Origin of the sequence: Prosthecobacter sp., from assembly GCF_046154365.1 — a bacterium.
Classification (GTDB): domain Bacteria; phylum Verrucomicrobiota; class Verrucomicrobiia; order Verrucomicrobiales; family Verrucomicrobiaceae; genus Prosthecobacter.
This window is the reverse complement of the sequence record NZ_JBJXFV010000106.1, coordinates 1-57,671: the sequence shown is the minus strand read 5'-3', so window position 1 is coordinate 57,671 and position 57,671 is coordinate 1. Positions and strand designations below refer to the sequence as shown.

The following is a 57,671-nucleotide window of genomic DNA, read 5'->3' as shown; positions in this document are numbered from 1 at the left end:
TGAGTGGCACGGGCATTCCAGGAGGCGTGACGATTACCTCGATCAACGCCAATGGCAGCACCATCACCCTGTCCAATAATGCGACGGTCACCGCTACCAATGCACTGACATTTAATTCTATGACAGAGGTTACCACCGCCGCCTCAGGCAACATCACATCCAACAGCACGACGCTTACCCTCCCAGGCACCAACACAACTGCAGGTCGCATGATCGGCCAGACCATCTCCGGAGCGGGCATTGCCGCCAACACCACGATTGTGGGAATCCTCAATGGAATCCAACTGGTGCTCAGCCAGCCCGCCACTGCCACTGCGTCAGGTCAAACATTCACCTTTGTAAGCAGCGGCAACTCCATCTTCTCGGGAACCACCACAGGGCAGTTGAGTTCCAATAATTCGGTGGTGCTTGCCCAGGACGGTCTCATCAGCAGGTTCACTGGCTACATTAACAGCAACGCGGCCAATGATTGGGTGTTGCCGACAAGTCTCAACAACGGCGGCAACATGACCATCACAGGTGCCAGCACCCAGACGAACCGCAGCACGAACACCCTGCGTTTCAATGCTCCTGACAACACCCCGGGGAACAACTCCATGGCGGTGACTTTGGTGGGGGACAATTCGATCCTTTCCGGCGGGATACTGGTCACCCCAAACATGGGCACGGACTCCGCCCTCATCAACGGGTTGGGAACTCTCTCCGGCGGCTTTGGAACCACTGCGGACCTCTATATCCGCCAAAATAACACTGCCGCCACCATGGAAATCTCGGCAGTCATCGCCAACCGCACGCCGCCCTCCACCCGAACAGTGACCGCCTCGGGTGGTAGCACCACGATTTCGAGTATCAGCATTGCCGGACTCAACGTTGGTCTGGGCGTCTCTAGCAGCACCGGCAACATTCCGATTGGTGCGACCATCAGTTCCATCACCATCACGAACGCTGGTACTCAAACCGGCAACATTGTTCTAAGTAACGCAGTGACCGGCACGGGGGCTACCACAGTCGATCTGTCCTTCTCTCACAATAATGGTCTCGATAAGAATGGTGATGGCAGCTTGGTCTTGTCGGGCTTGAACACCTACACAGGTGCCACCACGATCAATGCAGGGGTTTTGACCGTGCGTCAGATCGGGGTGACCGGTGTCACCTCGGGCACGGCGCTCAGCGCGTTCAACCAGACGCTTGGAAATGTGCTGTCCCCTCCGACTTTTAGTAATCTGAGCGGAATCACATTTGGCCAGACTGTTTCCGGTGCCGGTCTGCCTGCGGTTGTCACGGTGAGTTCCAACACGACCGCCGGACTCACTTCGATCACTGTGGCGAGCACTGCCGGTCTTCAGGTGGGAACACCCGTGGTTGGAACGGGCATACCGCTTGGTGCCACCATCACCGCCATCAACGGCGCCACTCAAGTGAGCATCAGCAACAGCGCGACGCAAACGACCAGCGGCAATCTGATCAGTTTCGGCGGCTCCTATGTGACTGCAGTCAACGGTGCGCAGAGCACAGTGACGCTCCTGAACGGCTCCAACATCACCACGACGGGAACGAGTTACACGTTTGGGAACAATGTTGCTCTGGCGGAAAACTTCATCAATCTGGTAACTCTCACGGTGAATAGCGCCACCATCACGCTCAACGGCAACAACAGCACGGCCGGGCTTACCATCGGGCAAACGGTGACCGGCGGCGGTTTCCCTACTGGCACCAAAATTCTCGCCATCCTCAGCAACAACCAGATCGTGGTCGATCAGGATGCGACTGCCACAACCAATGCATTGCTCAGCTTTGGTGCCGCTCCCGCTGCGCTTATCTCTTCGTTCACTGGCGGCATGGCATCCGGTGCCATCGTGTCCGTCACCAGCACGCTGGGTCTGTTTCTGGGCCAGACCGTCAGCGGTGGCGGCATTCCGGCCGGCAGCGTTATCACCCAGATCATTGACTCAACGACGCTCCAGATCTCCAATGCCGTCGCCGGCACGGGTGCCCAGGGGCTGACGTTTGGTTTTGTTAACAATTTGCCCGCCAGTGTGGGCGGCACTCAAAATGTGACTCTGGTGCAGGGGCAGGCGACCATCAATCTCGCATCAACGGCCAGCCTCAGTGTCGGCCAGGCCGTCAGCGGCCTGGGAATCCCTGAAGGAACGACAGTGGCGGCCATTCTCAGCCCAACCCAGGCGGTGCTCAGCCAGTCCGCGCTAAGTGGTGGCTCCTCCATGCTGTCCTTTGCAGGCGCAGCAGGAGCGCTTGGAGCCTCTCGCAACAGCCCCGGAAACTTGGTTTTCAACGGCGGCGTCCTTCAATACAATGGCCTCAACTCCATGACTGATCGTGGGTTCACCATGAATTCAGACGCGGTCTGGGATGTTGGCAATGCCCGTACCACCTTGGTCATGGGCGGCAACTACGTCACTCCAGCCGCTCCAGACAGCTACGGTGTGATCAAGCGTGGTGCCGGTGTGTTGGAATTCCTCTCCACCTCCACTGGTGGTTACGGCCTAGACCGCCTGGAAGTTTATGATGGCACCCTGCGTGTGCGCGTGGTTCAAGACGACCAGTTTGTCCGTAGTGACATCGGCGGTCTGACTATGGGAGGTGGCACGTTCGAAGTCATTGGGTCTTCGCACCGGGCCACGACACAAAACATGCTTGGCGCTTTCCAATCCAAGGAGGGAGCTTCGGTCATTCGGGTTTACAGCTTTGGCAACTTCAACACCGATTTGGTGCTGCAAGATCTGACCAATCCTGTGGCGGTTGCTTATGAGCGTGGCAGCACTGTTCTTTTCAGTGAGAATCCGTCTGGTACTGGCAGCGCCAACATTCGCTTGGGCGGCGAATTCCTGCGTGATGTGCAGACCATCATTCCCCGTGCCGTTTACCAGACATCTTTGGACACGCTCAATCCCGGGGTCAATTACTTCGCCTATGTGGACTTTAACGGAGGCCTGTTCTCGGTGGTGGCTTCTGACAATATTTCGATTGGGGGCACGGCCGCACACACCATCCAGCCAGACCCCTCAGCATGGACCGGCAGCATGCACGTAATGGATGGAACCCTGTTCTTCGACTCCTTCAGCGGAGCTACTGGCTCAAACGCTGCGGCAAACACGATCCGCTTTTTCAACAGCGGCAACGAATTGCTGGCCAATTCGGTCCAGGGAAGCAATGTCATTAGCAATGTTTCAACCAGGCGTCTTGAGGTGGGGCAGGTCATTCGGGGCAGTGGTCTTGCTGATGGCACCACAATCACTGCGATCGATTCGGTCGCGGGCACTCTGACGCTTAGCAACGCGTTCCAGAACGTGAATACCACCAACGCCCGCTTCTACGTGCAGGCCGTGGCATCCAGCAGCATCACCATCACAGATCTGCTGACTCTCAATGGCGGCGCAATACTGCAGACCACCCATGCGGGCAATCATGCCAACAGCATCAGCGGCGGTGCGCTCACGAGCGCGCTGACCAATTCGGATGGGACCAGCGCGGACCTGATCATCCACAACTGGAACCCGCTTGCACCGCTTGCTATCTCGTCCGTCATCACGAACAACAGCAATGCATCAAGGATCGTGAATCTGGTCCATTCGGGAGACGGCACCACAGTGCTGAGTCAGGCCAACACTTACACGGGGGCCACCTTCCTCCTGGGCGGCGTCCTGCGTCTGGACAATGCTGCCGCGCTGCCGAATGCCAGCCGTCTCCGCCTTCGTGGCGGTGTGCTCGGTTTGAACTCAGGTGACTTTGTCCGGGCACTCGGCACCTCCGCAGGACAGGTGGACTGGGCGGCTAGCGGTGGGTTTGCGGCCTACGGGGCCACCCGAGTCGTCAACATCGGTGGTGCGGGCATCCAACTTACATGGGGGGCAGGTGGTTTTGTGACCGACAATGATTCCCTGATCTTTGGGGCCAGGGACACCGGTCGCCGAATCGACTTCGCAAATGCTGTCAATCTGGGGGGCAAGTACCGGATGATTGAGGTCGTGGAGGGAACTGCGGAGCAGTTGGGGGCTGCTTCAGGTTCTGGAGTTGGAGCCGTGGCAGGTGCACGCCTCAATGGCGTCATCGATGGCACTAACGGAGGCATTTTGATCAAGGCGGGGCTTGGCATTCTAGAATTGAACGCCAGCAACACCTACACTGGCGGTACTTCTCTGGCGGAAGGCACCTTGCGTGGCTTGGTGAACGGTGCCTTCGGTCCGGGCGCATCGCTGGTTAGCGTGGGCACCACCACAGATACCAGCGGCTCAGCGCTCGCGCTGGTCCTCGACTACAAAGGTTCCACGCTCAGCAACAACCTCGTCATTGGTGGGGTTAACTATGACGGCATCTCTGTCCTCAGAGTATCAGAAGCCGGGGCCATCGCCATCAATGGTGTCACCACGTTGAATCGTGGGCCTGGTCTCAACACCATCCTCAGCACGGCAGCGGGTCAGGCTGTCAGTGTTGCTGGGCAGATGACTGGTGGTGGAGGTTTGACAATGATTGGTGGCGGCACGGTCACGCTTTCGAATGTCAATAATAACTTCGGCTCCAGCACGGGCGCCAGTGGCCTCGGATTGGATGGTGCTATCATCGTACGAAATGGTACGCTGGTGGCTGCCGCCATTGGGGGGCTGGGTTCTGCGAGCAACGTGATCGAGTTGGGTGACGCCTCTTTCCCTCTCGCCAACGTGGACTTTGTCACCGCCGGAGCCTCCGTGCTGGGAGTGGAAAGGGCCGTGGGCTTCAATGTTGGCAACCTATCCGCTCTGGGCGGGACTTTTGTTACCGATGGGAATGGCACACTCTTCGGAAGTGGTCAGTACAACAACACTGGACCGGGCGCGTTCTACAATATTCAGGCGACCATTGGATCCTACGCCTTCACTGCCGCCGACGTCAACAAACGCATCCTTATCAAAGATGAGGCAGCCTATGCTGAGAGGAATGGCGTTTATCGCATTGTTCAGATCAATCCTGATGGCACCATGAACCTGGTTCGTGACGCCGACTTCAGCACTTCCGCCAACATGCGCTATGGAACCCAGGTTTCTGTGGGCCCGGTGCTTGGCTCTGTGCAGACCACCCAAGGCACCTCGACCCTGGCCGTGGCTGTTGCGAGTGCTTCGCAGCTTTCTGCTGGAATGTCAGTCAACGGCTCTGGCATCCAGGCCGGCACCACAGTTAGTTCTGTCTTCACCTTGTCCTCCTCCGTCTTTGTCACCAGCGCCTCTGTTTCAAGCTCCTCAGTGACCGTGTTTTCTGTGCCTGCCACTTTGATCGTCGGATCGACGCTTCTGGGGCAGACCGTGACGGCAATCAGCGGTGACACCGTCACTCTGAGCGGCAATGCGAGCCAGAACGTCTCCAACAATAGCGAAAACTTCAGTTATGGCTCGGTGATTCTTTCGCAAGCACCCGTGAGCACGGGAACCGTTCAGCTGAGCTTCGGCAGTTCAACATACTACGTTGCATCACCCACCGCTGGCACTGTGAACAGCGTCGCCGACCCCGTTCATTGGCTGCGCGATACAGTGAACCCCGGCGTCACCTTGAGCATCGCGGCAGGAACCACGGCCATTTCCCAGAACATTGATGTCAACGCCAACGGCATCGGCACCACCAAGATCACCTCTGCCACTGCGGCCACCCTGACTGGCAGCGTGACACTTCAAAACTTGGTCTCAGGTGTGCGTGAGAACAAAACTTTGACGCTCGATTCCACCGCCACCGCCGGCAGGGGCTTGGAATTCGCCGGACTCATCAGTCAGGCAACCCCGGTCGATGCAGCGCCTGCCAATGATCTCCTCTCCTTGTTGAAGACGGGCAGCGGCACGGTCACACTCAGCAACTCAGCCGGTAACACCTATGCCGGCGGGACTACGGTGTCCGCCGGAACGCTCCAAGTCATCAATACCACCGGCAGTGCCACAGGCTCCGGCTCTGTGCAGGTTGCCTCTGGCGCTTCCGTGACAGGTGCGGGAATCATCGCTCCCGGGGCTTCCAACAACGTGACTTTCGCCACCGGTTCCACACTGGCGGTCGGCAGCACGAGCGGCACATCGGGAGAATCTTTCCGCGTTAACTTGAATGGCGGTTCCTTCACCTTTGGAGGAGATCTTTTGCTGACCATTTTTGCTCGTGATGCCGACATCACAAGCACAGAGGCGGACCGCCTGGTGCTGGGTGGCGCAGGAACAGTCAACCTTGCGGGAAGCACACTCAAGCTCGGCACATCCGGTATTTCTTCCAGTTCCTTTGTTGCCGGAGACCAGTGGAAGCTCATTGACTGGTCAGGGCTGACGAACAATTCCACCTACTTCAACGGCCTGAATTCTTCCACACAATATGTGAACAACATTGACCTTCCGACGCTTGGGAGTGGCCTCTTCTGGGATATCAGTAAACTCTACGACACCGGGGTGATCGCCGTCGCCGTGCCTGAGCCCGGCCGTCTGGCTTTGTTGCTGCTGGGAATGATCGCCTTGTTCGGCAGACGCCGCCGGCAGCGGCTTGAGAAGTGTTCCTGAAGACGAAATCTACACCAAGGGTGACATTGCATGGGGCGATTTTCGGCCTCCTCAAGTCATTACATGATAAATACACTTGTGATTTTGATGTCGAATCTTTATCATCGTGTCCATTAATCCAAAATTCGCATGCAAGACCACCTGACTTCCAGACATCGCAGGCGCCAGAAAGCCATCGCGCTCATCATCGTTATTTCTGTCGTGGCGTTGATGTCCCTGCTGATTGTTGCCATGTTTACGCTCTCCCAGACAGAGTACAAGGCCACCAACAATTACATCGCTGGCCGCAACGCGAAGCAGCTGGCGGACATGGCGGCCTACATGGTGCAGGCGCAGATCCAAAACGGCCAGAACATGCAAGGACAGCCCAATAATGGAACCTTCCATGCCACCCAGCCGGGAATGGTGCGTGTTTACAATGCAGACGGATCATTCAAAGAGGCTTACAAGCTCTACTCCAGTTCCCAGATGAAAGTCGCTGCCGCAGGCTCAAGCGGTGAAGGCGTTCTTCTGGCTGCTGACCAACTTGTGCCTTCCAACTGGAACAGCGACAGCATGAAAGCCCGCTATGTGGATCTGAATGAGCCGGTGATTCGTCCCGCCATCAACTCGGGCTCGGGAGGCAGTGGCGGAAATTCCAGCCAGACGTCCCTTTATTTCCCCATCATCGACCCCCGTGCTGCGCAGAACTCACTGTCGGGGTCAAACACTCAGTATACTCCGGATAATCCGCCGCCACGTAGTTCACAAACCAGCCAAGTTGAGGGCTTTTGGTATGCTAAAACAAATTCTGGTAGCGGACAGCCTTATGCGGATGTGGTGACGCCTCAGGACGTCAGCAGTTCGCAAAGTGACCAGCTCAGGCTGCCCATGCCTGTGGAGTGGCTCTATATTCTGCAAGATGGCACCGTGGGAGTCCTCAACGCCACCAACAAGTTTGTCAGCAGTTCTTCCGTGACTGCGTCAGCCAGTAATCCCATCGTTGGACGGGTGGCGTTCTGGACGGATGATGAGGCCTGCAAAATCAACGTCAACACTGCGGGCGAACCCACTTATTCCGGGACTCCATTTTACTATCATGAGCGTGACCGCCGCTGGGCATATTTCCCTGCCGCCACCGGGGAGTTTCAGCGGTATCCTGGCCATCCGGCCACCGTGGCCCTCAGTTCCGTGCTCGCCCCCAATCTTCGTCTTGACCCGTTGCTGCCCGACTCCGGCATGACCCTCACCAGCATCGTCGAAACCAAGGAGGACATTTATTCGTTGCTTCCAAAACTTTCGGGAGGCGGTTCTTACGCAGGAACGCGTCCGTTCGTCAATGACGATCTTTCGCCGACCATGGGCGAGACTCTTCCAGAAGCCCAAATCATCAATTTCAGCGCCGCTCAGGGCAAGCGTCTGTTCGCATCTGTGGATGAGATGATATTCAAGGACACTCTGTCGAACTCTGACTATGACACCACCAAGGGACGTCAGCCCGCCTACAAGACGATTAAAGGACTCAGTGGCCGCGTCCTTTTCGACCGCCAGACCTTGGAGCGCTCGCGCTTTTTCCTCACCGCCAGCAGCCGTGCGCCGGACTTCTCCATCTTTGGGATGCCACGCGTCAGCATCTGGCCTGTGGATGAGGATGATTCCACGGGAAATCAGCGCCGCACAAATTTCGACACCGCCATCGCCCTTTCCTCCTCGCTCAAGAGCAGTTCGGAGGCGCTCTCGCAGTCCCGCAGCTATATTTTCCGGCGTAGAAAGGCCCATGACCCTGACTACGATGTGCAAATCCAGCGCAATCAGGCCCTGCTTAACTACCTCACCGCGCAAATGTCCAATCGCATCTGGCCTTCCACTTCGACCCTGGGCAGTTCGACGAACTTCCGTCAGAAGTATGGCTCCGACAACGTCAACCAGCTCGCGATGCAGTTCTTCGATTACATCCGCTGCACGAACCTGTATGACGGAATTCTTGCCCGCCAAAATACGGACGGCCTCAGGGCATCTGCGCAGTCAGGTACGAACCTCTATACGACTAGGGATGGCATGGACAGCACCTATAAAACCTTCACCAACCAGCGCATTAGCGGCCCTCCCTCGAAGATCAGCGATGTGGACAAAAATCGCAGCGACGATGGGGGGGTGGTTCCGGGCCATGGCCAGGTCACTCCGGCCATGTGGCAGCAAAAGTACAAAGGTTTTGGCCGCGCCATCACCTTGTCAGAGGTCGGATTCAGTTTCATCTGCACTGCGGATGGTGATCCAGATCCCCGGTATCGCTTGAATTATGGTCCCGACCCCAACCCCAGCGGAGGTGGTGGCACAGCTCCATATGTTGAGCCGCTTACACTGGCACCGAACGGACAGCCTCAAAACGTCAGCAATCAGATCGCTTATCCAAACATGAGCATGATCCCTTACGGACCTGGCGGCACAGCGGTCTGGTATTCCAATTTTCCGCCTTTGTCGAAGCGCGACAGTTCTCCCACCGGATTGCTCTACGGCACGACTGCCTCAGGCGATCCCCAGCGCCACCCTTCCCGTCACCCGGGCTATGACCCGAAGTTTTGGAACACAACCCTCGAGGTGGACACACCCCTGCTGCCCGGTCAGAGTCGCGTGCAGGCCATCATCATGCTGGAAGCTTTTTGCCCGAGCCTGGGCTGGACGAAAATTCGCCCGGAATACACCTTCGAACTGGATGGAGATTGGGTGAATCAAATTTTCCTGACGGATGCCAGTGGCAAGCGTCAGCGCCTGTTTGATACTGCGGGCCGCCTTGTCATCAAAGACAACGCTAATCTCTACGAAGGAGCCAACACCAACGGCACACGCCCATCAGGAGGTCACGCCGGTCCGTCCAATATCATGGGTGGAAGGCTCACACGAGCCATCGCCGGTGCGGGAAGTGTCAGCATGGACTCAGATTTTCTCAACGGGCAGCGCTACAACAGTGGTAACACAAACGGACACAATTCCCTGACGGACTACACCTTCACCAGCAACTTCCTGACGGTGGACAACCGGGGGGAGATGAAATTGGAGTTTCCGAACGGGGATTTTGTGGTCAAAATCTATGACACCCACGACTGGCAGAAGACGAAGCCCATTCAGACGATAAGAATCAACATGTCCCGAGGGGCCAATGCCAAAATTCCGGTTCCAATGCTTGCCGGCAGTCAAAAGCACCAGCAACTGCGCACCACCAACGGGCTGGCCGCACACCCCAATACCAGCTATTTCCAACAAGAAGATCAATTCGGCCGAATTAAATACTGGCGCGCGGTCCCCGGGCCGCACTGGTGGTGTTACAACGCCAATGGCGCCCTGATGCGGTGGATGGGGCAGGTCAACTCAGGCTACGGCCAATCCGGAGAGAACCTCTATTCAGTCACCCCCCGCTTGGTGACCCAGAACGATATCATCCCCGGAGCCACCCCTAGCCTGCGTCAGGTTTGTCGTGGTCGGCTTGACAACGGCGCTGACAGAGAGCCTGCCGCTCCCGGCGGGGCCCAAGGGGTTGGATTGGTGGTGGATGGCTTCGCTGATGTCATCCGTTCGTTTGTGCCGACCGTGGGAGATTATCGGATCATAGCTGCACGCCTGGAAACTCCGTCCACCATGTGGCGCCCGCACCCAAGCTGGGAATTCGGGCCGCAGGCGATCCGTCAGGCCCATAGCTTTACCAATTTCTTTGGCTGGGGGGAAGGCAGGGCAAGGTTGGCCACCAGCCAAACGGACACCAGTGATCTTCCGAGGGCGCGGCCAGAATTGATGTTGGTGGGAGGGGCCGACCGGTACATCTATAGCCCCCAGACACGGAATTTGATGCAGCCAGATAATGGTGATTACAACAAACGCCTGCCTGATTTTCCCGGCCACCCTGACTGGGCGCTCGCCGCCAATGCTTTTGGGGACTTTGACACCGGAGTCGGGGATGCGCGGGAAGGTCCATACATCAACAAGCCGGACGAAGGGAATTTTTACGCTGGAAAAGAGGAGCTAAAGGCTAATCAGTTTTACTACTTCCGCGGTGGTTACTTCTACGAGTCTTGGAAGCAGTCTGATGATTGGCGCAGCGGCATCTACATGACCCCGAACCGCATGATCTCATCTCCGGTTATGTTTGGCTCCCTGCCCACTGCGGTTTTTGGTGGCAGTGCCGGCTCCAATCCCAACCCGATGACCGGCTCTCTGTCGGCCGCTGCAACTGAGTACCGTCCTTGGCAAACGCTGCTTTTCCGCCCGCACGTTCGCATCTCGACTCCTCCTGCCAGCCAGACCAATCATCCCGGCGAGCATAATCCTCGAGACCACTATCTTCTGGAGATGTTCACCATGCCCGTCGTGGAGCCGTATGCGATCAGTGAGCCCCTTTCCACCGCCGGCCGGATCAATCTGAACTATCAGATCATGCCTTTCACCAACATCACACGAGCCACCGGCCTGCATGCCTTGATGAAAGCGGAAATGATCACAGCCGTTCCGAATATTGATATTCATCTTGCCAAGCAATATGTGTTCCGAAATCCTTCGTCCAACGTTATCGATTTGACCACGCCAGGGGCCTTCTGGAATGAGCAGGCCGATCAGAAGTTCTGGCATCGCAGCATCAATGTTTACGAAACCCTGCGTCAGTTCGATGAGAGGTTCAGGTGCGACAGCCAGCTGCCTGTGCGCACCCGTGGTCTTTTCCGCTCGCCAAGCCAGATTTGTGAGGTTCACCTGATCCCGGAGTTTCGCAGCGGTTCGGTGAACGTCGGAGGTAACACCCCAAATCCGCGCCTGAGCGTTAGTTCGCGCCCCCAGGCCATGGAGAACTTCTGGCTTAACTGCCGCGTCACTGCGGACAACGTCCGCGAACGTCCCTATTCGAATTTGTACAGCCGCATCACAACCCGCAGCAATACTTTCCGTGTGCATGTCCGGTCCCAGATGGTCAAAAAGACACGTTCCAGCGCCCCTGATGTTTTTGATCCCGTCAAAGATGCTGTATTGAGCGAGTACCGCGGCTCCATGCTGGTTGAGAGGTACGTGGATTTGAACGATTCCAACAACCGCGTGCCTGATCATCCCGTTGATGGCGTCAATGCCCCAAGCCTGGACAACTATTACCGTTTCAGGGTACTCGAGACCAAAAGGTTCAGTCCTTGAGCAAACATGAAATGAGGACCACTCCCATGAGAAAACATCGTTCCAGCACTACTTCCCCTCCTTCAGGCTTTTCTCTCGTCGAGGTGACCTTGGCAATGGCTATTTGCGCCTTGGCCGTCATCACCCTCCTGGGTTTGATTCCACAAGGAATGGAGCTTTCCCGAAAAACCTCCCAGATGACGGACTCAAGTTATATCATCGAGCAGATCATGCGCGATCTCGAGGGCAGCACCTGGACATCGCTAAATCGTAACAAGTCTTCTTCTACATCGTCTGGCACCCAAAACTTCGTCGGCACGGAAACACGTTATTACGACTTGCAGGCGGCACCCGTCGCCAAGGACTCGTCACAGATCGTGTATGTCGCCGCTTTTTCCTTTTTTGATGCAAATCTGCCTTCGGACAGCACGGCGCAGAACAATTTGATCCGTGTGATGGGACGCGTGGCTTCCACGTCCAACCCTGCGTTCAATTTTTCCAAGGCATCCCCCGCTAGTTACGTCACATTCTATGACTTGATTTCCCGGACTCGCGGCAACCTGAGCGACAAAAGATGAACTGTGCCATGACTTCCCCCACATTATCCCGGACCACTGCCAGACGGGCGGCTTTCACACTGGTGGAAATGCTCGTCTCCGTCACCTTCCTTGTGATTTTGATGATGCTTGTCACCCAGCTCGTTGGAATCGTGCAGCGTGGTTGGGTCAGGACGAGTTCAAAGGTGAGCCAATTTCGGGAGGCCCGGTTCGCATTTGATCTCATTTCACGAAATCTCAGTCAGGCCACGCTCAACACTTATTGGGAGATGCGTTATGACAGCCTCGGTAAAGATCAGACACAGCAGGATATCAAGTCGGCACGCTCATATTTCCGTCAATCAGAATTGCAGTTTGTCAGCGGACCAACGTCCCAGTTAATAACCTCAGGTGGCGGCAGTGGGCTTTATCCCGGGCATGCTGTCTTTTTCCAGGCACCGCTGGGAGTGACTGAGCTGACCCAACAGGCTCCCTCTTCGGGAAGCGGGGGGGGCGGGGCACAAAACACCGCCAATACCGAGAATCTCGTTAACCTACTTTGTGCTCGGGGATACTTTGTCGAGTGGGGAGATGATACGCCTTACCGGCCTGAATTCCTAAATTCCAGCAACGTGGTTCCGGTGAGGTCACGGTTTCGTCTGATTCAGTACAGCCCCTCGGCGGAGATGAACCGTATCTACGCGCCAGAATTCCGCTTGATTGATCCCAATGATCGCACCAAGACGGTTGCTGGTAATTCGCGCAAGTGGTATCAGGACGTGCTCGATCAGTCTAAGAGAGTGCAGGCCAATGAAGCCTCCTCGCAGAGCAATATAAAGAGTGGCGCGACACGTCCCGTCGCGGAGAACATTCTTGCCTTGGTGATCTCTCCTCGTTCGGAAACCGACAACGGAACTGCGTCCTATTCACCAACAGCTTGCGCGCCTCGTTATCTTTATGACTCGGTTCTTGAGACGAATCCTGGCGCGGTCCCAAATCCTGTCTTTGGCTCCCAAGGAACGCGTCATTTGCTTCCGCCGCTGTTGCAGGTGACGATGATCGCAATGGACGAACGGTCGGGGGAGTTCCTCTCGCGGGAGGAAAACAAGGGCATCAGGGAGGAGATTTCCCTACAGATTGGCAAAATGTTTCAGAACGCCGACGAATTCTCCAAAGAAATTGGCGCAACGGACGGGGAGCTTGGCGCCCTTGACAAGCTGCTTATTTCCCGGCGGATAAACTATCGTGCTTTTAGCGCTACCATTGCCATGAAGCAGTCCCGGTGGAGCAGTTGAAATTTTGCCTTAATCACAACCATGTTATTTCTTCATCCCAAGCCCTTGCCTCGAAGGAACTGTTCCACGGCATTCAGCCTTATCGAAATGCTGATTGTTCTCTCGATTGTTTCGATGCTATTAGTGTTCGCTGCTCCGGCTCTTAATGGTGTTCTCAATGCCTATCGTTTGTCGTCTGCGGGCGATTCCATGATGGGCCTGATATCTGAGGCGCAGCAGTTGGCATCGTCCAGCAACAAACCCATTGAAATGCGATTCTTTAAATACGGTGATGAGTTTGGCGGTAACGCGAGTTATCGCGCCTGCATGCTTTTCAGAGTCGACCAAGCTGTTCAGGGCACTGGAGCGTCGGCAACAACCTCGGAGAGGTTGGTTCCTCAAGGCAACTTGATAAAGCTTCCCGCCGGAACACTGCTGGTGGCAGATCAGGACTTCTCACCCTTACTTGACGGTGACGGCCAAAAAGACACTGCTGAAGGAAAACCCTTGGGGTATTCGGGTGTGGAGGGTGCTACTTTCATGGCGCTTCGTTTCATGACCGATGGTTCCTGTCGCCAAGTGGTAACGCAATCGTCAGGTGTTCCGTTCGCACAGCTTGCTTATAAGACGCTCAATCAAAGTTATTTTACGATCGTGATCGATCAGGGGGGGGGGGTCAGTATTAAAAATCTCCCAAAAAACTTCTACACTATTCAGATTGATCCTTTCACCAGCAAAGCTCGCAGTTACAAGCCTGGTGTGTGATTTCGGAAGTGCGTAAATTTCCACATGACAGCAGCCTGATCACCGCTTGAATGGCGCATGGGTGATCTGCCTTCTCTCGCTTTAAGTTTCGACGATGTTCTCGTGCTCCCTGGGCACAGCCAGGTGCTGCCAGGAGACGTCAATGTCTCCACCAGACTGGCCGCCATTGGCCTCAATGTGCCGGTGCTTTCCTCGGCCATGGACACCGTCACGGAGGCCGATCTCGCCATCGCGCTCGCCCGTGAAGGCGGCCTTGGGGTCATTCACCGCAACTGCCCCATCGACCAGCAGGCGGAGCATGTCGCACGCGTGAAGCGCTCCGAAAACACCGTCATCCAGCAGCCGCACTGCGTCACGCCAGACACCCGCCTCGGCGATCTCCAGCGCCTCATGCACGAAAAAGGCGTCAGCGGCTTCCCGGTCGTCGATTCACAGGGCAAACTGGCCGGCATGGTCACCAGCCGCGACATGTGGTACATCGAAGATCCCAACACGCCCGTGCGCGACATCATGACTCCGCGTGAAAAACTCTCCACTGGCACGCCGCAAACCAGCTTTGAGGACGCGCTCAAAATCCTCTACACGCACCGCATCGAAAAACTCCCGCTCGTCGATGCCAACGGCATCCTCGCCGGTTTGATCACCAAGCAGGACATCGTCAAGCGCCAGATGTTCACCCACGCTGCCAAGGACGCCAACGGCCAGCTTCGCGTCGGCGCTGCCGTCGGCGTGGGCGATGATTGCGTCGATCGCGGCCTCGCCATGCAGGCTGCCGGCGCCGACGCCGTCTTCATCGACGCCGCCACTGGCCATACCACCCGCGTCATGCAGGTCATCGCACGACTTCGGGAAAGCCTCGGCCCTCACATCCCCATCGTCGCCGGCAACGTCGTCACCGCCGATGGCGCGCGCGATCTCGTCAAAGCCGGTGCCTCCGCCATCAAAGTCGGCGTCGGCCCCGGCTCCATCTGCACCACCCGCATCATCTCCGGCGTCGGCATGCCGCAGTTCACCGCCGTGCAGGAAGTCGCCGCCATCTGCCGCGAGGCCGGCGTCACCGTGATCGCCGATGGCGGCATCCGTTACTCCGGTGACATCGTCAAAGCGCTCGCCGCCGGTGCCGATTGTGTCATGCTCGGCTCCCTCCTTGCCGGCACCGCTGAAAGCCCCGGCAACACCATTAAATCACAGGGCCGCACCTTCAAAGAATACCGTGGCATGGGCAGCCTCAAAGCCATGCGCAAAGGCGCGGGCGACCGCTACGGCCAAAACTCCTCCGGCAAGCTCGTCCCCGAAGGCGTCGAAGCCCGCGTCCCCTTCAAAGGCCCGCTCGCCGATGTCATCTTCCAGCTCGTCGGCGGCCTCCGCTCCGGCATGGGCTACGTCGGTGCCAACACCCTCGACGAACTCCGCGCCAAAGCCCGCTTCGTCCGCATCACCGCCGGCGGCCTCAAAGAAAGCCACCCGCACGATGTCGTCATCACCGAGGAGCCGGTCAACTACGAGCCGCATTGATTGGCCTCGTCATTCGTCATTCCGCATTCGTCATTATCTCTCATGACCCCTCAAGAAGTCGCCGTACTCGATTACGGCTCCCAGTACAGCCAACTCATCGTTCGCCGCGTTCGCGAACTCGGCTTCGCCTCGCATCTCTATCCGCCTGCGGAGCTCGCGAACCTCAAGGACCCCGGTGCCATCATCCTCTCCGGTGGCCCCCGCAGCACCTCGGACCAAGACGCGCCCGATGTCGATTACGCCAAACTGATGTCCTTCGGCGTCCCCGTGCTCGGTGTGTGCTACGGCATGCAGCTCCTCAACATCAAGCACGGCGGCACCGTGAAGCCCGGCGTCACCCGCGAGTATGGACCCGCCAAGCTTGTCGTCACCGATCACGCCGATCTCTTCAGCGGCATCTCCCACGAATCCCAGGTCTGGATGAGCCACAGCGACACCTGTGCGAACCTCGCCAGCACCACGCTAGTCATCGCCACCAACGAAGACGCCGTGCCCGTCGCCCTCAAATGGCCCGACCGCTGCTGGGGCATTCAGTTTCACCCCGAGGTCACGCATTCCCACGAAGGCACCGCCATCCTGAAGAACTTCCTCACCAAAAGCGGTGCTCAACTCGCTAAGTTCGACATCCAGGAGTTCAAGGCGCAGATGATCCAGCGCATCAAAGCCGAAGTCGGCACACGTGAGGTCATCTGCGGTGTCTCCGGCGGCGTGGACAGCACCGTGCTCGCCGTGCTGCTCGCCAAAGCCGGCGTCAAAGTCCGCTGCATCTACATCGACACCGGCCTCATGCGCCTCAACGAAACCGCCGAGGTCAAAGCCCTCTTCGGCGAAGTCGGCGTCCCCATCGAGCAGATCGACGCCAGCGCCATCTTCCTCGGCGCATTGAAAGGCGTCACCGATCCTGAGCAAAAACGCCGCATCATCGGCACGCTCTTCGTCGAAGAATTTTGGAAGCTCGCCGACAACGTCGAACTCCTCGCCCAAGGCACGCTTTACCCCGATGTGATCGAAAGCGCCACCAGCGGCAGCATCGCCAGCAAGATCAAGACGCACCACAACCGCGTCGATCGCATCATGGAGCTCAAAGCGCAGGGCAAAGTGCTCGAACCGCTCGCCGAACTCTTCAAAGACGAAGTCCGCGCCCTTGGTGCCAGCCTCGGCATCCCGCATCGCGCCCTGTGGCGTCATCCATTCCCCGGCCCAGGCCTCGCCGTCCGCATTCCCGGCGAGATCACCCCCGAGCGTGTCCACATCACCCAGCAGGCCGATGCCATCTTCATCGCCGAACTCCGCCGCAGCGGCTGGTATGAGCAGACCTGGCAGGCCTACGCCGCGTTGCTCCCCGTGAAAACCGTCGGCGTCAAAGGCGACGAACGCAGCTACGAGCAGGCCATCTCATTGCGTGCCGTCATCAGCGAAGACGCCATGACCGCCGACTGGGTCGAGCTGCCCTACAGCGTCCTCCGCAACGCCTCCAACCAGATCCTCAACCGCGTCAAAGGCGTGAACCGCGTCCTCTACGACATCAGCACCAAGCCGCCTGCCAGCATCGAGTGGGAATAAAGTCGTCCCCCGCCCGCAACGCTTCGCGTAGCGATGCGGGCGGGTCGTCCTCCTACTCGAACTCGTCCTCGATTCTACCGCTCCGCAAACACCTCAGAGGTCCGAGCCACAGTATTCAGCTCCGCAGCAGTCCCCCCCCATTTTCAGTTTTCCATTCTCCATTTTCAGTTCCTCCATCCCGAACTACCCATCGTCAGCCTTTTGATCGAGGACGAGGTCGAGTAGGAGGACGAGGACGAGTCCAATGCCTTCCTCCCCCTCAGCGCCCGGCTTCCTCCTCTCCTTCGAAGGCTCCGAAGGCTGCGGCAAATCCACGCAGATTCGCCTCCTGCGCGAACGCCTCGAAAAATCCGGCCGCAAAGTCGAAGTCCTCCGCGAACCCGGCGGCACCGAGATCGGCGAAAGCATCCGTCATCTCCTGCAGCACGCCAAAGAAGGCCACTGCATGACCCCCGAGGCCGAACTCCTCCTCTTCGCCGCCAGCCGAGCTCAAATCGTCCGCGAAAAAATCCGCCCGCTGCTCGAAGCCGGTGCCTTTGTCATCCTCGACCGCTTCCTCGACTCCACCACCGTCTATCAGGGCATCGCCCGCGGCCTGCCGCTCGACAGCGTCCGCGCCATCAACGCCTTCGCCATCGGTGGCACGCTTCCACAGCTCACCTTCGTCCTCGACATGGACAGCGCCACCGCCTGGCAGCGCATTCATCAAACCGGCCGTGAACTCGACCGCATCGAAAGCCAGCCCCAGTCCTTCTTCGAAAAAGTCCGCCAGGGTTATCTCGAAGTCGCCCGCGCTGAACCCTCGCGCGTGAAAATCATCGACGCCTCCGCCACACCCGAGGCTGTCCATCAGTGCATTTGGTCGCTATTGTCGGACTCGTCCGACTAGTCCGACGAATCAGACCCACCCACCGCGATGCCCTTCAAATCCGACCACGCCCTCAGCCTTCTCGGCAAAGCGCAGCGCAACGGCCGCCTCGGCCACGCCTATCTCATCACTGGCCCCAAAGCCGCGCAGCACGAGCAATTCGCCGCCAATGTGCTCGATCTCATGGTCGGCACGAAATGCGGCACGCTCGAAGCCTGGGAAGGGCAGGGGGCCATCGTGCTTCGCCCGCAGAGCAAATCCCGCCGCATCACCATCGGCGATGATGGCGATGATCCCGGCACAATCCGCTTCCTGGAGAAGATGATCCACCGCACCGCCGCTCCGAACGGCTGGAAGCTTGCCGTCATCGTCGATGCCGAACGCATGAATGCCCAGGCGCAGAACGCATTCCTCAAAACCCTCGAAGAACCGCCGCCGCGCACGCTGCTCCTCCTCCTCAGCACCCAGCCGCAGCAGCTTCTCCCCACCATCCAGTCCCGCGTCATCGAGATCGGTCTCATGGCACCGGATGGCGCGCGCATCTTCACCGAGCACGAGGGCAAGCTGCTCTACGTGCTCAAACAGATGGCCTCCCGGCAGAGCGGCAGCATCTCCACCGCGCTCGCCTTGAAAAAAGACTTTGAGGACATCCTCGAAGACCTTCACGACTCCATCAAAAAGGAGCAGGAAGCCGACTTCGAACGCGAGCAGGACCACTACGGCAAGACCACCGACGGCGCCTGGCTCAAGCAGCGCGAAGAACAAGTCGAAGCCCAGATCGAAGCCGAATACCTCCAGCAGCGCACTTCTTTGATGGAACTCCTTCTCTCATGGATGGGCGACGTCGCCCGCCAGCAGGCCGGAGCCGAGCATCTCGATCTGCCCAAGTTTCAGGAGGCCACCGCCGCCCTCGCCACCAAATGGGAGCAAGGCGATGTCGCCAAACGCATCCGCGTCCTCCGCCAGCTCGAAAGCCACCTGCACACCAACGTCAACGAAGGTCTCGCCCTCGAAGTCTGCTTCATCGAAGCCTTTGGCGCCTGAGATCGGCAAAAATTCCTGGGGAGGATCAGACACATCCCTCGTTGTTAGATCATGAAACATCTTTGCTTCCTGATCACCCTGCTGGCTTTCGACTCGGCTTTCGCCGAGCCATTCATCGACAAGCAAGACCTCTTTGTCGTCGGCGAAGATCCCGCTTATCAGCTCTACCACATCCCCGGCATCGTCGTGACCGCCAAGGGCACCGTGCTCGCGTGGTGTGAGGCACGGAAGCGGGCCGCAGGCGTCAGCGACTGGGATGACATCCGCATCCTGCTGCGCCGCAGCACCGATGAGGGCAAGACGTGGAGCGCGCCAAAGAGCATCGCCGCAGTGGACGGACCAAAGGCGAAAAACCCCTTCGCGCTCGTGATGAAGAACGTCGATCCCAACGACGTGACCTACAACAACCCCGTCCTCATCGCTGACAAAGACGGCACGGTTCACATGCTCTTCTGTCTCGAATACATGCGCGTGTTTTACCAGCGCAGTGAAGACGATGGCCTCACGTTCAGCTCACCGACCGAGATCACCGCTTGCTTTGACGTCTTCAAAAAGGACTACGACTGGAAAGTGCTCGCCACCGGTCCGAACCACAGCATCCAGCTCAAGACGGGGCGTCTCGTCGTTCCCGTGTGGCTTTCCACTGGCACTGGCGGCAACGCGCATCGACCCAGCGTCACCGCAACGATCTACAGCGACGACAAAGGCAAATCCTGGCACGCCGGTGACATCGCCGTGCCCTGCACCGACGAATGGATCAACCCGAATGAAACCGTCGCCATCGAACTCAACGACGGTCGCGTCATGCTGAACGTGCGCAGTGAATCCAAAGTGCATCGCCGCCTCATCACCACCAGTAAAGACGGCGCCACCGGTTGGAGCACACCCAAGTTCGACGACGCCCTGCTCGAACCCATCTGCATGGGCGGCATCGTGCGCTACAACCACGATGGCAAGAGTCTCATCCTCTTCTCCAACCCGCACAATCTCGACAAAGCCAATGGAAAGCCCGAACCCGGCAAAAACCGCGACCGTAAAAATGTCAGCGTCAAACTCAGCCGCGATGAAGGCCAGACCTGGCCCGTCAGCAAAAGCATCGAGCCCGGCCCCAGCATGTATTCCGACCTCGCCGTCACGCACAGTGGCACCATTCTCTGCTTCTACGGACGCAGCGGCGATGGTTCAGCTTTGGCCCACTTCGCTGGCGGCCGTCTCACCGTCGCCCGCTTCAATCTCGAATGGCTCACTGCACCATGAAAACGATTCTCCTTCCGCTCCTCCTTTCTGCTCTTCAACTCGCTGCCGCCGAGCCTCTGCTCGAAAAATCCGAGGTCTTCCCGCCAGGCCTGAACGGAATCGCCCGGTATCGCATTCCCGGCATCGTCGTCACGCAAAAAGGCACAGTGCTCGCTTATGCCGAAGCACGAAAGAACAGCAGCGCCGACTGGGGCGAGATCGAGATTCATCTGCGCCGCTCGACGGACGGTGGGAAGACTTGGGAGGCAGGCAAACACATCGCGCATCTCGGAACACGCTTGGAGGGCAACCCACATAAGATAGAAGGCGGGGAGCACGAGCAAACGGTGAACAATCCGGTCGCCATCGTGGATCGCGAGACGGGTGCCATCGAGTTTCTTTACTGCATCAACTACGCCCGCTGCTACTCCATGCGCAGCGTTGATGATGGGGTGACTTGGAGCCAGCCGGTGGACATCACGGCATCGTTCGAGCCGTTCCGCGCGAAGTATGATTGGAAAGTCATCGCGACCGGACCAGGTCACGGCATTCAGATCAAAAGCGAACGTCTCGTCGTGCCCATCTGGCTCGCCTATGGAAAAGAAGGCGATCACGGGCCTTCTGCCGCAGCCACCATCTTCAGTGACGATCATGGCAAGACCTGGCAGGCCGGCGATCTTTGCCTCCCGAACGAAGGCGACTTTGGCAATCCCAATGAAACGATGATCACCGAGCTGTCCGACGGTCGCGTGATGCTCGTTTCACGCAGTGTTTCAAAAGCCAATCGCAAACTCATTACCACCAGCCCCGATGGTGCCCGCAACTGGACCAAGCCCGTCTTCCATGAACAACTTTGGGAGCCCATCTGCATGGCCAGCATCGCTTCTCACCCTTCGAAGCCCGGCACACTCCTCTTCTCCAATCCGCACACCCTCAAGTTCGACAAACAAGGCAAAGAAATTCCGGCAGGCCGCGGCAAACGCGAGAATCTATGCATCAAGCTCAGCCGCGACGATGGCAAGACCTGGCCCGTGAACAAGGTGCTCGATCCCGGCAAAGCCGCCTACTCAGACCTCGCCGTGCTGCCGGATGGCACCGTGCTCTGTTTGTATGAAGCCGACACCTCCATCGACTGCGCGCGCTTCAATCTTGAATGGGTCAACGAATCATGAAACTCGCCCTCTTTTCCCTGCTCTCATTCATCGCAACAGCAAACGCCCCTGGTGCATCATCGCCAACAAGATCGACCTCCCCGAGGCGGCGGAAAACCTCGTCCACTTCAAAGAGCGCTTCAAACGCATCAAAGTCCACCCCGTCTCCGCCGAAACCGGCGAAGGCCTCGACAAGCTGCGCAAGTGGCTCGATGAGAAGATCGGGCAGAAGTACGAGAAGTGAAACCAAGGAGCGGCGGTTTTCAACCGCCGGGGCAGTCGTTCATTAATCGGCCTGTGGCTCTGCCTCACCCGCTGCCAGCAAGGTCAGGTCGATGAGCTCCGGGCCAGCGCGATCAGCGGGCTGCTATTGATGACCGGCGAAGGCTTCACGGGCGTGGGCAAATTCCAGCTTCAACTCGTCGGCATCGACATTGATGAACGACACGCCCAGCCGTTCGAGCGCCAGGAGAAAGCGCACGCGGTCCAGGCCCGCCATCTGCGCGGCTTGTGCGGAGGAAAGACGGCCCATTTCATACCATTTCGCCGCGAGCGCGAGCCGCGCCTCGCTCTCGAACTGCTGTCGCGACAGGTTCAGTTCATCCGGCAGCCGCTCGGGATAGTCGATGGTCAGGGACTGGCTCATGCGGCGTAGGCTATCACGCGGGTTACGCCAAGGCAATCATTTCACTGACTGGCTGCTCTCACTCTTCGTCTCCACGTCTCCCTTCCCTCCTGTTCCAATTCGGAAATCTCACAGGAGACAACGAAGTCCCAACCAGGGTCGAGCATCAAGCATCCAGAATCCAGTCTTCTCCCCGTCCCCTCGTCTCCTCCACTCTCCGACGCAGCCACCCCTTCGTCTTCAGCAGCACCTGCAAAGAAAACAGGCGCGCCTGCCGTTGCGGTTGATCTCAGGCCACGCGGTCATGCTTTCAAGGCTCAACCCGGCTGCGCAGCTTCTCCACTCATTCCTCACGCCGCCTTGTCCGCATCTTCAGGAATGGATTCATAAATCGCCTTGGAAAGCTCGGCAAAGGCAGTGCTGCCGAATTCTCCGTCCTCCATGTAGCGGGTCACGATCTTGTCGTTCTCGGACATGCGTTGGATCATGAGGTCTTCGATGAGCTGCTTGAGGCCCATCTTGAACTTATCAAAGGGATTGGCTCGGCGCAGGTTCACCACTTGAGGATTCGCGGCAGCCTTGGCGCGGATCTGCTCAAAGAAGAAGCGATCTTCTTCGGTGAACTGAGTGCCGAATCGTTCGTTCAGTACTTTGATGATCTCAGAAAGCGGAGCTTGTTCCTCTTTGGCTCGGCCCGTGCCGACATCCGTGGGGCTTTTCACGCCTTCGGGATCACCTTCCCTCACCACGATGGCCCCGCTGTAGATTTGCTTCAGCCGGTAATATTGCAGCTCCACTTCATCACCGATCTTCACACGTTCGGTGTCACGATCCAGCGGCAGATGGGGCAGCAGGAAGCGTCCATAGCTGTAGAGCATCTCCAGCGCTGGATCTGCATAGGGCATGATCTGGCTCATGAAGGAATAAATGTTCACGTAGCCGCTGAGCTTGTCGCGAAACATGCTGCGCTTGGTGTCGTCTTCGATGGCCTTGAAGCGATCCACGGCAGGCTGGAGATGAAGCTGCATCCCGGCGTGATCTTGCGCACTCTGCTTCATCACCGGCTTGTAGAAGACACGGGCAAAGGCTTCCACCTCGCTCCAGTAATACACTTGCGCCGCATCCAGCTCATGCTTCAACTCTTCGAGTTGCTGTGGGTCCGATCCTTCCTGGAGGCTCGTGGCATCGTAGTAGGGCTTGAAGGCCTTGTAGATCTCCTCGGCATCATTGACGAAATCCAGCACGAAGGGCGTCTCCTTGCCGGGGATCTTCCGGTTCAGGCGTGAGAGCGTCTGCACGGCCTGCACGCCATCCAGACGCTTGTCCACATACATCGCGCAGAGCAGCGGTTGATCGAAGCCGGTCTGATACTTGTTCGCCACCAGCAGCACTTGGTAGTCCGGGGAGGCAAAGCGCTCGGGCAGTTGTTTTTCGCTGATGCCCTTGCCGCTCACGCAGTCCACGTTCATGCCGGGCTCCGTGTATTCCAGGCCGGTGTCCGGGTCCTTCACCGTGCCACTGAAGGCCACCAGCGGGCGCACATCTTCGATCTTGTTATCAGTGAGGTAGCGTTGAAAGGCCTGCATGTAGCGCACGGCATGGAGGCGGGAGGAAGTCACCACCATCGCTTTGGCACGTCCGCCGAGCTGGCCCATGACCTTCTGGCGGAAGTGTTCCACCATCACCTCGGTCTTCTGCTCGATGTTGTGCGGGTGCAGGCTCATGAACTTCGCCAGCGCCTTCGCAGCCTTCTTCTTGGGCAGATTGGGATCATCCTCCACCGCCTTCACCAGCTTGTAATAGGTGGCGTAGGTCGTGTAGTTCTTCACCACATCCAGGATGAAGCCTTCCTCAATGGCCTGCCGCATCGAGTAGAGGCAGAAAGCCTCGGGTGTCCCTTTGGCACCCTTGCGGCCAAACAGTTCCAGCGTCTTCCCTTTCGGTGTCGCAGTGAAGGCAAAGAAGCTCAGGTTCTTCTGCCGTCCACGCGACTGCATCACTTGGTTGAGCCTGTCTTCCCAGTCCGGCTCCTCTTCCGGGTTCTCGGCAGCGGTTGAGTTCGCCCCCAGGATTTGTTTCAGCTCACGCGCCGTCTCGCCGCTCTGGCTGGAGTGCGCCTCGTCCACGATCACCGCATAGCGTCGCTTGGCGATGGCCTCTTCCCACTCCTTGGCCTTGGCCTTCTCTTCATCGCTTGCCTTGTCCTGCGACTCCGCTCCGGCGGCATGGAGCAGGCCACGCATCACAAAGGGAAACTTCTGGAGCGTCGTGATGACGATCTTCGTGCCGTCGATCAATGCAGCAGCGAGCTGCTTGGAATCTTGGTCGATGGCTTTCACCACACCTTGCGCGTGCTCGATCTGGTAGATGGCATCCTGGAGCTGGCGATCCAGCACTTGGCGGTCCGTGATCACCACCACGCAGTCATAGACCTTCACATCATCCTTGTCATGCAGGCTCGCCAGTCGGTGGGAAAGCCAGGAGATCGTGTTTGTCTTGCCGCTGCCTGCGGACTGCTGGATGAGGTAGTTAAAGCCGGGGCCTTCTTTGCGGGAGGCACCCACCAGCGCCCGCACCGAATCGAGCTGATGATAGCGGGGGAAGACCATCTTCTCCGTCTGGATCAGTTTGTGCCCTCCTCGGCCATCCTCGACCTTTTCTTCCTTCTTCTCGATGAAGAGGAAGTGCCCAAGGATGTCCAGGAAGCTGTCAAACCTCAACACGTCCTCCCAGAAGTAGCCCGTGCGGTAGCCAGAGGAATGCTGCGGATTGCCTTCGCCACAGATGATCTCGCCCGGATGACTGCCGCGATTGAAGGGCAGAAACACCGTCTTCGCACCGTCCAGTCGGGTCGTCATGTGGACTTCCTCAGAGTCAGCTGCGAAGTGGACCAGCGCCCGCTTCTTGAAATCAAACAGCGGCGCTCGGGGATCACGGTCCTCCTTGTATTGCTTCACCGCGTTCTTCCAGTTCTGCCCCGTGCCGGGATTCTTCAACTCAAGGGTGGAGACTGGTAGCCCGTTCACTGCCAGCACCATGTCCAGCGTGCGGTTGTCACCCGGATGGCAGGGCACCTGCCTGATCACCGTCAGCCGGTTTTTGTTAAACTGCTCCAGCACCTCATAGTTCGCCCCGTGCGCCGGTTTGAAGTAAGCCAGCCGGAAAGTCTTGCCGTAAAACTTAAAGCCATGCCGAAGCACATGTAGCGAACCCTTGGCATCCAGTTCCTTCACCAGCGTCGTGAGCATCTGCGCTTCCAGCCCAGCTCCATGCAGTGTCTGCATCTCGCCCCAAAGCTTCGGCTGCGTTTCGGCGATGAAGCCGCACACCTGCGCCGGGTAGAGCGCTTTCTCCTTGTCCCACTCTGCGTTGGTGCCGGACTTCCAGCCGCTTTTGGTCAGCAAGATTTCCTCAACGTAGGTTTCAAAGGCGCGTTCGTTAGTTTGAGTGGACATACGCAGTTCTTTCTAGCACTTCCCGTCGATTTCAAAGACTCGGTATTTGAGCCATTTCGCGATTCCGTCGAGGTCTGGGAACAGCTGTTTGTCAAAGACGCCGTATTGGTCGAGACGGCGGCGAATGTCGTCATGAGCTTCGTGCTTGATGATGATTTCGAGATAATCCTTTTCGTCCAACTCATTCATGGGCTGGTGGCACGCCATCAGCACGCCATCTTGAGCACGAATGCGGGGAGAGACGTGCGGAGGATCATAAATGACGTTCTCACTGATTCCGAATGGCGAAGGAACTTTTGCCTCTTCGATTGTCTTCGGCTTCCTCGGTTTCGAATCACCATCTTCCATGCCTGATAGATCCACACCACTCAGATCAAGACTGAAACCGGGTGGAAGCTGCGCCGGACCACCATCATCATCGTCGAGGCCAAACTCTTCGTAGCTCAATGCCTGCTTCGTTGGCTTGACCGGCTTGGCAGGTTCTGTTGCCAGATCGCTCACGGGTTTGATGATCTCAGCTTTGGTGCGCGTGAGATCGCTCAACCTGATCGGGTCACTTGTCAGCACATACACCGCGCTGTCTAAGGCCTTGCCATCCTCAGCCTTCTTCGTTCGTCGGGTGGCGAAATACAATGCCACGAGAGGATTGGTGGACCAATCCATGAACCGGGTTGGAAGACCATGATGCTGAGCGATGGCCAGGGCTTCCCAATCGTTTCGAGGCAAGTGCCTCACATAGCTCAGAATATGATTGGCAAAGACACCCAGAACGTTGCGCTCAATCTCTTCGCGTTCAAATGGAGACTTGGTGAGTAGGTTTTTACTCCGGCCAATGGAAGGCTTGAGGGCGTATTTTGCTGAAACAAGCTGGCTTTGCCCTCGGAAATAAATTCGAGTCTTCGGCAGTTCTTCACGGACGGTTTTGAGATATTCCTCAAAGCTTTCAATGATGAAGGGTGTGCTCATGGGGCGGTCTCCTTTGTCACATCAATCTTCCCTGCCACGGCGGCGGTGATGAGGGTGTCCAGTATCGAACCGTGGCATTCGTTCATTTGAGTCATGTGACTTCCCCCGTCTTCTGCTTGAATAACAAAACGGCCGCTTCTTCCCGTTCCAAGTATGAATCAGCGGCCATCCCGATTCTGACTTTGGCGTCTTCTGGCGACCACTTCTTGGCCTTGAATGGGCCTTCTTTACGTTTCAGTGCCGTGCCCGTGCCGATATTCATGGAGAACAAATCAAAGAAGCGGCGAGGACCTACTCCAACAAATGGTTCGAACTGAACTTTAGCAGGGCGTTCTTTTGGTGATGGGCGGAGCGGATTGGGGTAAGATAGTTCAATTGAATCATCGTGCAGAGTCATCGCGCGGCTCTTGAGGTAGGGCTCGATAAACACGACACGGTCGACCCCTGCTGCCACAATATGCTTGGCGCAGTTGTGGCAGGGGAACGTGGTCGAAAACAAGCTGCTGCCCACGGTAGGGATGCCTTTGCGTGCGCATGAAAGTAAGGCCTCCATCTCAGCATGAACCACACGTCCGAATTCAGTGAGATCACTGATTGGGCTGCGTTCCAATGAATGACTGAGGGTGCGGGCAAGGAGGCGCTCTAGCTGTTCTGCTGATCTCTCATCAAACTTCGTCCTCCACTGGTCACTGCGAATGAGTTCGGCGAATGAGTTTTTGGCATCATCTAAAAGATCATCTTTCAACTTAATCAGGGCACGGCGGTTGGAATCTTCCCCTCTTGTCCAATCGCGTCCTCGGGCAGCATCCTCAAAAGTCAACGTCTCAGGGTTGAAGGTTGGCCAATAAAGGCCGCCGTTGGGTTTTGGGCAGTCGTTTGCGCCTGCTCCGAGGATTTCTCGGTCACGAGTAATTACCGCCCCCACCTGCCGGGAAAGGTCTGCGGACCGCAATGAGGACGAGAACGCCATGAACATCGCATACTCACCAAAGGTTGGCGTTTTGTTGGGGTGGCTGAAAATGATGTCAATGAAGCGGGCAATGTTGTTCGTCAGAAACTGACGGTAGCGCTCCGTCTCTTTTTTTGTCCGCCCGTCCTGCCATCCGGCAAAAAAGTCGGCAAGATGAAAGGTTTCGACCAAGTTTTGCCCATATTTGTGAGGTTCTTGTTTGTCCCGATCCATCAGCTCCTTGGCTTGGGCCGCTGTGAGGTTACGCTCATAAATTAGATGTCGTCGGCGGGTGTCTGGTGGTGCATGCACCCCGATGAGATAGAATCCCCTTGGATAGAGTTCACGCAGACGATGCACTTCATCAGGCCGTTTGAGTGAGTGAACAAAATAGGCCGTGTGGGCCTGCGGCTTGTCCTTGTCAGGGCGGGAAGCCCGGATGGCGTATGCGGCTCCATCCGCAATGATGGTGTTGCCATACTTCTTTCGGGCATCATTGCCCGCATCCATCATCTTCCCGACACGATCAAAGTAGTTGCCGCCATAGTCTTTGCGGGCCCGGGCATCTAGGCGCGGCAGCACATGGTCAGTTACGCGGATGCGAACAATTCGGTAGCCCATGTCCTTGAGACGTGCTTCAGCAGCCTCTTCCGCAATCCGCAAATCCACACCCACTGCAGCAACAAATGCGATCACCAACTCAGTCGAATTTTTTGACGAGGGGGAGACCGTTTGCTCGGGCAAAAGCAGAGGGCTTTGAAGCTGGTTCGGATCGGAATCGTGTTCACTCATAATTTCTCACATCAATTTTCCCCGTCACGGCGGCGGTGATGAGGGCGGTGCGGTATTCCTGGAGCCGCTCCACCGCCTCCTCCACCTTCCCCACCAGCGAGTCCAGCTTCGCCGTCTCCACATCCAGATACGCGGCGATGGCGGCTTGTTCGGGCAGCGGTGGATGCGGGAAAGGCAGCTTGCCAATCCCTTCTTGGGTCATGGTCGGAATCGTGCTGCCAGTGTTGTGCAGCGGAATCACGTCTTGGACGATCTTGCTGAACACATAGTAGAACAGGAAGCGCTTGGAGCACTTCACCTCTTTGAAGATCATTAACTGAGGGTTAACCGTCATCGGCACAGGAACGGACAGCACGAACGCCGTTTTCCCGAGCGTTGAGCCGGTCTTCACCATGATTACGTCCTCAGGCTGGACCTGAATCTCCGGTGACTCGTGATATTTCTCCCAGCTCAGCCAAGTGCATTTATCGAGGCTGACGACCCCGTCGGACATATTGCTCGGGCTCATCGAAATCGCCCCTTCACCCTCGTAAACGAGGTCATCAGTTGAGTAGCCCCTGAATCCAATTCGCCCGAACAGGACTGAGACTTCCTTCAGGCGCTTCACTTCCCAGTGTTGCGGAATGTCATCAAGCCAAGGATGGCCCGATGATTTGAGGTGCGGGTTTTCGGGGAGGCCAGCGGCGCGGGCGGCGGCGGGCGGCAGGCCGCGGGTGACGGTGCGGGAGATGAGCGCGGTGCGTTTCTCCTTCAGACGCTCGATCAACTCCCGCTTCTTCGCCACTAACCGGTCCAACCGCCCCGTCTCCCGGTCCAGATACGACGCGATGGAACGTTGCTCGGCGGGCGTGGGCAATGGAATGGCAATGCCGCTGACTTCTGAGGCGTTGCATGCGGGATAGCTGACACCAGTTGAGCGAGCGACAACCGATTCAATAAACGAGGACTCGCGCAGTGCGTAAGCGAGGAAACCTGGTTCAACCTTGCGTGGACGAACAACCGCAAAGCCGGTTGAGACGATGAGGTTCTCCGGCGGGTTCTTGATTGGTGCGATGGCGCGAAGGTATGTCCTCACCGTTGAGACGATGGTGTCACCGTGCCGAACTTTACGCCGCGCACGCGAGGGGGCGTTCTCAAAGACAACCTCTTCAGTCGCCGTGATTCCATCGACGGCGTTCACGCCTCCGATGTCCACATACTTGAACTCAAAGTCGGGCAAGGTTGTGTCGGGAAGCGCTTCATCGTTGATACTCGCAGAGTATTTCAGCCGCTTTGCTTCCCAGTGCTCCGGCACGTCGCCGAGCCAATCGACGCCGCTGGGTTTGTATTTGGGGTAGGGCTTAGCCTGCATGGATACCCCCTTCATAAGCAGCTTGAATGAATGGCTTCGCACGCTGGAGTTCATCCAGGCTGCCCAGCCCAATCTCAACATCTCCTGTGCCCCAGTGGCCCACGGCGCGAACATCGCGGGTCAGACCTTCCACGTGCTGAATCTTCTCTGGATCGAGGTGCAGGAAGAGCCGCAGACGTGCCTTTTGAAAGACGATAGTGGCAAAGTTTCTCAGGCGTTTGAAAGCCACATAAAGCTTCAGGTCCTTGCGCTGCACATCGTCTCCAAGGGAAAGAACATAGACCTCCAAAGCCTCGAAGATTGGAGCAAGCGCTGGCGGCATCTCCGCTAGCCATTCGTTGACGGGCTTGTCTCCCAGTCCCAGAACTTTGCCGGGTTTTGCGGGAGCCTTTTCAAGCTTATCGTCGGACGGAAGCGGATCAGCGGCGACAGAGTTCACCAATTCCAGGAGAATGAGATCTGGGGCAAAGCGACGGTAACGGACGAGGTCAATGTTGCGGTTGATCTGCTGCACTGCATGGACGTCGTAGCGTGTGAAGTCAGCCGCAATGCAGATAAGCCTAGGAGAGGACCAATCAATGGCGTCCGCAGCGGGTTTATCATATTTCTCCAAAACCATGAGCTTGAACTCGGCCTTATGATCCATGAGCCAATCCAAGTAGAACAGTCCTTGATTGATCACGTTCTCCCCAGTGGTACGTTTGTATTCGATGATGACGGGGCAGCTATTTTCATCCAGTCCGAGGGTATCGATCCTGCCGGAGTGGGTCTTGCCAGTGGAGTATTCCGTGGCCAGAAATCGAATACCAAGCAACGGTGTCAGATTGAGCTCGATCAAAGATTGAAGGGCCTTTTCCAAATGAGAGGCTTTACCATCAATCTCCTGGGCGATGTTTCCAGTGAAGCGAAAAAGTTTGATGTCACTCACGCTGTGACCTCCTTCAGTAGGTCCAGGATTTCACCTTCCAGGCGCTTGATGTCGGTCTCGATGACTTCGAGCGCGCGCGGCGGCTCGTAGCGGTAGAAGTGGCGGTTGAGCGGGATTTCATAGCCGACCTTGGTCTTGGTGGTGTCGATCCATGCATCGGGCACATGGGGCAGGACCTCGCGTTTGAAGTAGGCGTCGATGCTTTCCTTCAGCGGCACGGTCTCGGTGTCGCGCAGGTCGGCGTCGGGCTCGGGCTGGCCGTCGCGGTCGCGGCAGATTTCGGCGGTGTCGTCGCGTTCGCCGAGGGCGGCGAGCACGGCCTTGAGCTCCGGGGCGCCCAGGCGCACATCGCGCTGGCGGTCGAGCGTGCGCAGCTCGGTGAGGAAGGCCTTGCGGTCTTTGAAGAGCTTTTCCTTGGTCGCCTTGCCGAAGGCGCGGAGGAGTTCGCGAATCTGCTCCTGCCGTTCTTTGCCGACTTCGATCTCCTGCTGGCGGACGGCGGGGTCTTTCTTGGCACTGGTGGCGAGGTTCTTGAAGCCGCTCTCGTCTTCCAGCAGTGCGATACGTTCAGCATTGGCTTGGAAGTTCAACCGCAGTGGGCGCTCGACCGTGATCTTGTAATAACCGAAGTCTTGGTTATCAAAAATCTTGCTGACCACACGCTGCCGCTGGGTGGGCTGGTGGGTAACGGGGTCTTCCTCGGTGAAGGTGCGTGTCTGGCCGTCTTTGAAGTCGCCGAAGAGCTTCGTGAGTTCGCCGATGTGGTCGGGGTCTTTCTCCTTGTCGCTGGGGTCACCGATGCGGCGGCGTTTGTTGCCGAGGCTCTTTTCCATCTGCACCCAGAACGGGCGGGCATCAATGAGCTGCACCTTGGCCTTGCGGGGCTTTTCCTTCCGGTTCGTCAGCACCCAGAGGTAGGTGGAGATGCCGGTATTGTAAAAGAGCTGCTCGGGCAGGGCGACGATGGCCTCCAGCCAGTCGTTCTCGATGATCCAGCGGCGGATCTCGCTCTCGCCACCACCGGCGTCGCCGGTGAAGAGGGGCGAGCCATTGAAGACGATAGCGATGCGGCTCCCTCCATCCTTGGGAGCACGCATCTTGGCAATCATGTGCTGAAGGAAGAGCAGCGCGCCGTCATTCACACGCGGCGTGCCCGCGCCGAAGCGCCCGGCAAAGCCAAGCGTGTCCTTTTCCTGGTCGATGTATTTTTGCTGCTGCTTCCACTCCACGCCGAAGGGCGGATTCGCCAGCATGTAGTCGAAGGTCCACTTCTCGCCCTCGCTGTTCCGGTCGAAGCCGTCCTTGGTGAAGGTATCGCCGAGGATGATGTTATCCGCGTCCTCGCCCTTGATGAGCATGTCGGACTTGCAGACGGCCCAGGCTTCATCATTCCAGTCCTGACCGAAGAGCTTCGGCTGGGCATCGGCATTCAGCGCTTTGATGTGGTGCTCTGCCACGCTCAACATACCGCCGGTGCCGCAGGTGGGGTCATAAATCGTCTTCACCACATGGCTGCGGGCCAGGTCCTTCTCAGGGGCCAGCAGGAGATTCACCATGAGCTTGATGACCTCACGCGGGGTGAAGTGCTCCCCGGCCTCCTCATTGGACTGCTCAGCGCCGATCCGAATCAGCTCCTCAAACACATAACCCATCTGCACATTGTCCACCCGCTCTGGGGAGAGGTCGATCTTGGAGAACTTCTTGATGACCTCGAAGAGCAGGTCCTTTTCCGCCATCTTGATGATCTCCTGATCGAATTTGAACTTCTCCATGATGCTCCGGACATTGGGGGAGAAGCCGTTGATGTAGTTGTTAAGGTTGGGGGCGAGCTGATTGGGATCATCCAGCAAGCCATTGAAGCCCTTGCCCGTCTCGGCGGTGTCGAAGGTGAACTTCGAGAGGTTGTAAAACGGGTGCTTGGTGATGGCGCAGAGCTTGTGCCGAATGATGTTCTCCGGCTTGGCCTTGATCTCCGCATGTTCCTTGAGCACAGCGGCCTTCGTGGAGGCCAGGATGCAATCGAAGCGCCGCAGGACGGTGAGAGGCAGGATGACTTTCCGGTATTCGTTCCGTTTGTAAGGCCCACGCAGGAGGTTGCAGATGCTCCAAATGAAGGAGGCGATTTGAGAGTGGGTTTCGGCAGCCATTTAGTATTTCCCCTATCCAAGCGGAGAAGGCTGCTGATGGCAAGGAATTGCGCGGAGGGCAGCGGCTCTCCCAGTCTGATCACAACCCGCCGGGCCGCTGCTCGCGGAAGCGCTTGAGGCGGCGCTGCTGGTCGTGGGCTTTCTCGCCGCGCCGGGTGTCGCGCACGAGATCGAGCGGCAGGGCCCGCCAGCAACGCTTGGCGTAGCCATGCGGGCAGGTGGCGTATCTCACTGGCGTAGAGCGTTATAGAACCCAGCCGACCAGGGAGAAAGGCGCGAAAACACGCTGCAAAACGGATTTGACCGCGATCATTCCCCGGTTGTCCGGGGACAGAATGGTTTTGATCCGGGGCATTTGCCCCATGATCCGGGGCAAACGGCGTTTGATCCTGATCATTCCTGAAATGGCCGGGGCATTTCGCGTTTGATCGCGATCAAACCGGAAATGATCGGGGACATTTCCGGTTCGTCCCGGATCATTGGGCATCTGACTACGGGCATTTTCGAAATGATCCGGGGCAGAGGGGTTTTGATCCGGTGATTGGGGCGGCAGGTCAGCAGCTGGAAACTGGTGGTGCTGGCAAAACACGCACTGCATCCAGGCATTTGCACTGTGCATCGAATCAAAAACCAAGGGTGCAATCTATGTCATGCTTTGTAATTGGCATTTCAGGCGTCTGTTGCGACGATTCCCCCGCTCGTCCAACCACGAGCAAACAGCACTCACACGGTTCAGCGCATGGCTACGGGTATCATTCGACTGGATGAGGGGTGGCGGCTCGATGAGGGCCACCATCTGGATTCTGCGCCGAATGTTCCGGGCCAGATCGCCACCACGGTGCTGCCAACAAAACGCAAACCAGGAACCAAAACCATGGACTACATCCCTCGACTGCGCCCAGCGCGCTATCTCTGGTGGAAAACCATCCGGGATACGATTGAAACCGAAGGCCCCAAAGTGGGCCTCACGGTGGCGGAAATCACCGCCATCAAAGCCACGGCGACCGACCAATGCGCGAAAATGGAGGCGGCCGATGCCGCCGACAACGCCGCCAAAGGAGCGAAAACCTCTGAAAAGGAGGCCACCCGCGTCAACCAACTCGCCATCCGCGCCGCCGTGCGCAACATCAAGACCCGCGCCGCCTATCCAGGCTCCGGCGTGGAGGGCACGCTGGGCCTCAAAGGTGCTGAATCCACCTTTGACCCCAGCACCTTCAAGACCGTGCTCACGCTCACCGTGCTGGGCAATCAAGTGAAGGTGGACTTCACCAAGGGCGAGTGTGACTGCGTGGCCGTGTACGCACGCCTGCGCGGCACGCTGGGCTGGACGAAACTGGGCCTCGACAGCGAGTCGCCCTACTACGACACGCGCCCGCTGGCCAGTCCTGGCACACCGGAAGTGCGCGAGTACATGGCGCGCGGCGTCATCAACGACGAGGAGATCGGCATCGAGAGCGACATCGTCAGCGTCGCCTTCGGCGGCTGAGTGCCGAAGCCAGACGGGGAGACGTTGAGACTGGGAGACGTGGAGAGCGGCTGCGCCGCGAAACTCTGAGCCTCCCGGTCTCCTCTTCTCAAACTCTCCAAGTCTCCATCACTCCTCCACTCCGAGTCTCCTGGTCTCCTTGTCTTCTCAACAGCCATGCCCTTCGATCCCAACATTCCCGCCGACCATGCGGACCTTACCGGCGCGATGTTTCGCGGCCAGTTCAACGGTCTCAAAGACCTCATCGACACCATTCCCGTAGGACCGCCCGGCCAGAACGGCAGTGATGGCACCAGCGTCACCGGCGCGATCATTGATGGCACGAACACGCTCAATCCCGGTGATGCAGCGCAGGCTAGCGTGAGCTGGGACGGTGCCAATGTAAGATTCACGTTTGGGATACCCAGAGGTCAGGATGGCGTGAGCAGTCCGCCGATCACGAGTTTCATCGTGGATGGCGTGAGCACGCTGAATCCCGGTGAACCGGCCACGGCGAACGCGAGCTTTGATGGCTCCAGCGTTCGACTGCTATTTGCCATTCCACGCGGGAGTGACGGCACGAATGGCAGCAACGGCAACGATGGCGGCCAAGGCCCGCCGTTCACGAACTTCATCGTTGATGGCGTGAACATGCTGAACCCGACTGATCCCGCCTCCGTGCAGACGAACTTCGATGGCAGCGCCGTGCGGATTATTTTCAATATCCCGCGTGGCTTTACTGGCAACGACGGTGGCAGGGGGCCGCAAGGTTCGCCGGGCGAGGTGACGAATGGTCAGCTCAGCAGCGCGGTCAATGGGACGAGTAACAACAGCAATGCCGTGAACACCTTGGCCATGATCGTGAGCGATCCACCGACCGTGGGTGAGGTGCAGGCGATTGCCAGCAAACTGGATGAACTGATCCTGGCGCTGAGGCGGTCTTGAACCGCTGCCAAGAGGTGGAGCGGGTGATCAGAATCGAACTGACGTATGATGCTTGGGAAGCACCTGCTCTACCATTGAGCTACACCCGCGAAGGCGTGGCGAAGGGTGAACGGTGGGCCGGAAATGTCAAACGGGCTGCGGAAATGAATCCGCAGCCCGTGAGGTGGGTGGTGTGAATCAGTTCACGCTGGGAAGCGCAGGGCGTTGTTTGGTCATCATGGCCATGAGGGCGTCGAGGATGCCGTTTTGGCCGTTGGGGCCGCCGTTGACGAGGACGTCGGGGACAACGCGGAGGTTTTTGTCGGCGATGATTTGGAAGGCTTGGAGCATGCCATAGACATCGGAGCCTAGGGAGGTGACGCCGGCTTGGTAGGCGTCGGCTTTGGCCTGGCCGGTGGCGCGGATGGCTTCGGCGTCGCCGCTGGCGCGGAGGCGGGTGGAGGCGGCTTCACCTTCGCTTTTCTTGACGGCGGCGGTGGCGTGGAGTTCGGCGATGTTGACGCCCTGCTCAGCGCTGACGACTTGGTTTTGGATGTCGGCGAGGGAGGTCTGGCGGACGAGTTGCTGGCGCTGTTTTTCGGCGGCTTCCTGCATCTCGTAGGTCTTGCGGCACTCTTCAGCGAGCTTGCGGTCAGTTTGAGTTTTCATGAGTGACTCGGGCGGGGTGATGTCGCCGATGAGGGTGTCGATGCCTTCGACATCGTATTCACGCAGGGCGGCTTCGATGTGGCTGGCGGCCTCGCTTTGGCGCTGACTGCGGGCGCTGAGGAAGTCGAGCACGGTGTAGTCCTGCGCGGAATTGCGGAAGTAATTGCCGACGATGGGCTGCAGGACGTGGTCGATGAGGTTTTGCAGCGATCCGGCGCGTGAGATGACTTTGGGAGCCTCATTGGAGCCGATGTGGATGATCTGGGAGACATCGAGATTGAAGGCGAAGCCGTCGCGGGAGCGCACGGTGATGCTGCTGAGCTTGGCGTCGAAGGCGTGGGATTCGGTGCGCGTGGCCCAGTTGAGCACGATGTTGGTGGTGGGGACGAGTTCGACGCGCATGATGCGGGTGTTGACGGGATGTTTGCCGGGGAGCAAGGGCATGCCCCAGACGCCTTTGTGGCCGACATCGACGAGGTCGCCGTGCTTGAAGTCGGGGCCGCTGATGTCGAGGTGAGCTTTGCCGACGAAGGAGATGACGACGCCGACGTGGCCGATGGGGATTTCAAACATGGGCACGGCCTCAATTTGGGCGAACCAGGGATTGATGTTCCACTGCCCGCTGAGGAGGACTTGCTCCTGCAAGCCACGACTGCCGCCGGCATTGAGGAAGGCCTGCGGATTCTGGAAGTTGTCATGCCCATGGACGATCGGGCCTGCGATCTCGGTTTGATCAATGGGTTTGCCATCCTGAGTGGTGACGATGCCGACGAGGTCAGGATCGACGTGCTGGATGCGCAGCAGGCGTGGGTCGAGGCCGTTCTGGTGCGCGTTCTCGGAGGTAATGACGGTGAACAGCGCGGGATTGATGCGATAGGAGCCTGCGGTGATGACACCGAGCTGACGGCCTTTTTCACCGCCATGCGTGAGGAAGGCGCGCGCATCCTGGAAGTGATCACAATCGACCGTTTGGGCCAAGATGCGACCGGGAGGGATGGCGGCACCGGTTTTCGCGACGATGAGCGCGAGTTCGCCCTGCGGGACGCGGATCATGGGCACTTTCTCGATGTGATACTGCACGATCCAGAAGCCGAAGTGCAATCCGGGTGCGAGTGTGTCGGCTTGATATCCGGCTTCGCCGTTGAGGGCGATGATTTCGCCGGGCTGGAGGTTTTTGAAGGCAAAGCGCTTGATGACGATGCCGACTTTGCTCTCCGGGATGTAAACGCAGGAGATGAAGTAGAGGGCGATGATGCCGAGGACTGGAAGCGTGATGAACCAGTATTGGATGGAGTAAAGGAAGATGGTTTTCATGATGTCGTGGGGATGGTTCTCGGAAGCACCTGCATGAGGACGGTTTCCCGTCCGCACGAGGGTGCGGTGATGTGAGGGAAACCATGGTCCCGGAGCACTCGCGCCGGGCAGAGGATCGCCCTTCCAATGTCGCCTGCGAGGTTAGCTGTCGGACTGGTCCTTGGAAGTGGACTGGTCAGCGGTTACCCGCCTTCCTTCGCCCCGCCCTGCATCTTGCGATGCAGGGAGTTTTGGGTCCCCCGTGCCACCACTCTGGAAGGAGTGGCGACTTCGGCTGCGGCGTGATTCACGCACGGCCTCCGCCTTTTGTCAAAACCGTGGCCCAAGATAAACCGCAAGCACGGGCTTGACAGGAATGGCGGATTTGAGGCTCCTCAAAAAAATCATCGCCAGCGGGGTGGCGGTTGCGCTAGGTTTTCCGTCATCGTTGTCCTGCCTATGAGCATCTCTTCATCTTCTGGCGCCAAACCTTCTGGCATGTGGCAACCGCCTTCGCTGGATGAAATGCAGGCGATGCTGCCGCAGTATCAGTTTGTCTCGTTGCTCGGGCGTGGCGGGATGGGGGCGGTTTATAAAGCGGTGCAGATGTCGCTGGATCGGGCAGTGGCCGTGAAGGTGTTGCCGGGGGACTTGATCGACGATGTGGACGCCCAGTTTGCCGAACGCTTCAAGAATGAGGCGCGCACGATGGCGAAGATGAACCATCCGGCGATTGTGAACGTGTTCGACTTCGGCGAGACGCAGACCGGACTGCTCTACATCGTCATGGAGTTCATTGATGGCACGGATGTGGCCAAAATGATCGCCACACAGGGCAAACTGCCGGTGGATTATGCCTTGGCGATCACCGCACATGTCTGCGATGCGCTGGCCTACGCGCACAAGAGCGGCATCATCCACCGCGACATCAAACCGGCGAACATTCTGATCAACATGGATGGCGCGGTGAAGGTGGCGGACTTCGGCTTGGCGAAGTCGAATGACACGGCGCAGGGCGGCCTGACGAAGACGAACATGGCGATGGGTACGCCGGATTTTGTGGCCCCGGAGGCGTTGATGCCCGGTGTGCCGCTGGATGGGCGCGCGGACTTGTATGCCATCGGCGTGATGCTGTACCAGATGCTCACGGGCGAAATTCCGCGTGGCATGTGGACGATGCCGGGTGCGAAGCTCGGCACCGATCCGCGCTTTGACGCGATCATCGGCAAGGCGATGCAGACCGACCGTGAGGCGCGGTATCAGACTGCGGCGGAGATTCGGCGTGACCTGGATGTGATCATGACCGTGCCGCTGGTGAAAGCGGGTGACACGCACAGCAGCGCGGCCATTCCGAAGCAGTCGCTGCCTGCCCGCAATGCTTCGCGTAGCGATGCAGGCGGGCACATCCGCAAAGAGGCCGCTGAACTGCGCTCTGGCGATCGTAGCCACAAAAAATCCAGCACCGGCTTCTACCTTGGCATGGCGGCGACGGTGATCGTGCTTGGTGCGATGGTGTTTTTGTTTTCAGGCGGGAAAAAATCGGCTCCAGAGCCGGAGTCCGCAGGAAAAACGGCGGTGGTGTCGGAAAAACCTACGCCCAAGCCGAAGACACCGAAGACAGCTTCGCCCGCTCCGGCCCCGCGCGTGCCACTCACCGCGCCAGTGCCCACTTTGACCGCGAAGGCGGTGGATGTGCTGCCCGTTCTCGTACTGGGGCAGGATGTCGTGTACGGCGATTGGAAAATGCAGCCTGACGGCCTGGCGTATGGCGGGCGCAAAGGCAAAGTCAATTCACGGGTCGAGCTGCCGTTCAACTGTAGCGGGAGCTACCTCATCGAAGCCGAGATCTCCACGGTACCGACGCCTGGTGATGTGGTGTTTCATCTGCCATATGCCAAAGAAAATGGTGCCGGGCAGGACGACATCTCCTTCATGGTGGATCACGCCAAGGCGACGCGCGCAGGCTTTGCCTACTTCGGTGGCGAAAGCCTCGGCGGCAAAAAGAATCCCGCCTGGGCCGATATGGCTTCGCCCTTGGGTCAGAAAAACCGGCTGACGGTGAAGGTTGAATTGAAGAAGCCGGGCCGGATTGCTCTCAGCGCCTGGCTGGATGGCCGACCGCTCGTCGGGTGGGAGGGCGAGCGCAGCCTGAGCACGGGGTCTGCGATTGTGTGGCGGCCCAACAACCCGTCGCACTTCGCTATCGGCACCACTTTGGACGGCACCGTCTTCCACCGCATCCGTGTGGAGGCGCTCGATGGCGAAATCAAATGGCAACGTGATCCAGCCACTGTCACCAAAGTTGCGCCTGCTCCGATGCTGGTCACGCCACCCCCGCCCGCCGCACCCGATACCGTGGACACCGCGCCGTGGGCCAATGCCATCGCGCTGCTGCCGCTGGTGGATGTGGAGAAGGACACGGTGAAGGGGAAATGGCAGCAAGAGGGTGGCGAACTGGTCTCCAACGGCAAGAGTCAGCCAGCGCTCGCTGAACTGCCTGTGATCCCCCCCGAGGAGTATGACCTGAGGGTTCGCTTCACCAAAAAAACTGGTAACGAACAAATCTCGCTGGTGCTCGCACGGGTGGATCGTTCCTTCGTCTGGCATGGCGGGGATTACGCGAATACCATTTTTGGTTTCGGGAACCACCAGGGAGAGCCGGGCATCAAGACTGCGAACAAGACTTTGAAGATCGTCCCCGCATGCTTTGACACGGACCGCGCTTATGCCGTGCAGATTGCTGTGAGGAAGTCGGGGGTGACGGCTTACCTCGATGGCGTGAAGATTTCCGAACTGCCCGCCGATTTGGCAGAGATGCAGGTGCCCGTGGGCCTCCAACTGAAAACAGCAGGTACCCTTGGCATCGGAACCGTCAAGACATCCTATACCGTCCATGCCGTGGAGCTGCGTGAGGTCACAGGCAAGATGAAGTATCTGCGGGAACAGCCTGTCGCCGATCTTGTGGCCCAGCGACTGGCGCAGATTGAGCAGCAGTTCCTCGCCGCTTACGATAAGCAGGCTGGAGCCGCGCATAAGACGGCGGTGGCCGATTTGAACACGAAATTCAGCGCCGCGTTGGATCGCAGCATCGCCACCGTGTCGCAGGCCGGGAAGCTGGATGAGGCATTGGCGCTGCGGAATGAAAAAACGCTCATCCAGACCAGCGGCACCGTGCCAGCGGAAGATGCGGCGGAGACTCCGGCAACTTTGAAGACGCTGCGCAAGACCTACCGCACCACGATGGCCACGCTGCTCGCCACGCGCGACAAAAACGCCGCGCCGCTGCATGCCGCGTATGATCGCGCGCTGGCCGCGTATCAGGAGGAACTCACCAAGGCGCAGAAGCTCGATGACGCCCTGCGCGTGAAGGCCGTGCGGGATCATGTGAGCACGCAACGCGAAAAAACCGCAGCACCGCAACCATCCATACCCTCAACCGGCGTCACTGCCACGTCCGCAGCGAGCGCCAAGACTTCGGCGCCCATCGCACCCACCGCGCCGCCATTGCCAGCCGACAAAGTTTTGCCACCACCGCCCAAAGCCACGCCGGAGGAGGTAAGGGCGCTGTGCGAGTGGGTGCTTGGCAAGGGTGGCAGCGTGGAGGTGCTGGATGGCGGACAGAGGCGTACGGTGAAGAGCCTTGATGAACTGCCCAAGAGCAAACTCACCCTGCTGCACTTCTTCATTTACGAGCTGCCGATGGATGATGAGGGGAAGAAGTGGCTCGCGGTGCTTGGCCGGGTGCCGGAGCTGGAGAGCATGTACTTCAACAAAAATCCCGGCACCATGCCGATGGAGGTGTTGCGCGGCCTGACGAAGGTCAAATCACTGCGCCTCACGCCCACCGCCGTGGATGACGCGGCCTTCGCACATCTCACCGGCTTGAAAAGCCTGGAGAAGCTGGCGATCACCTACATGTGCAAGCAGTTCACCGGCACCGGTTTGGGCTACATCAACGAAAACCTGCTGGAGTTTTCCACGGACAGCCAGACGATCTCCGCCGAGGGCTTGGCCTACCTGCCGCGCTTCAAGAAGCTGCGGCGGCTCGATCTGACCAATTCCGCCGTCACGGATGTGATGCTGCAAGGGCTCGCTGCCTTGCCGGACCTGGAGGAATTGGAAGTGACCGGTACCAAGCTCGACGGCTCCTTCCTCGCTCACTTGCCCACGAAATCGAAACTGAAACGGCTGGTGCTTAGTGGCGTGCCGACCCTCAAGCCGGAGCATCTTATCCAGATCGGCAAGCTCAAGCAGTTGGAGATTATCATCATGCCGCCGGTACCGATCGGTGACTCCGCTCTGGCCGCGCTCGCCGGTCTGGGGGCGCTGCGGGAACTGAATTTCGAGGTTAACACCACCTTCAACGGCGAAGGATTCAAGGGTCTGAAAGGCTTCAGCAGTCTCACCAATCTCTTCCTTAGTTCCAGCCCCGTTACGGACGCAGGTCTTGAAGCCATCGCGAGCGCCATGCCGGGACTGACGCGGTTGGACCTCAGCAAGGACAGCCGAAGCAAAGGAACCTTCACGCCAGAAGGCTTTGGCGATTTTCTCAGACGCATGAAGAACCTGACCTCTCTTCAACTCGGTGGCGACAGCTTCACGGATGCATGGATGCCCGCCATCGCTCAGGCCAAGGGAGTCACCTACATGATGCTGACCTATGCCAAGGTCACTGACCAAGGAGTCGCCCATCTGATGAAGCTGCCATTGGGCTACCTCCGCCTCGACGGCACCTTGGTCACCGACGCGGTGGTTCCCATCCTGAAAACTTGCCCAACCGTGACCAACGTGCCCGTCGGTGGTACCAAGATGACTGACGCTGGGAAGGCGGAACTCCAGCGCGTCTTGGAGGCACACCGAGGGAAGTGAGTCGCCGTCGGAAGATGATGCGAGGTTGCCCGCCGAGTTGAAACGCCCGCGCGGCATACTGCGGGCACAATTGGGTCCGCGGCCGACACCGCCTGTCGCGATGGTAACGAGCACGGACAAATCACAGCCGCTGTTCAACGGCAGCACGCTGGATGGCTGGCGCATTGGGGGCGATGGTGCTGCGTTCGTGGTTGAAGACGGTGCCATCAAGGCCACGGGCATGAAGGGCAATCTCATTTACGTGGGCAGCAGCGGGAATGCCTCATGGACCGATTTTGATCTAACCCTGAAGGTGAAGACCGGGAACAAGGCCAATTCGGGGGTTTTCATTCACTGCTCATCCGCCGATGTGAAGGGCGGGCAGATCGGACTGGAAGCGCAGCTCGCAAACGATGGGAACTCTGACCGGCAGAAAACAGGCAGCCTCTGGAGCGTGGCCCCGGTCGAACAAATCCATGTGCGCGATGGCGTGTGGTTCGACTACCGCATCGTCGTGAAAGGCAGGCAGGTCACTATCTATGTCAACGGCGGCAAAGTGAATGAGTGGACCCAGCCCGCCGACTGGCAGCCGCCTACAAACGTGGCCTTGGCCCGACTGGGCGCGGGCACCCTTGCCATTCAGAGCAATCAGGGAGTCGTGTGGATCAAGGATGTCAGGATCACGGTGCCGTGAAAAGACACCTGATGCGCTAAGCGCGTCTGCGGCGCAGGATGAGGCCGAACAGCCCCAGCGCGGCGAGCAGGGCGCGGGAAGGCTCGGGAATGGCGGTGCCGTTGATCTCAAACGAGGGTTTCAGGTTCGTGGTGGCGTAAGTCACCCCATTGTCACTGGAGTGCCGGTAGAGAGGATTGAAAGACGCCCCGCTGCCAGTGGGAGAGATTGTCGGACTATTGCCAAACCAATCGAAAGCCGCTGCGGCACCATCCACGAGGAGCCAGTATTTGGTTGAGGCCGCCAGTGTGAGGGGGCCATCGGGAGTGAAGGTGAAGTTGTTCACATTGTTGTTGGTGGATGGTGGCGCGCTCAGGAAGCTGCCCACCTGAGTGCCTATGTTGCCGCTGCCATTGTCCAAAAAGAAGCCAACTTGAGCCACATCGGTAATCGTGCTGTAGAAGCCCAGCCGCAAGATCACATTGTCCACAGTGTAGTCCTGGCTGCCCATGGTGAAGACCACAGCGCGTAGCTGCCCCCCCCCCAGGACCACCCGCAGAAACGATGGTGGAATTGTCGTCACTTGTTTGCGGCAGGTTGCCGAAGATGACCGCCGCCTGAGAGGACGGAGGCATCAGCAGACCCGCCAGGAAGCAGAGGACAAAGGCGAAGGAAATAAACGAGCGTGGTTTTTTCATGAAGATCGGTGTTTGGATGTGGATGAATCAGAGAATGCGGGGAGTCGGAGGAGGAGTGTGGTGCTGCCTACCGGCGTTGGATCGCTATAGGAGGCAGAGAACCCCACCGGCACGTTCGTTGCATGCAGCAACGCTGGCTGTGAGAGCAGAATCAATCCCACCACAGCCATGAGACGAGTGTTTGTCGTCTTCATAATGGGCGGATTATCTGAAATTCGGCCTGATGGTTCAAGAATTATTTGGCTGTGAGATGGAGTATCCCGCTGCGGGATACGCGGACGTGGCACAGGCCGCACCTTGAAATGACTCGAAAGCGGCCACGCCATGTTCCTCTTGCCGTGAAAATCCCCGGACTCTGCGCCTGACACACCGTCATGAAATCCATCTCGCCGCATGACCATGCATGCCGTCATGAGCACGCCATTTTGCATCCCCCTCATTTTGCTGGTTGAGAGGCATCCGGTGAGACGTAGTTTCCCCCATATGAAGAACGCCCGCACTCCGCTTTTGGTCCTTGGCATCCTCGCTTTGGTCCTGGTGTCATTTTCCACCATCCACGCCCAGCAGACCCAGCGTGTGGATGAAAAGGAGCTGCAAACATGGGCCGACCGGGGTGATGCGGACGCGCAGTTCGAACTCGGCCTGCGCAAGATCACCGGTGAAGGCGTGAAGAAGAATCTCGAAGAAGGCGTGCAGTCTGTCGAGAAAGCGGCCAAGCAGAAGCATCTGCGCGCGCAGCATGTTCTGGGCACGCTGTATGAAGACGGCGTCGGCGTGAAGAAGGATTTGGCCAAGGCGGCGGAATGGTATCGCACTTCAGCAGATCTTGGCTTTGCGCTTTCGCAGCACAGCCTGGCCTTGATGTATGAAGATGGCAAAGGCGTGAAGCAGGACTTGGCCAAGGCGGCGGAGTGGTTCAAGAAAGCGGCGGAGCAGGGGAATCCGCCCTCACAAACCGCCTACGCCTCCAAGCTCGAACGTGGCGATGGTGTGCCCAAGAGCACGGCCAAATCCGCCCTGTACTATCTCAAGGCCGCCCAGCAGGATTTTGTGCCTGCCATGACGCGTATCGCCAATCTCTACTACACCGGCCAGGGCGTGCCGGTGGACTATCGACGTGCCGGCGCATGGTATCACCGTGCCGCACGCTCAGAAGATCCCTGGGCCTCGAACAATCTGGCCTGGTTCCTCGCCACCTGCCCGGAGGAAAACCTGCACAATGGCGAGCAGGCCGTCCTGCTCTCACGTCGCGCACTCAAACTCGTTGCCGAGGTCATTCAGAGCGATGAACAACCCTATGAAATGATCGACACCATGGCCGCCGCCCTCGCCCGTAACGGCGAATTCAAAGAGGCCGAGCTATGGCAGAAGCGCTGCATCACCCTGCTCAAAGAAGACAAGGATCTACCCGAGGCAGACCGCAAAAAACTCCAGGACGAATTCTCCACCCGTCTCAATCTCTACCAAAAGACCACCCCCTTCGCCGAACCTGAGCCGAAGGCTGAGGAAGGCACCGAACCGCTGCCACAGGACACGATTCTTCAAGACGAAGGCCTTCCCGACGCCAAGCCGAAGAAAAAAACGACTCCTAAAAGCAGCCGTGGCACCGTGGTTTGAGGATTGGCGCGCAAGATTCGCGCACTCCACCGCAATATCTGCAAGACCACGCGCTTCCCCTGCGGTTAATGCCAGTCATTCGTCATTCTCAAATTCTGCCTTCGTCATTTTTCCCGCATGTCCACCGTCGCCGTCCGTTCTGTCGCCCTGCCGCCGCCCATTCCCGGGCTGAACCGCCGCATCCGCCAGCCAAAGAAAAACATCCCGCAGACCAAGCCTGAGCGTGATCAAATCCTCGGCTGGGTACGTGCTTATACCGAGCAGACTCGCCTCGTGCCGCCGGTGCCGCTGGCCGAACTTCAGGAACACACAGAGAAAATCCTGACCATCCATGCCATCGACAAAATCCACCGTGACTACGTCGGCGTTCTCCTTGCCAACGAAACCTGGCGCGAATCGCTTGCCTCCGTGCCGTTTGAAAAGCGTCTGCTGCTGATGCCGAAATGCCTCCGCGTTGAAAGCAAATGCCCCGCGCCCTTCGATGAATTCGGCCTGCTCTGCAAACAGTGCGGCCTGTGCTCGATCCAGGACTTCCAAAACGAGGCCGAAAAGCTCGGCTACGCCGTACTCGTTGCCGAAGGCAGCGCCATCGTCATGTCGCTCATTCAAACTGGCAAGATCGAGGCCATCGTCGGTATTTCCTGCCTCCCGGTGTTGGAGCGCACCTTCCCCTACATCGAAGCCGCCGCCATTCCTGCCGTCGCGGTGCCGTTGCTGCAAGACGACTGCATCGACACCCTCGTCGATATCGACTGGGTCTGGGACTACATCCATCTCACCAGCGACGATAAAACCCGCCGCCTGAACCTCAATGCCCTTCACGATGAAGTGAAGACTTGGTTCACCCGCGAATCGCTCGATGCGCTCATGGGTCCATCGCGCGGCCACAGCGATGACATCTCGCGCGACTGGCTCGCCCGTGCTGGCAAGCGCTGGCGTCCTTTCCTCACCGTCGCCGCTTATCAGGCCCTGCGCGAAGACGCTGAAGGTCCGATCTCCGACACGGTCAAAAAAGCCGCCATCGCCGTCGAAATCTTCCACAAAGCCTCTCTCGTTCACGACGACATCGAAGACGGCGACGCCGAACGCTACGGCGAAACCACGCTGCACACCGAGCACGGCATCCCCGTCGCCTTGAACATCGGCGACCTGCTCATCGGCGAAGGCTACCGCCTCCTCGCGGACAACGACGCTGCCGCACACATCCGCAGCGCCGCCATTCTCGTCGCCGCCGAAGGCCAGCGCGAGCTGTGCATCGGCCAAGGGGCAGAACTGCTCTGGACGCGTCATCCCGTGGCCCTCAGCAGCACCCAGGTGCTCGAAATCTTCCGCAGCAAGACCGCGCCCGCGTTTGAAGTCGCTCTCAAGGTCGGCGCTGCCCTCGCCGGTCAGCTCGACGAATGCGCCGACGTGCTCCACGCCTACAGCGAGAACCTTGGCATCGCCTATCAGATTCGCGATGACCTCGACGATCTCGGCGAAGACTCCGCTGCTGACAACGAATGGAACATGCGCCCGAGCATTGTCCTCTCCCTCCTGCGTGAAAAAGGCAAAGGCGAAGTCAAAGATCAGATGGAAGCCCTCTGGAACGGTGTCGCAGCTACCAAACCCGACAACGCCACCATTCGCCAGTGGGCGCTCGACAGCGGTGCGCATGAAAAAGCGATGACGCTCCTCGAAAGCTACAAGGAGGCAGCCATCCGCTCCCTTCAAGAAGTCGAACTCCCAAATTTGAAAGGCCTCCTGCGACGCGTCATCGGTAAAATTTTCAACGAACTCGAAATCAAAGGCTGGTGCCGCGAATTCGAGCAGAAAAACCTCAATCCCGAACTCCGCGCCGAAGCCGCCAAGGCTGCCGAGCACCTTGTGCCGAACGTTGCGGCTTGAAATTCGCTTTCTTGACGGCCCTGACTCTTGACGATTCCAGAAACGTCACCAGCATCATGCGTGAATGACAGCCGCTCAGAACAAACTTTCTTCGACTTCCGCACCGGACGCGAAACTGCCCTCCAAGGCGCAGTCTTCGGTCTTGGCGAGCGATCAGCTTGCTCTGCCCTTAACCGACGACGAGCGCAAGGCATCCAGGAGGCAACTCGCGACTCTCCATCGCGGCAATCGTATGCGCCTGATGCTTGGGCAGCCCTTGTTGAAGCAAGATCCCGCCAGTGGGGCGTCCCGTTGATCGATCTCGCCGCGCTGGGCATCTCCCATGACGCGGATGACATGCTGCAGTCCGCAACGCTGCGTCCGCTCAAAACGGGTGCCGAGGCATGTCCCTTTGCGGATGATCAATGGCGGCTCGTGTACAAGTTGTTTCCGCTCTTTCGCAGCGGCGGTCTTGGCAAGACTTTTGAAATCGAGCCATCTGAGGAAGGCGAAGGCTACGAGATGTCCACCCAGGATGCCACGTTGCTCCAGACACTGGAAAAACTCATGGTTCTTCATGATGCAGGAGCCTGCCCGACCGAAATCGTCGGCCTGGACTACATGTTCGATTATCTCGTCGTCAAACAGCCGCTCGCATCGGCATACCATGATTTCGAGGCAGATCGTCAGACTGCGGTGAGCACCATTCAAGCGGTGCCGTGCAAGGCTCGTTTCAAACGTCAAACCTGGATTCTGTGGGAACACGAAACCGCCTGGATCATGAGTGATCTGCATTACGGCAACATCATGCGCGATGCCCAGGGACAGCCCACCATCATCGACGCTCTCCTTGCACCGTTGCCGCCCGAACTCATCAAAGGCAGCCGCCTGCTCACCGAGCATGTTGAGGACGCTCGTGCGTTGCGGCTGGGACTGCCGTTGGCAGGTCGAAAAGTCTTCGATGCTGTGAGCGACGACGATTTGTGAAAATCTTTGCGCTCGTGACCGCGTTGATGGCGGTCTCATGAAGTTCGAACTCTTATTCATCTCGCTCCTGCTCAGCACCATCGCCCACGCTGTCGATTCGAGGCCAAACATCCTGTTCATCGCCATCGACGACCAAAACGACTGGATCGGCTGCATGGGCGGGCATCCTCAGGTGAAGACGCCGTCGATTGATGCGCTTGCAAAACGCGGCACGCTCTTCGCCAACGCGCACTGCCAGGCGCCGCTGTGCAATCCATCGCGCAGTTCGTTGCTGACCGGCCTGCGTCCATCGACCACGGGCATCTGCGGCCTGTCGCCGGGCATTCGGGAGGTTGAGCAAACGAAGAACCACATCACGTTGCCGCAAACATTCACCAGCGCGGGTTATTTCACCTTTAACAGCGGCAAAATCTACCACGACGGCTCGATGCGCGGTGGCGATCAGAAGGCCGAGTTCAACGAATTCGGCAATCGCGGCCCGATGCCGAAACCGAAGAAGCCCATCGCCCATCTTCCCGGTGCGGATCGTCATCCCGCGATGGATTGGGGCGTGTTTCCTGAAAAGGACGAAGACAACGCCGACTGGAAAATCGCCGACTCGGCCATCGACGCGCTGAAGCGTGCCCCCGCCGACAAACCGTTCTTCATCGCCGCTGGATTCCGACTGCCGCATGTGCCGTGTTATGCTTCGCAGAAGTGGTTCGATCTCTATCCCGATGCCGACCTCAAAATGCCTCCTGTCAAAGAAGACGACCGTGCCGATCTGCCGAAGTTCGCCGATTTCCTCCATTGGAAGCTCCCCGAGCCACGCTTGAGCACGCTGCGCGCGAACAATGAGTGGCGGCCGCTTGTCCGTGCTTATCTGGCCTGCGTGAGTTTCATGGACAGCCAAGTGGGCCGCTTGATCGCGCAACTTGAAGCCACTGGCCGTGGGGAGAACACGATCATAGTCCTCTGGGGCGACCACGGCTGGCATCTCGGCGAAAAACTCATGACGGGAAAAAACACGCTCTGGGACCGCAGCACCAAAGTGCCACTCATCTTCGCCGGACCCGGCGTGAAGGCTGGTCAAGTCTGCCACCGCCCTGCGGAACTGCTCGACATCTTTCCCACGCTGCTCGCACTCACGAAAATGCCCGCCCGCAGCGATCTCGAAGGCCACAGCCTCGTGCCGCAGCTTCAAGATGCCAGCGCACCACGCGAATGGCCCGCCATCACCACGCACAACCAAGGCAACCACGGCATCCGCACCGAAGACTGGCGCTACATCCACTACGCCGATGGCAGCGAGGAGCTCTACGACATGAAACACGATCCCAACGAGTGGACCAACCTCGCCGGTGATCCGAAACACGCGGCGAAGAAGACCGAACTCGCGAAATGGCTGCCCAAGATCGACAAACCGCCGGTTCCCGGCAGCAAGAGCCGCGTGCTGACTTATGATCCGGTCACGAAGGAAGCCGTGTGGGAAGACAAACCGATTGATAAGACCGCTCGGCTGCCTGAGCCATAAAGTAGTGCTGAGCTTTAGCTCGCTCTGGTAACATCACGGGCTAAAGCCCATGACTACTTTAAAATTGCCTTGTGCCATCGTCCTCCAACAAGCTCCGCCTCACCTTCGGCCTCGGCTTCCTCGCGTTTGTCGTCGCGGGATCGTTGTTGCTGCTCGCTTGGTTGCGGCAGCGTGAGCGGGAAGAATCAAACCGTCTATTTCATGCGCTGGCACAAGCCGATGCCGAATTTGTGCGCCGGATGAATCTGCCGCGCAGTGAAAAGCTGGCGGGTGATTTGAAACAGTTGCTCGGCATGCAGATCGAATTCCGCGAAGCTGGCCAGGGAGTGGCGAAGGGTGACGATACGCTCGTCGTGCGTCTCGATGACAAGAACGACATGATCTTCATGCGCAAGCCAGTCGCATCGCAGCTTTCGCTGCGTGATCCGGCCACGCGGAATGCTTTCATCGCCTTCTGGCTGGTCTCCGGCCTCGTGGGCTGGTTGCTGGCTCGTGAGCGACTGAAGCGCGCCCAATCCGAGCGACTCGCGATGCTGGGCCGTGTGGCGACGAGTTTGGCGCATGACATCAAAAACCCGCTCGCCTCGATCCAACTGCATGCGCAGTTGATGACGCCAAGCGATGGCGAGGATGCGAAGGCGCTGAAGATGATCGAGAGCGAGTCGGAAGTGATCGCCGGGTTGGTGAATCAGTGGCTGCATCTCGCCAATCCGCTGCCGCCAAGGCTGGTGAAGCTCGATGTGGTCGAATGCATCGCCGCCGTAGCGCGGAATCTCGAAGCGCAGGCACGGCATGCTGCCGTGGACATTGAAAACAGTCTCACCCGCCCGGTTTGGGTCATGGGTGATGCGCAGCGGCTCTCACAAGCGTTCCGCAATCTCATCGTGAACGCGATCCAGGCGATGCCACGAGGTGGGAAGCTGCGAATCACAGCGGATGGCCAGCCCCTCACCCGACCTCTCCCCGAAGTGAATCAAGAGGTAAGCGAGAGTCAGAGGCGGGGAGAGGAGAATCGTTTTGCGGACGCTCCAACGCGAATCCCCTCTCCCCGCCCCAATTCAGCGACAGCAGACAACGTGATCTTCGGGGAGAGGTTGGGTGAGGGGAATCCCAAGAACTTCGTCACGCTTCGTTTTACCGACTCTGGCCCCGGATTCTCCGAATCCGCCCTCGCACGCGGCACGGAGTTGTTCTTCACGGAGAAGGAAGGTGGCATGGGCGTAGGCCTCAATATCGTCGCCAGCATCGTTGAAGCGCATGGTGGGCGGCTTGAATTGCAGAATGACCCCAAGGGCGGCGCGGTTATCATGGTATCGCTTCCCGCAGCCGCCGCATGAACGCCAGCATCCTCATCATCGAAGACGAATACGCCCTGGCCGCCGCGCTCTCGACCGTGGTGCGGCGTCTTGATGCCACGCCGGTCGTGGCGGCGAGCGGACAGGGCGGCATCGACAAACTGGGCGCGCAGAACTTTGCTCTCGTTATTCTTGATGTCGGATTGCCGGACATGAGCGGGCTGAAGGTGCTCGAAAAGATCCAGGTATTGTCCCAACCACCGCCAGTCGTCATCATCACCGCGCATGGCACGCTCGACACCGCGTTGGAGGCGCGCAGGCTCGGCGCACGCGAGTACTTTCTCAAACCGCTCAATCTGGCCGACTTGCAGCGCACCATCCGCGAGGTCTTCACGCCCGCGAAGACCGAGGTGCCCGTGCAGACGACCATGATCGGCAACTGTGAGCCGATGCAGCGCGCGTTTGCCATCATCGCGCAGGCGAGCGGCAATAACGCGCCGGTTTTGCTCCTGGGACCGCCCGGCAGCGGCAAGAGCCTCGCCGCCGAGGTGATTCATCGTCACAGCGCACGTGCGAATGAGCCGCTGGTCGTGTTTCGTGCTGATGAATGGCCTGCGGATCGTGTAGAAGCCGCTTTGGATGATGCCATCGTGAAAGCTGGCAATGGCGTGCTCTTTCTGGATGAGATCAGCACTTGGTCAAAACCGCTGCAGGCCGCGCTGATGCATCGCGTGGGCGATTTGAAGGCGCGACTCTTTAGCGCATCGAGTCATGAACTGTCAGCCGTGCGTGAGGATCTGTTTTACGCGCTGGCCGTACTGCAAGTGACGCTGTCGCCGCTGACGGAGCGCACCGGTGACATTCCGGCGCTGGCGGCGTCCTTCCTCGGTGAGCGTGTGCTTTCAGCGGAGGCGTTGGCTGTTTTGAAAGCGCACGCGTGGCCCGGCAACGTGCGTGAACTGAAAGCGGCGATGACCCACGCTGCCGCTGTGTGCAGCGGCAGCACCATTTTGCCACATCATCTGCCTGCGAGCCTCGTGAAGACCGAGGATGGAAATCACTTGGAAGACACGATGAAGCGCAGCCTCGCCGCATGGCTCGATCAAAAGACCACGGGCACCGATGAGATGATGCCCGCGTATGATGATCTGCTCGAAACGGTGGAGACGTCGATGCTGGAGACGCTCTTGAAGCGCTTCGAAGGCAAGCCCACGCGTCTGGCAGCGGCGATGAAGATGAACCGGGCGACGCTGAGGCGGAAGTTGCGAGAGGAATGATCAGTCTGGAAGCGGCCAGACGATGAGGTCGATGGGATAGAGTTCGCCGTCGGCCTCGCTTTTGAGGAAGTTGGTGTCGTTGGCATCGAAGGCACCGATGCCATCGCGTTGCCAGGCGAAGTCTCGGAGGGTGACGGAGACGTCACGGCGCTCGCGCAGTGGTTCCCAGCCGTGGCGAGTCATCCATGCGGTGATTTCTTTGTCAGTGGGCGTGGTGCCGACAATGAAACGCTGCGCGAGGAGCATGCCGACGCCGTCGCCAATCAGGTCTTCGAGCTCGCAGCCGAAGCCAAGAAGTTCCCAGCTCAAACGCTCGCGCTCGAGCGCCTGCTCGATGGTGCCAGGACCGTATTCGATCATGCCACGATCATTGCGCACGAGGATGCAGCCAAAACCTGCCGTGCCGAAGCCGTTTTCCTCACGGCCACGCAGTTTGATGATCTGGGTCGAATCATGACGGTCATCAAACAGCACTGCTTCGCCGCGGCTGCCAATCACTGAAAAGCGAGAGCCTGCCGGGCCAAGCGTTTCCCAATCGACGGTGCCATTGATCCTACGGCTGAGGATTTGAGCCACATCCAACCAGCCACCACGCTTTTTCGTCAGGCGCTCGATCTCGCGATCGATGGCAGGACCATCAACCAACTGTGCAAACTCGAGTTGGCTGAGCATGGCTGCCGTTGATTTGGGCTTTCATCTGCACGGACATGGCACCGCCTTCATCATCGCGGAGATGACGGCGCACCTGCTGATATTTTTCTTCATAACTCAACTCCCGCCGGTTTTTTGGCGGCAGGCGCAGCTTGGCTCCGGGAGGAGGAAGCTGGATTTGAGTGGGGTCGAAGGACATGGGCTGAGAGTAACTTCAGTGGCGGAAAACGCAACCGGGCGATCATTCGCCGTCAGCCTTGCCGGGCACGCGGGGATCATGCGCCGGGAAGAACAGTTTCTTCTCCTGATCGAAGAAGATGGCCTGACAGGCGCCGAAGGAAGTGGTTTCAGCGAGTTTGTGGCCGAGGGCTGTGACGCGGCTGAGCGTGCCCTCCCCGAAGGCTTTTTCGATTTTGAGCTCGGTGGGGTTCCATTGGTGGTGGAAGCGGGGTTCGGCGAGCGCGGCTTCGGGCAGCATGCCGTCATCGATGATGTTGGTGATCAACAGGAGGGCCTGCGTGATGATGGTGGGGCCGCCGGCGGCTCCGGTGACGATGACGGGCTTGCCGTCTTTGAGGACAATCGTCGGGCTCATGCTTGAAAGCGGGCGTTTGCCAGGGGCGACGGCGTTGGCTTCAGCGCCGACGAGTTTGAAGGCGTTGGGAATGCCGGGCTGCACGGCGAAGTCGTCCATTTCATCATTGAGCAGGACGCCGGTGCCGGGAATGACGACTTTGCTGCCGAAGGCGGTGTTGATGGTTTGATTGAGCGCGACCCAGTTGCCCTCGGCGTCGGCGGTGCAGAGGAAGGTGGTGTGTTTGCCAAAAACATCGCCTTCCCAATGCGGTGGCGTGTTGTGGGCGGGGACTTCGGTGGCGTGATCGAGGTCGATTTTCTTGGCGAGTTCGGCGGCGTATTCAGGTGAGACGAGGCCACGGGGCACTTTGGCGAAATCGGGATCGCCAAGCCAGTGCGCACGGTCGGCAAAGGCGAGCTTCATGGCCTCGGTGATGACGTGGATGCGGCTGCTGGCGCGGAAATGGCGGATGGGGAAGTGTTCGAGAATGTTGAGTATCTGTGCGACGTGAACGCCGCCGGAACTGGGCGGTGGCATGGTGATGAGGTCGTAGCCGCGATACTTGGAGCGGATCGCCTCGCGCTCGGGTGCTGTGTAGTTGGCGTAGTCGGCCGCAGTCGTGATGCCGCCGTTCGTTTTCATCCATTCTTCGGTTTTGGCGGCAAATTCGCCTTCGTAGAACCAGGCGATGCCTTTTTCGGCCACGGCGCGATAAGTGGCCGCGAGGTCGGTTTGAACGAGCATCTGGTCTTTTTCGAGCGGTTTGCCGTCTTTGAGGAAAATGGCGGCCGAGGACGGGAATTGGGCGAGTTTGGCGGCGGTGGCGGCGAGTTTGCGGGCATAGACCTCGTCGAGAGGGAAGCCTTTTTCGGCGATGGCGGCGGCGGGGAGCAGCACGTCGGCGAGTTTGAGCTTGCCGTGCTTCGTTTGCGCAGCGGCGCAGGCTTTGAGGTAACCGGGGACGCCGCTGGCCAGCGCACCGGTCTTGCTGGCTTCGTCATCGAGCTTGCCGTTGATGACATACATGTCGCGAGAAGCCTTGGCGGGGGCCATTTCGCGGCCGTCGATGCAGGTGACGGTGCCATCGGCGGCATGGATGACGAAGAAACAGCCACCGCCGATGCCGGAGTTGTGCCCATCGACGACGCCGAGCGTCAAACCGGCCGCAATGGCCGCGTCGATGGCGTTGCCGCCTTTTTCAAAGGCATCCATGCCCGCCTGCGTGGCAAGTGGATGCACCGTGGCGATGGCGTGTTTCGGAAATGAAGCGTCAGCAGCGTGGAGCAGACTGGTGGCGAGTACGAGCAGTGCGGAGAACGCTTTCATGCCGCGAGGCTAGCGATGGGCCGCAATGCCGTCGATGAAAAAAGACTCGCCAAAATCAGTGATCCACAATGGGATTACTCGGATTGCTTCCAACTCAGCCAAGCCTTTCGGTAGGTAAAGGCCATCGCCATGATGCCAGCGAACAGCAGCAGGGCACGGCTGGGTTCTGGCACCGTATGCACCATGCTTGAGGCGTTGTCAGGCAGGGTAAAGGAGAGCGTCGCAGCCACGCCGGGTTCAGCAGCGCCGACCGCGATAACGGCGGTGATGCTGCAAATGAGCCAGTAGGTGATGGAGCGCAAAGTCACGGAATTGAATGTATCTTTAACCGATGAGGCCGGGGCAGGACAAGACTTTTTTGGCAACGAGATTGACGCAAGTTGTTCATTATCAGAGCCTCGCTCGGATGGGCTTAGGAGATTGGCCGGGGTGCTCAACGGGTGCCTTCCTGCTTGCGAGTTCGCCGTGCCTCCGCCATGACTACGGCCCCTCAACCCCGGCAAATCATCCATCATGTCCATCGTCAGTTCTGCGCGTTTCATCAACATAGGCTTGGCCGGTTTAGGCAACGTCGGTGCAGGAGTGTTCAAGAATCTCCAGGCCAATCGTTCGCTCATCAGCCAGCGCACTGGGGCTGACCTGCGCATCACGCGGGTGGCGGTACGTGATCTGTCCCGTCCTCGCGATGTGGTGGTGCCTGCGGAGCTGCTGACGACGGACTGGAAAGAGCTGGTCAACGATCCGACCATTCCGGTGATCGTCGAACTGATCGGTGGCACGACCACGGCCTACGAAATGGTTGCCGCAGCACTGCGGGCCAAAAAGATCGTCGTCACGGGCAATAAGGCGCTGCTGGCGGAACGTGGGAAGGAATTGTTCGCACTGGCGGAGGAATGCGGCGTGCCGATTTACTTCGAGGCGGCGGTGGCGGGCGGTATTCCGATCATCCAGGTGCTGCAAGAGGGGCTGGTGGGCAATCACATCCGCTCCATTCACGGGATCATCAATGGCACCTGCAATTACATCCTCACCCGCATGTCGCAGGCCGGATTGAGCTATGCGGACGCTTTGCGCGAAGCGCAGGAAAAAGGCTACGCCGAGGCCGACCCCGCGCTCGATGTCAGCGGCTGGGATGCGGCGCACAAGGCCATCATCCTGGCCTCCCTGAGCTACGGCTTTTGGATTCCGCAGGACAAGGTGCATGTCGAGGGGGTGGACCGCGTGAGCATCACCGACTTCAAATTCGCCGCCCGCCTCGGCTACACGATCAAGCTGCTCTCCGTGATCCGTGCGGATGAAAACGGCCTCGTTGAGGTGCGCACGCAGCCCACGCTGGTGCCGCTGTCGCATGTGCTGGCAAGTGTGAGCGGTGCGTTCAATGCGGTGCTGGTGAATGGCGACATCGTGGGCGAGACGCTGTTCTACGGCCGTGGTGCCGGCCAGGACCCGACGAGCAGCAGTGTGATCAGCGATCTGTGCGAAGCGGCGGCGGTGCTGATGCACGGCGCTCGTCACAGCGGCTTCGTGCCGCACGGTCTCTACGGCAAATCGAAGCCGATCGACGACACGGTGTCGCGTTATTATCTGCGGCTTACGGTTGATGACGTTCCCGGTGTGCTGGCGCAGGTCGCCGCAGTGCTCGGCCAGCGTGGCATCGGCATTTCGTCCATGATCCAGCCGGAAGATCTCGAAGACACCAGCGGCGAGACCTCGCTCGTGCTCATGATCCATGATGCGCGTTTGGGCGACATGAAATCGGCGCTTACGGCCATCCGTGAGCTTGGCTGTGTGCGTGGCGAACCGGGCTGGATGCGCGTGGAGACACTGCAAGGCTGACCACCGGTGTGACAAAAATCATGCGGATTAAATTTGGCATGGAATGAGGCATCGAATGATGAGAACATGCCGTTCATGAAAATCGTTCTCGCCGATCTCGCCACCCTTGTTGGGGGAACTCTTTTGTGTGGAGATCCTGCGGAGCAGATCACGGGTTTCGCCTCGCTCAAAGAGGCCGTCGCCGGCGACTTGAGCTTCTTCCATGACGCCCGCTACAACGAGCGGCTGGTGAACACGAAGGCCAGTGCGATCCTTGTGCCCTTGGGCTGGACGGAGTTTCCGCAGAATGCTTCCTGCATTGCTGTTTCGGACCCTTCCCGCTCATTCGAGCAGATCGTGGAAAAGTATGGCTTTCAGCCCGAGCCGTTCGCGGCTGGAGTCCATGTTTCCGCTGTCATTGCTCCCACGGCCAAACTCGATCCGGCACGTGTCTCCATTGGTCCACATGCAGTGATTGAAGCCGGGGTGGAACTCGGTGACGAAGTTGAAATCGGCGCTGGCTGTTTCGTCGGGCGCAACGTGAAGATTGGCAAAGGCTCGAAGCTTTACCCGAATGCCACCGTGCATGCCGAATGCATCCTGGGTGAACGAGTTTTTGTACACTCTGGAACGGTCATCGGCGCTGACGGTTTCGGCTATGAATTCGGTGAAGGCCGTCATCGCAAGGTGCGCCAGGCGGGCATCGTGCAGATCGACAACGATGTCGAAGTCGGCGCTGGCACGACCGTGGATCGCGCACGTTTTGGCCGCACCTGGATCGGCGAAGGCACCAAGATCGACAACCTCGTGCAGATTGCCCACAATGTCGTGCTCGGCCGGCATTGCATCTTATGCGCCCAGGTCGGCATCTCCGGCAGCACCACGCTTGAGGACTACGTCATCATGGGCGGCCAGTCCGGGGCAGGCGGCCACATCACCATCGCCAAGGGCACGAAGGCCGGCGGCCGCGCCGGACTCACCGCCGACACCGAGCCGGGCGCCTATGTCAACGGCAACCCCGCCATGCCCTACATGCTGGAGCGCCGGCTGCAGGTTCTCTATCGCCGGCTGCCCGATCTCTTCAAACGGCTGGATGACGTGGAGAAAAGACTAGCCCAGTCCGACAATTCCCTTTAGCTCGCGGCTGCATGAGGGACACGCGGTTCAAAATATTTTCCGGCTCTTCCAATAAGGCGCTCGCCGAGGAGATCTGCAAATCCATCGGCGTTCCGCTGGGTGACGCCACCGTCAACTGTTTCCCGGACGGCGAGTCGTTCGTGAAGATCAATGAGAACATCCGCGGCGCGGACGTTTTCCTCATCCAGTCGACCTGCCCGCCGACCAACCACCACCTGATGGAGCTGCTGATCATG

General features: G+C 58.7%; 40 protein-coding genes, 1 tRNA gene and 1 riboswitch (1 of these 42 running past the window's edge). Of the genes, 25 read left to right on the top strand and 16 right to left on the bottom strand.

Going from position 1 to position 57,671, the window contains the following annotated elements:
• The 12 genes from ACKVY0_RS13710 to ACKVY0_RS13655 form a co-directional block, all read left to right on the top strand.
• Positions 1-6,515, top strand: the 3' end of a protein-coding gene (locus ACKVY0_RS13710) for an autotransporter-associated beta strand repeat-containing protein (RefSeq protein ID WP_409215389.1). It extends 30,616 nt beyond the left edge of the window; 6,515 of the gene's 37,131 nt are visible here — the last part of the coding sequence; its start codon lies off the left edge, out of view; it ends in the stop codon at positions 6,513-6,515.
• A gap of 129 nt (positions 6,516-6,644) precedes the next feature.
• Positions 6,645-11,660, top strand: a complete 5,016-nt coding sequence (gene vccA, locus ACKVY0_RS13705; RefSeq protein WP_409215388.1) for a Verru_Chthon cassette protein A — start codon at positions 6,645-6,647, stop codon at positions 11,658-11,660.
• A 26-nt stretch (positions 11,661-11,686) separates the two neighbouring features.
• Positions 11,687-12,217: a Verru_Chthon cassette protein B gene (gene vccB / locus ACKVY0_RS13700; RefSeq protein ID WP_409215387.1), complete on the top strand. Its 531-nt coding sequence runs from the start codon at positions 11,687-11,689 to the stop codon at positions 12,215-12,217.
• A gap of 8 nt (positions 12,218-12,225) precedes the next feature.
• Complete coding sequence (gene vccC, locus ACKVY0_RS13695) at positions 12,226-13,470, top strand: Verru_Chthon cassette protein C (protein WP_409215386.1); 1,245 nt, start codon at positions 12,226-12,228, stop codon at positions 13,468-13,470.
• 21 nt (positions 13,471-13,491) lie between these two features.
• The gene (vccD, locus tag ACKVY0_RS13690; RefSeq protein WP_409215385.1) at positions 13,492-14,214 is read left to right on the top strand and encodes a Verru_Chthon cassette protein D; all 723 of its coding nucleotides are present in this window, start codon (positions 13,492-13,494) and stop codon (positions 14,212-14,214) included.
• A gap of 57 nt (positions 14,215-14,271) precedes the next feature.
• Positions 14,272-15,729, top strand: a complete 1,458-nt coding sequence (gene guaB / locus ACKVY0_RS13685; RefSeq protein ID WP_409215384.1) for an IMP dehydrogenase — start codon at positions 14,272-14,274, stop codon at positions 15,727-15,729.
• Between the two features lie 42 nt (positions 15,730-15,771).
• Positions 15,772-17,292: a glutamine-hydrolyzing GMP synthase gene (gene guaA, locus ACKVY0_RS13680; protein ID WP_409215383.1), complete on the top strand. Its 1,521-nt coding sequence runs from the start codon at positions 15,772-15,774 to the stop codon at positions 17,290-17,292.
• A gap of 244 nt (positions 17,293-17,536) precedes the next feature.
• The gene (tmk, locus tag ACKVY0_RS13675; protein ID WP_409215382.1) at positions 17,537-18,181 is read left to right on the top strand and encodes a dTMP kinase; all 645 of its coding nucleotides are present in this window, start codon (positions 17,537-17,539) and stop codon (positions 18,179-18,181) included.
• A 27-nt stretch (positions 18,182-18,208) separates the two neighbouring features.
• Positions 18,209-19,204, top strand: coding sequence for a hypothetical protein (locus tag ACKVY0_RS13670; protein ID WP_409215381.1), 996 nt, complete (start codon positions 18,209-18,211; stop codon positions 19,202-19,204).
• 51 nt (positions 19,205-19,255) lie between these two features.
• Complete coding sequence (locus ACKVY0_RS13665) at positions 19,256-20,461, top strand: exo-alpha-sialidase (RefSeq protein ID WP_409215380.1); 1,206 nt, start codon at positions 19,256-19,258, stop codon at positions 20,459-20,461.
• Positions 20,458-21,612, top strand: a complete 1,155-nt coding sequence (locus ACKVY0_RS13660; RefSeq protein WP_409215379.1) for an exo-alpha-sialidase — start codon at positions 20,458-20,460, stop codon at positions 21,610-21,612. The genes ACKVY0_RS13665 and ACKVY0_RS13660 overlap by 4 nt, the downstream gene beginning before the upstream one ends.
• Entirely contained in the window at positions 21,590-21,835 is a 246-nt protein-coding gene (locus ACKVY0_RS13655; protein WP_409215378.1) for a hypothetical protein, read from the top strand. The genes ACKVY0_RS13660 and ACKVY0_RS13655 overlap by 23 nt, the downstream gene beginning before the upstream one ends.
• 123 nt (positions 21,836-21,958) lie before the next feature.
• Here ACKVY0_RS13655 and ACKVY0_RS13650 read toward each other — a convergent pair whose 3' ends face one another.
• The 9 genes from ACKVY0_RS13650 to ACKVY0_RS13610 all read right to left on the bottom strand — a co-directional run bounded on the left by ACKVY0_RS13650 (position 21,959) and on the right by ACKVY0_RS13610 (position 33,438).
• Positions 21,959-22,237 carry a UPF0175 family protein gene (locus tag ACKVY0_RS13650; protein WP_409215377.1) on the bottom strand — a complete coding sequence of 93 codons (279 nt, stop codon included), beginning with the start codon at positions 22,235-22,237 and terminating at the stop codon, positions 21,959-21,961.
• 329 nt (positions 22,238-22,566) lie between these two features.
• Positions 22,567-25,671, bottom strand: coding sequence for a type I restriction endonuclease subunit R (locus ACKVY0_RS13645; RefSeq protein ID WP_409215376.1), 3,105 nt, complete (start codon positions 25,669-25,671; stop codon positions 22,567-22,569).
• A gap of 12 nt (positions 25,672-25,683) precedes the next feature.
• On the bottom strand, positions 25,684-26,637 hold the full coding sequence (locus ACKVY0_RS13640; RefSeq protein ID WP_409215375.1) for an FRG domain-containing protein: 954 nt from the start codon (positions 26,635-26,637) through the stop codon (positions 25,684-25,686).
• A gap of 91 nt (positions 26,638-26,728) precedes the next feature.
• Positions 26,729-28,378, bottom strand: a complete 1,650-nt coding sequence (locus ACKVY0_RS13635) for an anti-phage dCTP deaminase (RefSeq protein WP_409215374.1) — start codon at positions 28,376-28,378, stop codon at positions 26,729-26,731.
• The gene (locus tag ACKVY0_RS13630) at positions 28,371-29,729 is read right to left on the bottom strand and encodes a restriction endonuclease subunit S (RefSeq protein ID WP_409215373.1); all 1,359 of its coding nucleotides are present in this window, start codon (positions 29,727-29,729) and stop codon (positions 28,371-28,373) included. Before ACKVY0_RS13630 ends, ACKVY0_RS13635 begins: the two co-directional genes overlap by 8 nt.
• On the bottom strand, positions 29,719-30,657 hold the full coding sequence (locus ACKVY0_RS13625; RefSeq protein WP_409215372.1) for a DUF5655 domain-containing protein: 939 nt from the start codon (positions 30,655-30,657) through the stop codon (positions 29,719-29,721). The genes ACKVY0_RS13630 and ACKVY0_RS13625 overlap by 11 nt, the downstream gene beginning before the upstream one ends.
• Positions 30,654-32,804 (bottom strand): N-6 DNA methylase, encoded by a 2,151-nt coding sequence (locus tag ACKVY0_RS13620; RefSeq protein ID WP_409215371.1) that lies wholly within the window; start codon positions 32,802-32,804, stop codon positions 30,654-30,656. Before ACKVY0_RS13620 ends, ACKVY0_RS13625 begins: the two co-directional genes overlap by 4 nt.
• A 79-nt stretch (positions 32,805-32,883) precedes the next feature.
• On the bottom strand, positions 32,884-33,036 hold the full coding sequence (locus ACKVY0_RS13615; protein WP_409215370.1) for a hypothetical protein: 153 nt from the start codon (positions 33,034-33,036) through the stop codon (positions 32,884-32,886).
• 12 nt (positions 33,037-33,048) lie between these two features.
• A complete protein-coding gene (locus ACKVY0_RS13610) occupies positions 33,049-33,438 on the bottom strand; it encodes a hypothetical protein (protein ID WP_409215369.1) in 390 nt (129 codons plus the stop codon).
• A 240-nt stretch (positions 33,439-33,678) separates the two neighbouring features.
• Between ACKVY0_RS13610 and ACKVY0_RS13605 the strand changes: the two genes are divergently transcribed.
• Together ACKVY0_RS13605 and ACKVY0_RS13600 are read left to right on the top strand one after the other, a co-directional pair.
• Positions 33,679-34,290, top strand: a complete 612-nt coding sequence (locus ACKVY0_RS13605; RefSeq protein ID WP_409215368.1) for a hypothetical protein — start codon at positions 33,679-33,681, stop codon at positions 34,288-34,290.
• A 156-nt stretch (positions 34,291-34,446) separates the two neighbouring features.
• Entirely contained in the window at positions 34,447-35,214 is a 768-nt protein-coding gene (locus ACKVY0_RS13600) for a hypothetical protein (protein WP_409215367.1), read from the top strand.
• Between the two features lie 15 nt (positions 35,215-35,229).
• Here the strand turns inward: ACKVY0_RS13600 and ACKVY0_RS13595 are convergent.
• Together ACKVY0_RS13595 and ACKVY0_RS13590 are read right to left on the bottom strand one after the other, a co-directional pair.
• Positions 35,230-35,303: transfer RNA gene (locus ACKVY0_RS13595), tRNA-Gly, on the bottom strand.
• An 88-nt stretch (positions 35,304-35,391) separates the two neighbouring features.
• Entirely contained in the window at positions 35,392-37,176 is a 1,785-nt protein-coding gene (locus ACKVY0_RS13590) for an SPFH domain-containing protein (RefSeq protein WP_409215366.1), read from the bottom strand.
• Between the two features lie 115 nt (positions 37,177-37,291).
• Positions 37,292-37,468, bottom strand: a riboswitch (cyclic di-AMP (ydaO/yuaA leader).
• Between the two features lie 185 nt (positions 37,469-37,653).
• On the opposite strand from ACKVY0_RS13590, the gene ACKVY0_RS13585 reads away from it, so the two are divergent.
• Both ACKVY0_RS13585 and ACKVY0_RS13580 read left to right on the top strand, forming a co-directional pair.
• The gene (locus ACKVY0_RS13585) at positions 37,654-42,024 is read left to right on the top strand and encodes a protein kinase domain-containing protein (RefSeq protein ID WP_409215365.1); all 4,371 of its coding nucleotides are present in this window, start codon (positions 37,654-37,656) and stop codon (positions 42,022-42,024) included.
• Between the two features lie 100 nt (positions 42,025-42,124).
• Positions 42,125-42,697: a DUF1080 domain-containing protein gene (locus ACKVY0_RS13580; RefSeq protein ID WP_409215364.1), complete on the top strand. Its 573-nt coding sequence runs from the start codon at positions 42,125-42,127 to the stop codon at positions 42,695-42,697.
• 16 nt (positions 42,698-42,713) lie between these two features.
• On the opposite strand, the gene ACKVY0_RS13575 is transcribed toward ACKVY0_RS13580, so the two are convergent.
• Positions 42,714-43,229, bottom strand: a complete 516-nt coding sequence (locus ACKVY0_RS13575) for a choice-of-anchor R domain-containing protein (RefSeq protein WP_409215472.1) — start codon at positions 43,227-43,229, stop codon at positions 42,714-42,716.
• Between the two features lie 628 nt (positions 43,230-43,857).
• Between ACKVY0_RS13575 and ACKVY0_RS13570 the strand changes: the two genes are divergently transcribed.
• The 6 genes from ACKVY0_RS13570 (at position 43,858) to ACKVY0_RS13545 (ending at position 51,929) form a co-directional block, all read left to right on the top strand.
• Positions 43,858-44,991 carry a tetratricopeptide repeat protein gene (locus ACKVY0_RS13570; protein WP_409215363.1) on the top strand — a complete coding sequence of 378 codons (1,134 nt, stop codon included), beginning with the start codon at positions 43,858-43,860 and terminating at the stop codon, positions 44,989-44,991.
• A 117-nt stretch (positions 44,992-45,108) separates the two neighbouring features.
• A complete protein-coding gene (locus ACKVY0_RS13565) occupies positions 45,109-46,878 on the top strand; it encodes a polyprenyl synthetase family protein (RefSeq protein ID WP_409215362.1) in 1,770 nt (589 codons plus the stop codon).
• A gap of 291 nt (positions 46,879-47,169) precedes the next feature.
• Positions 47,170-47,844, top strand: a complete 675-nt coding sequence (locus tag ACKVY0_RS13560) for a hypothetical protein (RefSeq protein WP_409215361.1) — start codon at positions 47,170-47,172, stop codon at positions 47,842-47,844.
• Between the two features lie 37 nt (positions 47,845-47,881).
• Positions 47,882-49,357 (top strand): sulfatase, encoded by a 1,476-nt coding sequence (locus ACKVY0_RS13555; RefSeq protein ID WP_409215360.1) that lies wholly within the window; start codon positions 47,882-47,884, stop codon positions 49,355-49,357.
• A gap of 71 nt (positions 49,358-49,428) precedes the next feature.
• Positions 49,429-50,694 carry a sensor histidine kinase gene (locus ACKVY0_RS13550; RefSeq protein WP_409215359.1) on the top strand — a complete coding sequence of 422 codons (1,266 nt, stop codon included), beginning with the start codon at positions 49,429-49,431 and terminating at the stop codon, positions 50,692-50,694.
• Positions 50,691-51,929 carry a sigma-54-dependent transcriptional regulator gene (locus ACKVY0_RS13545; RefSeq protein ID WP_409215358.1) on the top strand — a complete coding sequence of 413 codons (1,239 nt, stop codon included), beginning with the start codon at positions 50,691-50,693 and terminating at the stop codon, positions 51,927-51,929. The genes ACKVY0_RS13550 and ACKVY0_RS13545 overlap by 4 nt, the downstream gene beginning before the upstream one ends.
• Here the strand turns inward: ACKVY0_RS13545 and ACKVY0_RS13540 are convergent, their stop codons facing one another.
• The 4 genes from ACKVY0_RS13540 to ACKVY0_RS13525 form a co-directional block, all read right to left on the bottom strand.
• Positions 51,930-52,601: a hypothetical protein gene (locus ACKVY0_RS13540; protein ID WP_409215357.1), complete on the bottom strand. Its 672-nt coding sequence runs from the start codon at positions 52,599-52,601 to the stop codon at positions 51,930-51,932.
• Positions 52,567-52,779: a hypothetical protein gene (locus ACKVY0_RS13535; RefSeq protein WP_409215356.1), complete on the bottom strand. Its 213-nt coding sequence runs from the start codon at positions 52,777-52,779 to the stop codon at positions 52,567-52,569. The genes ACKVY0_RS13540 and ACKVY0_RS13535 overlap by 35 nt, the downstream gene beginning before the upstream one ends.
• Positions 52,780-52,821: 42 nt before the next feature.
• A complete protein-coding gene (gene ggt / locus ACKVY0_RS13530; RefSeq protein WP_409215355.1) occupies positions 52,822-54,483 on the bottom strand; it encodes a gamma-glutamyltransferase in 1,662 nt (553 codons plus the stop codon).
• Positions 54,484-54,557: 74 nt separating this feature from the next.
• Positions 54,558-54,791 carry a PEP-CTERM sorting domain-containing protein gene (locus tag ACKVY0_RS13525; RefSeq protein WP_409215354.1) on the bottom strand — a complete coding sequence of 78 codons (234 nt, stop codon included), beginning with the start codon at positions 54,789-54,791 and terminating at the stop codon, positions 54,558-54,560.
• A 205-nt stretch (positions 54,792-54,996) separates the two neighbouring features.
• On the opposite strand from ACKVY0_RS13525, the gene ACKVY0_RS13520 reads away from it, so the two are divergent.
• The 3 genes from ACKVY0_RS13520 to ACKVY0_RS13510 form a co-directional block, all read left to right on the top strand.
• Positions 54,997-56,319, top strand: coding sequence for a homoserine dehydrogenase (locus tag ACKVY0_RS13520; RefSeq protein ID WP_409215353.1), 1,323 nt, complete (start codon positions 54,997-54,999; stop codon positions 56,317-56,319).
• A gap of 75 nt (positions 56,320-56,394) precedes the next feature.
• The gene (gene lpxD, locus ACKVY0_RS13515) at positions 56,395-57,435 is read left to right on the top strand and encodes a UDP-3-O-(3-hydroxymyristoyl)glucosamine N-acyltransferase (RefSeq protein WP_409215352.1); all 1,041 of its coding nucleotides are present in this window, start codon (positions 56,395-56,397) and stop codon (positions 57,433-57,435) included.
• Between the two features lie 11 nt (positions 57,436-57,446).
• Positions 57,447-57,671 (top strand): ribose-phosphate pyrophosphokinase-like domain-containing protein (locus ACKVY0_RS13510; protein WP_409215351.1); only part of this gene is annotated, 225 nt, incomplete at its 3' end.

Bases quoted from the DNA above. Each gene is read 5' to 3' on its own strand.
- vccA (WP_409215388.1), top strand. From the start codon at position 6,645: ATGCAAGACCACCTGACTTCCAGACATCGCAGGCGCCAGAAAGCCATC.
- vccB (WP_409215387.1), top strand. From the start codon at position 11,687: ATGAGAAAACATCGTTCCAGCACTACTTCCCCTCCTTCAGGCTTTTCT.
- vccC (WP_409215386.1), top strand. From the start codon at position 12,226: ATGACTTCCCCCACATTATCCCGGACCACTGCCAGACGGGCGGCTTTC.
- vccD (WP_409215385.1), top strand. From the start codon at position 13,492: ATGTTATTTCTTCATCCCAAGCCCTTGCCTCGAAGGAACTGTTCCACG.
- guaB (WP_409215384.1), top strand. From the start codon at position 14,272: ATGGGTGATCTGCCTTCTCTCGCTTTAAGTTTCGACGATGTTCTCGTG.
- guaA (WP_409215383.1), top strand. From the start codon at position 15,772: ATGACCCCTCAAGAAGTCGCCGTACTCGATTACGGCTCCCAGTACAGC.
- tmk (WP_409215382.1), top strand. From the start codon at position 17,537: ATGCCTTCCTCCCCCTCAGCGCCCGGCTTCCTCCTCTCCTTCGAAGGC.
- ACKVY0_RS13670 (WP_409215381.1), top strand. From the start codon at position 18,209: ATGCCCTTCAAATCCGACCACGCCCTCAGCCTTCTCGGCAAAGCGCAG.
- ACKVY0_RS13665 (WP_409215380.1), top strand. From the start codon at position 19,256: ATGAAACATCTTTGCTTCCTGATCACCCTGCTGGCTTTCGACTCGGCT.
- ACKVY0_RS13660 (WP_409215379.1), top strand. From the start codon at position 20,458: ATGAAAACGATTCTCCTTCCGCTCCTCCTTTCTGCTCTTCAACTCGCT.
- ACKVY0_RS13650 (WP_409215377.1), bottom strand. From the start codon at position 22,237: ATGAGCCAGTCCCTGACCATCGACTATCCCGAGCGGCTGCCGGATGAA.
- ACKVY0_RS13645 (WP_409215376.1), bottom strand. From the start codon at position 25,671: ATGTCCACTCAAACTAACGAACGCGCCTTTGAAACCTACGTTGAGGAA.
- ACKVY0_RS13640 (WP_409215375.1), bottom strand. From the start codon at position 26,637: ATGAGCACACCCTTCATCATTGAAAGCTTTGAGGAATATCTCAAAACC.
- ACKVY0_RS13635 (WP_409215374.1), bottom strand. From the start codon at position 28,378: ATGAGTGAACACGATTCCGATCCGAACCAGCTTCAAAGCCCTCTGCTT.
- ACKVY0_RS13630 (WP_409215373.1), bottom strand. From the start codon at position 29,729: ATGCAGGCTAAGCCCTACCCCAAATACAAACCCAGCGGCGTCGATTGG.
- ACKVY0_RS13620 (WP_409215371.1), bottom strand. From the start codon at position 32,804: ATGGCTGCCGAAACCCACTCTCAAATCGCCTCCTTCATTTGGAGCATC.
- ACKVY0_RS13605 (WP_409215368.1), top strand. From the start codon at position 33,679: ATGGACTACATCCCTCGACTGCGCCCAGCGCGCTATCTCTGGTGGAAA.
- ACKVY0_RS13600 (WP_409215367.1), top strand. From the start codon at position 34,447: ATGCCCTTCGATCCCAACATTCCCGCCGACCATGCGGACCTTACCGGC.
- ACKVY0_RS13590 (WP_409215366.1), bottom strand. From the start codon at position 37,176: ATGAAAACCATCTTCCTTTACTCCATCCAATACTGGTTCATCACGCTT.
- ACKVY0_RS13585 (WP_409215365.1), top strand. From the start codon at position 37,654: ATGTGGCAACCGCCTTCGCTGGATGAAATGCAGGCGATGCTGCCGCAG.
- ACKVY0_RS13580 (WP_409215364.1), top strand. From the start codon at position 42,125: ATGGTAACGAGCACGGACAAATCACAGCCGCTGTTCAACGGCAGCACG.
- ACKVY0_RS13570 (WP_409215363.1), top strand. From the start codon at position 43,858: ATGAAGAACGCCCGCACTCCGCTTTTGGTCCTTGGCATCCTCGCTTTG.
- ACKVY0_RS13565 (WP_409215362.1), top strand. From the start codon at position 45,109: ATGTCCACCGTCGCCGTCCGTTCTGTCGCCCTGCCGCCGCCCATTCCC.
- ACKVY0_RS13555 (WP_409215360.1), top strand. From the start codon at position 47,882: ATGAAGTTCGAACTCTTATTCATCTCGCTCCTGCTCAGCACCATCGCC.
- ACKVY0_RS13545 (WP_409215358.1), top strand. From the start codon at position 50,691: ATGAACGCCAGCATCCTCATCATCGAAGACGAATACGCCCTGGCCGCC.
- ACKVY0_RS13540 (WP_409215357.1), bottom strand. From the start codon at position 52,601: ATGCTCAGCCAACTCGAGTTTGCACAGTTGGTTGATGGTCCTGCCATC.
- ACKVY0_RS13535 (WP_409215356.1), bottom strand. From the start codon at position 52,779: ATGTCCTTCGACCCCACTCAAATCCAGCTTCCTCCTCCCGGAGCCAAG.
- ggt (WP_409215355.1), bottom strand. From the start codon at position 54,483: ATGAAAGCGTTCTCCGCACTGCTCGTACTCGCCACCAGTCTGCTCCAC.
- ACKVY0_RS13520 (WP_409215353.1), top strand. From the start codon at position 54,997: ATGTCCATCGTCAGTTCTGCGCGTTTCATCAACATAGGCTTGGCCGGT.
- lpxD (WP_409215352.1), top strand. From the start codon at position 56,395: ATGAAAATCGTTCTCGCCGATCTCGCCACCCTTGTTGGGGGAACTCTT.